This window comes from Pseudoalteromonas sp. MQS005 (genome assembly GCF_001661605.1).
GTDB classification, from domain to species: domain Bacteria; phylum Pseudomonadota; class Gammaproteobacteria; order Enterobacterales; family Alteromonadaceae; genus Pseudoalteromonas; species Pseudoalteromonas tetraodonis.
In genome coordinates, this window is the sequence record NZ_LYRQ01000014.1 from 1 (window position 1) to 57,671 (window position 57,671).

The 57,671-nt window shown below is 39.5% G+C and carries 54 protein-coding genes (1 of these 54 running past the window's edge); 32 read left to right on the top strand and 22 right to left on the bottom strand.

Annotated features, from left to right (window positions below):
• Positions 1 to 175 precede the first annotated feature (175 nt).
• The 9 genes from A9479_RS06835 (at position 176) to A9479_RS06885 (ending at position 11,661) form a co-directional block, all read left to right on the top strand.
• Complete coding sequence (locus A9479_RS06835) at positions 176 to 592, top strand: GNAT family N-acetyltransferase (protein WP_064663002.1); 417 nt, start codon at positions 176 to 178, stop codon at positions 590 to 592.
• A 726-nt stretch (positions 593 to 1,318) separates the two neighbouring features.
• Positions 1,319 to 2,293, top strand: a complete 975-nt coding sequence (locus A9479_RS06850; protein ID WP_064663005.1) for a hypothetical protein — start codon at positions 1,319 to 1,321, stop codon at positions 2,291 to 2,293.
• 471 nt (positions 2,294 to 2,764) lie between these two features.
• Complete coding sequence (locus A9479_RS06855; protein ID WP_231893552.1) at positions 2,765 to 3,562, top strand: alpha/beta fold hydrolase; 798 nt, start codon at positions 2,765 to 2,767, stop codon at positions 3,560 to 3,562.
• 236 nt (positions 3,563 to 3,798) lie between these two features.
• A complete protein-coding gene (locus tag A9479_RS06860) occupies positions 3,799 to 4,746 on the top strand; it encodes a DUF1679 domain-containing protein (RefSeq protein ID WP_064663007.1) in 948 nt (315 codons plus the stop codon).
• 133 nt (positions 4,747 to 4,879) lie between these two features.
• Positions 4,880 to 5,512, top strand: a complete 633-nt coding sequence (gene upp / locus A9479_RS06865) for a uracil phosphoribosyltransferase (protein WP_008115315.1) — start codon at positions 4,880 to 4,882, stop codon at positions 5,510 to 5,512.
• A 9-nt stretch (positions 5,513 to 5,521) separates the two neighbouring features.
• Positions 5,522 to 6,760 carry a uracil-xanthine permease family protein gene (locus A9479_RS06870; protein ID WP_064663008.1) on the top strand — a complete coding sequence of 413 codons (1,239 nt, stop codon included), beginning with the start codon at positions 5,522 to 5,524 and terminating at the stop codon, positions 6,758 to 6,760.
• 146 nt (positions 6,761 to 6,906) lie between these two features.
• The gene (locus A9479_RS06875; RefSeq protein WP_064663009.1) at positions 6,907 to 8,649 is read left to right on the top strand and encodes an HAD-IIB family hydrolase; all 1,743 of its coding nucleotides are present in this window, start codon (positions 6,907 to 6,909) and stop codon (positions 8,647 to 8,649) included.
• Positions 8,642 to 9,862 carry a glycosyl transferase gene (locus A9479_RS06880; RefSeq protein ID WP_028834751.1) on the top strand — a complete coding sequence of 407 codons (1,221 nt, stop codon included), beginning with the start codon at positions 8,642 to 8,644 and terminating at the stop codon, positions 9,860 to 9,862. The genes A9479_RS06875 and A9479_RS06880 overlap by 8 nt, the downstream gene beginning before the upstream one ends.
• A gap of 20 nt (positions 9,863 to 9,882) precedes the next feature.
• Positions 9,883 to 11,661, top strand: a complete 1,779-nt coding sequence (locus tag A9479_RS06885; protein WP_064663010.1) for a sugar phosphorylase — start codon at positions 9,883 to 9,885, stop codon at positions 11,659 to 11,661.
• Positions 11,662 to 11,713: 52 nt separating this feature from the next.
• Here A9479_RS06885 and A9479_RS06890 read toward each other — a convergent pair whose 3' ends face one another.
• Complete coding sequence (locus A9479_RS06890; RefSeq protein WP_064663011.1) at positions 11,714 to 12,793, bottom strand: ABC transporter substrate-binding protein; 1,080 nt, start codon at positions 12,791 to 12,793, stop codon at positions 11,714 to 11,716.
• Positions 12,794 to 12,929: 136 nt separating this feature from the next.
• Between A9479_RS06890 and A9479_RS06895 the strand changes: the two genes are divergently transcribed.
• A complete protein-coding gene (locus A9479_RS06895) occupies positions 12,930 to 13,319 on the top strand; it encodes a cytochrome b562 (protein ID WP_028834754.1) in 390 nt (129 codons plus the stop codon).
• A gap of 9 nt (positions 13,320 to 13,328) precedes the next feature.
• On the top strand, positions 13,329 to 13,715 hold the full coding sequence (locus A9479_RS06900) for an OsmC family protein (protein WP_016899710.1): 387 nt from the start codon (positions 13,329 to 13,331) through the stop codon (positions 13,713 to 13,715).
• A gap of 54 nt (positions 13,716 to 13,769) precedes the next feature.
• Here A9479_RS06900 and ykgO read toward each other — a convergent pair whose 3' ends face one another.
• Positions 13,770 to 13,904 carry a type B 50S ribosomal protein L36 gene (ykgO, locus tag A9479_RS06905; RefSeq protein WP_004586489.1) on the bottom strand — a complete coding sequence of 45 codons (135 nt, stop codon included), beginning with the start codon at positions 13,902 to 13,904 and terminating at the stop codon, positions 13,770 to 13,772.
• Positions 13,901 to 14,167 carry a type B 50S ribosomal protein L31 gene (locus A9479_RS06910; RefSeq protein ID WP_013463205.1) on the bottom strand — a complete coding sequence of 89 codons (267 nt, stop codon included), beginning with the start codon at positions 14,165 to 14,167 and terminating at the stop codon, positions 13,901 to 13,903. Before A9479_RS06910 ends, ykgO begins: the two co-directional genes overlap by 4 nt.
• Positions 14,168 to 14,419: 252 nt before the next feature.
• On the opposite strand from A9479_RS06910, the gene A9479_RS06915 reads away from it, so the two are divergent.
• From A9479_RS06915 to A9479_RS06925, 3 genes are all read left to right on the top strand, one after another.
• Positions 14,420 to 14,689 (top strand): hypothetical protein, encoded by a 270-nt coding sequence (locus A9479_RS06915; RefSeq protein ID WP_013463206.1) that lies wholly within the window; start codon positions 14,420 to 14,422, stop codon positions 14,687 to 14,689.
• Between the two features lie 277 nt (positions 14,690 to 14,966).
• Positions 14,967 to 15,773 carry an alpha/beta fold hydrolase gene (locus tag A9479_RS06920; protein WP_013463207.1) on the top strand — a complete coding sequence of 269 codons (807 nt, stop codon included), beginning with the start codon at positions 14,967 to 14,969 and terminating at the stop codon, positions 15,771 to 15,773.
• 4 nt (positions 15,774 to 15,777) lie between these two features.
• A complete protein-coding gene (locus A9479_RS06925; protein WP_064663012.1) occupies positions 15,778 to 16,689 on the top strand; it encodes a diguanylate cyclase in 912 nt (303 codons plus the stop codon).
• A gap of 231 nt (positions 16,690 to 16,920) precedes the next feature.
• Here A9479_RS06925 and A9479_RS06930 read toward each other — a convergent pair whose 3' ends face one another.
• Positions 16,921 to 17,961, bottom strand: coding sequence for a metal-dependent hydrolase (locus tag A9479_RS06930; RefSeq protein WP_064663013.1), 1,041 nt, complete (start codon positions 17,959 to 17,961; stop codon positions 16,921 to 16,923).
• A gap of 112 nt (positions 17,962 to 18,073) precedes the next feature.
• Positions 18,074 to 18,961, bottom strand: a complete 888-nt coding sequence (locus A9479_RS06935) for a LysR family transcriptional regulator (protein ID WP_064663040.1) — start codon at positions 18,959 to 18,961, stop codon at positions 18,074 to 18,076.
• A gap of 115 nt (positions 18,962 to 19,076) precedes the next feature.
• Here A9479_RS06935 and A9479_RS06940 point away from each other — a divergent pair, with 115 nt between their 5' ends.
• The 6 genes from A9479_RS06940 to A9479_RS06970 all read left to right on the top strand — a co-directional run bounded on the left by A9479_RS06940 (position 19,077) and on the right by A9479_RS06970 (position 23,819).
• Positions 19,077 to 20,249, top strand: a complete 1,173-nt coding sequence (locus A9479_RS06940; RefSeq protein WP_197487243.1) for an MFS transporter — start codon at positions 19,077 to 19,079, stop codon at positions 20,247 to 20,249.
• Positions 20,250 to 20,396: 147 nt separating this feature from the next.
• Positions 20,397 to 21,212: a 2,5-didehydrogluconate reductase DkgB gene (gene dkgB, locus A9479_RS06945; RefSeq protein ID WP_013463211.1), complete on the top strand. Its 816-nt coding sequence runs from the start codon at positions 20,397 to 20,399 to the stop codon at positions 21,210 to 21,212.
• A 66-nt stretch (positions 21,213 to 21,278) separates the two neighbouring features.
• Positions 21,279 to 21,566 carry a putative quinol monooxygenase gene (locus tag A9479_RS06950; RefSeq protein WP_064663015.1) on the top strand — a complete coding sequence of 96 codons (288 nt, stop codon included), beginning with the start codon at positions 21,279 to 21,281 and terminating at the stop codon, positions 21,564 to 21,566.
• Positions 21,567 to 22,365: 799 nt separating this feature from the next.
• A complete protein-coding gene (locus A9479_RS06960; protein WP_064663016.1) occupies positions 22,366 to 22,719 on the top strand; it encodes a hypothetical protein in 354 nt (117 codons plus the stop codon).
• A gap of 120 nt (positions 22,720 to 22,839) precedes the next feature.
• Positions 22,840 to 23,421, top strand: coding sequence for a class I SAM-dependent methyltransferase (locus A9479_RS06965; RefSeq protein WP_082918303.1), 582 nt, complete (start codon positions 22,840 to 22,842; stop codon positions 23,419 to 23,421).
• 83 nt (positions 23,422 to 23,504) lie between these two features.
• A complete protein-coding gene (locus tag A9479_RS06970) occupies positions 23,505 to 23,819 on the top strand; it encodes a hypothetical protein (protein ID WP_231893550.1) in 315 nt (104 codons plus the stop codon).
• Positions 23,820 to 23,956: 137 nt separating this feature from the next.
• On the opposite strand, the gene A9479_RS06975 is transcribed toward A9479_RS06970, so the two are convergent.
• Positions 23,957 to 24,610, bottom strand: coding sequence for a DUF6058 family natural product biosynthesis protein (locus A9479_RS06975; protein WP_008115283.1), 654 nt, complete (start codon positions 24,608 to 24,610; stop codon positions 23,957 to 23,959).
• 172 nt (positions 24,611 to 24,782) lie between these two features.
• Between A9479_RS06975 and dapA the strand changes: the two genes are divergently transcribed.
• Positions 24,783 to 25,700: a 4-hydroxy-tetrahydrodipicolinate synthase gene (gene dapA / locus A9479_RS06980; protein WP_064663018.1), complete on the top strand. Its 918-nt coding sequence runs from the start codon at positions 24,783 to 24,785 to the stop codon at positions 25,698 to 25,700.
• Positions 25,701 to 25,772: 72 nt separating this feature from the next.
• Here dapA and A9479_RS06985 read toward each other — a convergent pair whose 3' ends face one another.
• Together A9479_RS06985 and A9479_RS06990 are read right to left on the bottom strand one after the other, a co-directional pair.
• Complete coding sequence (locus A9479_RS06985) at positions 25,773 to 27,590, bottom strand: DUF4105 domain-containing protein (RefSeq protein WP_064663019.1); 1,818 nt, start codon at positions 27,588 to 27,590, stop codon at positions 25,773 to 25,775.
• A gap of 39 nt (positions 27,591 to 27,629) precedes the next feature.
• Complete coding sequence (locus A9479_RS06990; protein WP_008115277.1) at positions 27,630 to 28,097, bottom strand: DUF3015 family protein; 468 nt, start codon at positions 28,095 to 28,097, stop codon at positions 27,630 to 27,632.
• Between the two features lie 317 nt (positions 28,098 to 28,414).
• Between A9479_RS06990 and A9479_RS06995 the strand changes: the two genes are divergently transcribed.
• Positions 28,415 to 29,716 (top strand): DEAD/DEAH box helicase, encoded by a 1,302-nt coding sequence (locus A9479_RS06995; RefSeq protein WP_064663041.1) that lies wholly within the window; start codon positions 28,415 to 28,417, stop codon positions 29,714 to 29,716.
• Positions 29,717 to 29,745: 29 nt separating this feature from the next.
• Here A9479_RS06995 and A9479_RS07000 read toward each other — a convergent pair whose 3' ends face one another.
• Together A9479_RS07000 and A9479_RS07005 are read right to left on the bottom strand one after the other, a co-directional pair.
• On the bottom strand, positions 29,746 to 31,251 hold the full coding sequence (locus A9479_RS07000; RefSeq protein ID WP_064663020.1) for an amidase family protein: 1,506 nt from the start codon (positions 31,249 to 31,251) through the stop codon (positions 29,746 to 29,748).
• 92 nt (positions 31,252 to 31,343) lie between these two features.
• Positions 31,344 to 32,951: an NAD(P)/FAD-dependent oxidoreductase gene (locus tag A9479_RS07005; protein ID WP_013463219.1), complete on the bottom strand. Its 1,608-nt coding sequence runs from the start codon at positions 32,949 to 32,951 to the stop codon at positions 31,344 to 31,346.
• Between the two features lie 188 nt (positions 32,952 to 33,139).
• On the opposite strand from A9479_RS07005, the gene fdxA reads away from it, so the two are divergent.
• Positions 33,140 to 33,463: a ferredoxin FdxA gene (fdxA, locus tag A9479_RS07010; RefSeq protein ID WP_008114035.1), complete on the top strand. Its 324-nt coding sequence runs from the start codon at positions 33,140 to 33,142 to the stop codon at positions 33,461 to 33,463.
• A 141-nt stretch (positions 33,464 to 33,604) separates the two neighbouring features.
• Positions 33,605 to 35,851, top strand: coding sequence for a carbohydrate binding family 9 domain-containing protein (locus A9479_RS07015; protein WP_064663021.1), 2,247 nt, complete (start codon positions 33,605 to 33,607; stop codon positions 35,849 to 35,851).
• Positions 35,852 to 36,201: 350 nt separating this feature from the next.
• Here A9479_RS07015 and A9479_RS07020 read toward each other — a convergent pair whose 3' ends face one another.
• From A9479_RS07020 to A9479_RS07050, 7 genes are all read right to left on the bottom strand, one after another.
• The gene (locus A9479_RS07020; protein WP_028834775.1) at positions 36,202 to 36,906 is read right to left on the bottom strand and encodes a TorF family putative porin; all 705 of its coding nucleotides are present in this window, start codon (positions 36,904 to 36,906) and stop codon (positions 36,202 to 36,204) included.
• Between the two features lie 8 nt (positions 36,907 to 36,914).
• Complete coding sequence (locus tag A9479_RS07025) at positions 36,915 to 38,132, bottom strand: BCCT family transporter (protein ID WP_013463220.1); 1,218 nt, start codon at positions 38,130 to 38,132, stop codon at positions 36,915 to 36,917.
• A 166-nt stretch (positions 38,133 to 38,298) separates the two neighbouring features.
• Entirely contained in the window at positions 38,299 to 39,966 is a 1,668-nt protein-coding gene (gene betA, locus A9479_RS07030; RefSeq protein ID WP_064663022.1) for a choline dehydrogenase, read from the bottom strand.
• A 9-nt stretch (positions 39,967 to 39,975) separates the two neighbouring features.
• A complete protein-coding gene (betB, locus tag A9479_RS07035) occupies positions 39,976 to 41,439 on the bottom strand; it encodes a betaine-aldehyde dehydrogenase (protein WP_064663023.1) in 1,464 nt (487 codons plus the stop codon).
• A gap of 1 nt (position 41,440) precedes the next feature.
• The gene (gene betI, locus A9479_RS07040; RefSeq protein ID WP_008111458.1) at positions 41,441 to 42,016 is read right to left on the bottom strand and encodes a transcriptional regulator BetI; all 576 of its coding nucleotides are present in this window, start codon (positions 42,014 to 42,016) and stop codon (positions 41,441 to 41,443) included.
• 438 nt (positions 42,017 to 42,454) lie between these two features.
• Positions 42,455 to 42,757 carry a hypothetical protein gene (locus tag A9479_RS07045; RefSeq protein WP_064663024.1) on the bottom strand — a complete coding sequence of 101 codons (303 nt, stop codon included), beginning with the start codon at positions 42,755 to 42,757 and terminating at the stop codon, positions 42,455 to 42,457.
• Positions 42,757 to 43,014, bottom strand: a complete 258-nt coding sequence (locus A9479_RS07050) for a DUF3081 domain-containing protein (RefSeq protein ID WP_013463225.1) — start codon at positions 43,012 to 43,014, stop codon at positions 42,757 to 42,759. Before A9479_RS07050 ends, A9479_RS07045 begins: the two co-directional genes overlap by 1 nt.
• A gap of 146 nt (positions 43,015 to 43,160) precedes the next feature.
• Between A9479_RS07050 and A9479_RS07055 the strand changes: the two genes are divergently transcribed.
• Positions 43,161 to 44,441: a flavohemoglobin expression-modulating QEGLA motif protein gene (locus A9479_RS07055; RefSeq protein WP_064663025.1), complete on the top strand. Its 1,281-nt coding sequence runs from the start codon at positions 43,161 to 43,163 to the stop codon at positions 44,439 to 44,441.
• A 220-nt stretch (positions 44,442 to 44,661) separates the two neighbouring features.
• Here A9479_RS07055 and A9479_RS07060 read toward each other — a convergent pair whose 3' ends face one another.
• The 4 genes from A9479_RS07060 to A9479_RS07075 form a co-directional block, all read right to left on the bottom strand.
• Positions 44,662 to 45,465 carry a DUF1338 domain-containing protein gene (locus A9479_RS07060; RefSeq protein WP_064663026.1) on the bottom strand — a complete coding sequence of 268 codons (804 nt, stop codon included), beginning with the start codon at positions 45,463 to 45,465 and terminating at the stop codon, positions 44,662 to 44,664.
• Between the two features lie 27 nt (positions 45,466 to 45,492).
• Complete coding sequence (astD, locus tag A9479_RS07065; protein WP_064663027.1) at positions 45,493 to 46,959, bottom strand: succinylglutamate-semialdehyde dehydrogenase; 1,467 nt, start codon at positions 46,957 to 46,959, stop codon at positions 45,493 to 45,495.
• A gap of 8 nt (positions 46,960 to 46,967) precedes the next feature.
• Entirely contained in the window at positions 46,968 to 48,002 is a 1,035-nt protein-coding gene (gene astA / locus A9479_RS07070) for an arginine N-succinyltransferase (protein ID WP_013463229.1), read from the bottom strand.
• Between the two features lie 81 nt (positions 48,003 to 48,083).
• Complete coding sequence (locus tag A9479_RS07075) at positions 48,084 to 49,289, bottom strand: aspartate aminotransferase family protein (protein WP_024600888.1); 1,206 nt, start codon at positions 49,287 to 49,289, stop codon at positions 48,084 to 48,086.
• A gap of 191 nt (positions 49,290 to 49,480) precedes the next feature.
• Between A9479_RS07075 and A9479_RS07080 the strand changes: the two genes are divergently transcribed.
• The 3 genes from A9479_RS07080 (at position 49,481) to A9479_RS07090 (ending at position 51,715) form a co-directional block, all read left to right on the top strand.
• A complete protein-coding gene (locus A9479_RS07080; RefSeq protein ID WP_013463231.1) occupies positions 49,481 to 49,909 on the top strand; it encodes an Lrp/AsnC family transcriptional regulator in 429 nt (142 codons plus the stop codon).
• Positions 49,910 to 50,165: 256 nt separating this feature from the next.
• Positions 50,166 to 50,540 carry a hypothetical protein gene (locus A9479_RS07085; RefSeq protein ID WP_008112502.1) on the top strand — a complete coding sequence of 125 codons (375 nt, stop codon included), beginning with the start codon at positions 50,166 to 50,168 and terminating at the stop codon, positions 50,538 to 50,540.
• A 149-nt stretch (positions 50,541 to 50,689) separates the two neighbouring features.
• Complete coding sequence (locus A9479_RS07090; protein ID WP_064663028.1) at positions 50,690 to 51,715, top strand: GGDEF domain-containing protein; 1,026 nt, start codon at positions 50,690 to 50,692, stop codon at positions 51,713 to 51,715.
• A 1-nt stretch (position 51,716) separates the two neighbouring features.
• Here A9479_RS07090 and A9479_RS07095 read toward each other — a convergent pair whose 3' ends face one another.
• The gene (locus A9479_RS07095) at positions 51,717 to 52,640 is read right to left on the bottom strand and encodes a hypothetical protein (protein WP_028834784.1); all 924 of its coding nucleotides are present in this window, start codon (positions 52,638 to 52,640) and stop codon (positions 51,717 to 51,719) included.
• 384 nt (positions 52,641 to 53,024) lie between these two features.
• Here A9479_RS07095 and A9479_RS07100 point away from each other — a divergent pair, with 384 nt between their 5' ends.
• The 4 genes in view from A9479_RS07100 to glgX are tightly spaced (at most 9 nt apart) and all read left to right on the top strand, a layout consistent with a single transcriptional unit that may run on beyond the window.
• A complete protein-coding gene (locus A9479_RS07100) occupies positions 53,025 to 53,327 on the top strand; it encodes an isoamylase early set domain-containing protein (RefSeq protein WP_064663029.1) in 303 nt (100 codons plus the stop codon).
• A gap of 9 nt (positions 53,328 to 53,336) precedes the next feature.
• Positions 53,337 to 55,325: a 4-alpha-glucanotransferase gene (gene malQ, locus A9479_RS07105; RefSeq protein ID WP_064663030.1), complete on the top strand. Its 1,989-nt coding sequence runs from the start codon at positions 53,337 to 53,339 to the stop codon at positions 55,323 to 55,325.
• A complete protein-coding gene (glgB, locus tag A9479_RS07110) occupies positions 55,326 to 57,548 on the top strand; it encodes a 1,4-alpha-glucan branching protein GlgB (protein WP_064663031.1) in 2,223 nt (740 codons plus the stop codon).
• Positions 57,541 to 57,671: the start of a glycogen debranching protein GlgX gene (gene glgX / locus A9479_RS07115; protein ID WP_082918304.1), read on the top strand. The gene runs 1,933 nt beyond the window's last position; only the first 131 of its 2,064 coding nucleotides appear in the window; the start codon lies at positions 57,541 to 57,543; its stop codon lies beyond the right edge, outside the window. Before glgB ends, glgX begins: the two co-directional genes overlap by 8 nt.

Genomic DNA, 57,671 nt, shown 5'->3' on the forward strand with positions numbered 1-57,671 from the left:
TGTACTTTTCTTCACAATTTACGCGTCTGCTCTATCATGTTTATTTCAACGAGCAGGTAAACATAACAAGCGCCTTAACTCCGACAATGTTTAGTTGTCATAGTTTTGGCAAACAACGCAAAAAGCCATGCCAACACATTGCGTGTTAGGCGGGCGTTAGGTGTAAAGCATAGTCATGAGCATTCAATATAGAATTAATGAACCTATCGACGTTCAACAGTTTTATGATTTACTCGTTAACTCAACATTGGGTGAGCGCAGACCAATTGACGACCGTGAATGTTTAGAAGGAATGATCGCTAATAGTAATCTAACGGTAAGCGCATGGGATTCTGGAAAATTAATTGGTTTGGCTCGTTCAATGACAGACTTCAATTATGCATGTTACTTATCTGACTTGGCTGTCGATCAATCTTATCAAGAAGGTGGTATTGGAAAGCAGTTACAAATTTTAACTCAAGGGCAATTAAACCACCGTTGTAAGTTAATTCTAATTTCAGCACCGACAGCTAATGAATACTACGAAAAAATTGGTTTTACAAATAACCCTAGGTGTTGGGTGCTTGAAAGGACTTCAGAAATTTACACCTAACAAGGCATTTAAACGGACAAAAAACAGTTGGCTTTGTTCGCTGCGCTCACTATTATAACCAACAATTTTTTGCCGCTTAATGTGGCGTTAGGTGCTACTAGTAAAAGACAGGCAAGTTTATTTTTAGCTTGGCTACTGAAAAGGAAGTTTGGACATCATTACAAATGAAAAAACACTCAACTTCAGACAAGATCCTCCTTATTTCCTGTGCTCTTTTTTTCACGTTTTTATTCATAAATGGATTGATAACTGGAGAAGTTTCGCCGAAAGGTGGCGAAGATTATTCTCTAGAAACCAGTCCAAACATGTTTTACTTTATTCTAGGAGTGTATGCAGTATTGACTGGAGCGTGTGTATTTGAACTCGTCAGAAACAAAGTTCAGATTAAATAAACACGCACCTAACAACGCGCTATTGTCACTCACTTCGTTCGCTGGGACGCATTCACGGGGCCGCTTCGCGATTATAGCCCCGTGCCTGCACCCCAAAGCTTAAAGTTAGGTGTACATGAATATGCAGCCCAGATTAGAGTTCGAGTTTTTGCGATCTGACCCTTCGAAAATATGGGTAAAAGCATGTAATGACGCTTTCGCTGGAGAAACTGAGCAATATATAAACGCGCAGTTGTTGGAAGAGAAGCTAAAACAGACACCCATCTTTAATTTTGTACTTGCAATGGTTTCAAACTATGCTTTAGGCAGTATGAATAACTAGGCAGGGTGTTCCATGGCAATTGCAAGAAAGCGTCAGGTTAGTTTGGCTGATACGCGATATTATCACTGTATTTCACGCTGTGTACGCCGAGCCTTTTTATGCGGAGAAGACCATTTTACAGGTCAGTCTTATGAGCACCGCAGAAGCTGGGTTGAAGATAGGTTACTTGCACTAGCGAAGGTATTTTGCATAGATGTGTGTGCTTATGCTGTGATGAGTAATCACACTCATTTAGTACTATATGTAGATGATAAAAAGGCTAATAGGCTAAATGACCAAGCCATTATTATTCGTTGGCATAAAGTGTGTAAAGGCACGTTATTAACGCAAAAATACCTGCAAGGTGAAAAACTCACTAAAGCAGAGCTTATCTTTTTCAATCAAATAGTAAAACAATACCGAGAGCGGCTATCTAGCATCAGTTGGTTTATGCGCTTGTTAAATGAAGATATTGCGCGCAAAGCAAATAAAGAAGACAACTGCACTGGTCGATTCTGGGAAGGGCGCTTTAAATCACAGGCCTTGCTAGATGAAGCCGCACTAGCTGCTTGCATGGCGTATGTAGATTTAAATCCAATTAGAGCAAAGATAGCCAGCACCCCCGAAGAATCAAATCATACCAGCGTGAAAAAGCGATTAGAAAGTGCAGCAACAGGCAAGCAGCCTAAAAGTTTATTACGTTTTGCAGGCTTACCACGCCAAATCATGCCAAAAGGCCTACCTTTTGAACTTAAATCCTACCTTGAACTCGTTGAATTAACAGGCCGTGTTATAAGAGAAGACAAGCGGGGGCACATTGACAATACATACCTTCCTTTACTAGAGCGAGTCAATATTAGCCCTGAGAACTGGCTGAAATTGACGACACAATTTACGCGTGTGTTCCATGGTGCAGTCGGTAGACCTTCTTCACATGAAAGCTATTGTGAAAATTTAGGAAGAAAGCGGCGAGCAAACATGAGTAACTGCGAAAAATTACTCGCATAAAGCTTAATCAATCAAATACGTAAACTTACTGTATAGAGCAGGTATTTCCATGTCTGTCATTTAAGTTTTACAACGATATTTACTTATTTAAAGCTGAAACCAGCTTTTTAAAGTTGCAAGAAACTAAATGCAGAGATTAATAGTGAATTTTGTGACACAGGTTCAATAGGTCGTTAAGATGGGTGTCATCATAGGTCGTTAAGATGGGTGTCATCATATGATCTCATCATATGATCACGTCATGCCTATAAAAAAGCACTGAAGCTGGCTACAGCGAGCCAGAATGAAAAGCTTGCTGCAAGTATTAAGAAGAATCTGCAGAGGGTAAACGCATTAACGGAATTAACTGAAAGCTAACAACGCAATCAAAAGGACTAAAAAGTTAGCTGTCGTTCATGCCTCACTATTTTAGCCAACAATTTTTTGCCCATTATTAGGGCGTTAATGTTTTAAGGAGTAATTTTGAAGTTAATCACGTTTATTGGTATTGCATTATCTTTTACTGTTTCAGCTCAACCGACACTTATCAACGTTAATGAATTTGAACTTGAGTATGAAGTTGCAGGTAATGGTGCGCATATAGTTCTTTTGGAGGCTGGTGGTAGTGCTGCCATGGCTGACTGGGAGCCAGTTTTTAACCAAATAGCCGAGCATGCCACGGTTATTCGTTATTCTAGAGTTGGAAATGGCAACTCCACAGCCATTAAGAGGCATTTTACATCGAGTGATTATGCAGAATACGCCAGCGAGCTTTTAGTTGCATTAGATGTTAACCAGCCGGTCATTTTAGTTGCTCATTCATATGGTGGCAGCGTTGCGAGAGAGTTCGCCGCAGCTTACCCAAAACAAATAAAAGCACTGTTAATGTTAGATCCGTCCTCCGAACATGATGTTGATATATTGCGTGCCATTGATTTAGAAAAAGCTAATCGAGAAATTGCGCAGATCAAACTTGATGACATGGCCGATGGTATGTCGAACCAATATCTGGATTTCTGGAGTAAAAGGCCGCTACCTGATTATCCACAAATCAAAGATATGCCCGTAACGGTGATTACCTCTGTAAGAAAAGTAGATAGCCCGGTAAATTTGTTTTTCACGGATCAGGGCAGACAAATGTGGGGTGAACTATGGCAGGGGTGGGCTAGTGCTTTCCCACAGGGTAAATCTGTGTTGACTGGAAAAAGTGGTCACTTTGTGCAGTTTGATGAACCAGAATTGGTTTTAAATGAGCTTTTAGTACTGATGCAAAAGCTGGACAAACACTAACAAGCAAGGGCAGCCGACGGCAAACAACAGCGCGGCTGCTTTGGGCGTGATACAAGGGTAGTATGTGTAGTGGCATGGCTAATTTGGCCACTCATTTAAAAATAAGCAGTTTGTATTTACATACAGGGTTGTGAAAAACCATACAGGGCGTTTTTATTAAGACCTTTTATTAAGACCTTTTATTAAAAACACCGTCTAATGTTAAACTAACTAAAATTTAGCAACCTAATTTGGCTATGTCTTTTTATCTTTCGTTACTTACCCCGCATTTTGAACGTATAGCTATTGGCGAAACCCTAACCTCACTTTGGAGCGGCTGCGGCCATATTGTGAAGTGTCAGCTTGATGAGCAGGCCTGTGTAATTAAAGCGATTAAAGTACCCGATCACATTAATCATTCTAAAATTAAACAAAGTGCGTTTGCGCTTAATAGAAAACGTGACTCTTACCACGTTGAATATACGTTTTATCAGCAATTTAGCCATAAACTGCCCAAGCAAGCGGCAGCTATTGAATGCATAAAAGCAATCAACAAAGGTGATGAGTATGCCTTGGTGTTTAAAGACTTTTCAAAACAGGGATACACCCAAGCAACCACTGAGAATATAAAGGCGATATTAAAGTGGTTGGCACAGTTTCATGCCTTTCATTTAAATACAAAGTTTGATGGCTTATGGCAGCAAGGAAGTTATTGGCATTTAGATACACGCCCTGATGAATTTAATAACTTGCCCGAAAAGTCCGATATTAAACAGACTGCATCATTGTTAAACAGTGCGTTAAAGCAATGTGACTACCAAACGTTAATTCATGGTGATGCCAAGCTTGCTAATTTTGCAGCAAATAGCCAAGGGCATATACGCGGTTACGACTTTCAATATGTGGGTGCGGGTGTTGGGGTGGTAGATGTTATGTATTTTATGACCAGTTGTATGGATGATTCTGAGCTTCACAAACACGCACAAACTTACCTCAACTATTATTTTAGCCAGTTTAAAAACGCACTCAGTCACTACCAACCAGCAGTGAATGCGGATGACGTTATTGCACAATGGGCTCATTTATGGCCGGTGGCGTGGGCAGACTTTTATCGGTTTTTACTTGGGTGGAGCCCCGAGCACAAAAAAATTAACGGCTACATGCATGCTCAGGTAAATAATTGGTTAGCCAGTAACAACTCATAAACACAAAAAGTTGAACAGTTATGGCTAAATTAAATATTTTGGCACGAACTATGAAATCAGGGCTAAAATTAACAGTCAAACGGCCTGTTTTAATATAAAATACGTCAATTTTTTTATCACTAGGTTTATTACTATGGCTATTCACGTTATTTCTCACCCCCTTGTTCAACATAAGTTAGGTTTAATGCGCGCGCATGGAATTAGCACGAAAAGTTTTCGAGAGTTGTGTTCAGAAGTTGGCACATTATTAACTTACGAAGCCACTAAAAACCTAGAATTAGAAGATAACGAAATTACAGGTTGGGACGGTAATAAACTTAAAGTTGAGCATATTAAAGGTAAAAAAATTACCGTTGTGCCAATTTTACGCGCAGGCCTTGGGATGATGGACGGCGTAATGCAATTACTCCCAGCGGCTAAAGTGAGTGTAGTGGGTTTAGAGCGTAACGAAGAAACACTTGAGCCAGTACCTTACTTTGAAAAGCTAGTAGGTAATATTGATGAGCGTTTGAGCTTAGTGATTGACCCTATGCTGGCTACTGGTGGCTCTATGATCGCCACTATCGATATGCTTAAAAAAGCGGGCTGTAAAGAAATTAAAGTAATCGTACTGGTTGCTGCACCTGAAGGCGTTGAAAAAACATTAGCCGCTCACCCAGATGTAGAGATTTTTACTGCCTCAGTTGATAGCCACCTTAATGAAAAAGGCTACATTATCCCAGGATTAGGGGATGCAGGTGATAAAATTTTCGGTACGGTTTACTAGGGTTTAGCAGTGCAAAATAATTCTACGTTTTCAATAAAAACCATTTTAACGGGTGCCCAAATGCTATTTGTAGCGTTTGGTGCGCTGGTATTAGTGCCTATTTTAACGGGTCTCGATCCGAGTGTTGCCTTGTTTACCGCAGGTTTAGGTACTTTGTTGTTTCAATTTGTCACTAAAGGCCAAGTGCCTATCTTTTTAGCCTCGTCATTTGCGTTTATTGCACCTATTATTGCCTCAGTGCAAATGTGGGGCATACCCGCCACTATGGGCGGCTTAATGGCAGCGGGCTTTACTTATATGCTGTTGAGTTTATTGGTGAAGTTTAAAGGCACAAAAACCTTACATAAAATTTTGCCGCCAATTGTGGTCGGCCCAGTCATTATGGTGATTGGCCTCGCACTCGCGCCAGCTGCGGTTAATATGGCCATGGGTAAAAGTGGCGATGGTGGTACACAAATTATTGCCTACGACAGTGCCATTATTATCTCTATGTTCTCATTACTAGTAACTTTAGTGTTTGCCGTGTGGGGCAAAGGAGTATTTAAACTGATCCCTATTTTAGCCGGTGTTGTTGCCGGTTACACGCTATCGTTATTTATGGGTGTAGTACAGTTTGAAACAGTCAGTAATGCACAGTGGTTGGCAGTGCCTAACTTTGTACTGCCAGAGTTTAAATGGCAAGCCATTTTGTTTATGGTGCCGGTGGCAATTGCGCCTGCTATTGAACACATTGGCGACATGATGGCAATTAGCCAAGTTACAAAAAAAGACTATTTGAAAAAGCCCGGGCTACATCGCACTTTATTTGGTGATGGGTTAGCTACGTCTGCCGCGTCATTATTTGGCGGCCCACCTAATACCACTTACTCAGAGGTAACCGGTGCGGTAATGCTAACTAAAAACTTTAACCCCAAAGTGATGATGTGGACTGCCATTATTGCAATTTGTTTGGCGTTTGTAGCTAAAATGGGCGCGGGTTTGCAAACCATTCCGGTCCCTGTGATGGGCGGCATAATGATTTTATTATTTGGCTCTATTGCCGTTATTGGCTTAAATACCTTAGTTAAATCGGGCGATGACTTAAGTGAGCCTCGCAATTTAAGTATTGTGGCGCTTATTTTAATTTGCGGTATCGGTGGTATGCACATTGGTAGCAGCCAGTTCAGCCTTGAAGGTGTGAGCTTATGCGCTGTTTTAGGTATAGTATTAAATTTAATATTCCCAAAAGCACAGAGCAACGAGAATTAAATTTGCACTGTGGTTAAAAATATTGCACCAAAAAAGCGCATTTTAAATGCGCTTTTTTTTTAACCTACTAAAAAGTAACAATAAATAATATTGGTCTAGTAACTGCATTTCCCTATTCATACCCTATAGTTGAATCAGGGATTGTTATATTGGAGGCCAATAGTGTGGATATAAATGCTTTTTTAGTAAAACATCAATTGCCGTTGAAATATCAATATATTAGTGAGCAGTATTTTTCTGTGATTGCTCAGGATATTTTAACCAGCAAAAAAAATGCGCCTTTATTTGTTGCCATTAACGGCTGCCAAGGCTCAGGAAAAACCACGCTTGGTGACTATTTAGTGACTTGGTTTGAGCAAAACACCCACCTAAATTGTGTCGCACTCTCTATTGATGACTTTTATTTATCAACCCAAAAACGTCAGCAGCTAGCACAAGATGTGCATTGTTTATTTGCCACCCGTGGAGTTCCAGGCACACATGATGTAGCGCTAATGGATAACACCATTAGTCGCTTGTTAAATGCAGAGGTTAATGTACCGCTGCCGCGTTTTGACAAACAACAAGATGAACCCGTAGCAAAAAATAAATGGTTAACCAATAGCCAGCCAGTCGATATTGTTATTTTAGAAGGGTGGTGTGTAGCCAGTGAACCACAACAGCCTTTTACCTTAATTGAGCCCATTAATGAGCTAGAAAAATCATACGATCAGCAAGGGTTATGGCGCCGCTGTATTAATAGCTGTTTAGCCAATGAGTATAAAACCGTATTTAATAAAATTAACTACACAATTATGCTTAAAGCGCCGAGTTTTGATGATGTATTTGCATGGCGACAAGAGCAAGAGCACAAGCTAATCGCAAAACAAGGCCAAGGCGCAGGTACCATGACCGACGAGCAGCTGCTTTGGTTTATTTCTCACTTTGAACGTATCACCCGAGAAAATTTAAATACCCTCAGTGCTAAAGCGAATGCATTAATAGAGCTTGATAGTAACCGTGATGTAGTCGAAATGCAGCTAACTAGCGACAATATTGGTCAGCCCATTATTTTTACCGATTTAGATGGTACGTTATTAAATCATAGAGACTACAGCACCGAAGCGGTCGACACTTTATTACAAGAGTTGCAATACAGCGGTGTGCCGGTGGTATTTAATACCAGTAAAACGTTTAGTGAAGTGGTGGCACTGCAACAAGCGCTTAATATTAAACAGCCTTTTATTGTTGAAAATGGCTCGGCTGTCTATATTCCTGAAAATTACTTTACCCTCAGACCCATTGGCTGCAGCGAATACCAAGGCTATTGGTGTTATTCATTTGCGGCACCTATTAGCAATTTATGGGCTGATTTAACACATTTAAAAAAAGATTACAGCGACCAATATAGTTTATTTAGTGAGTTATCGTGTGAGCAGGTAATGCACATCACTGGGTTAAACGCGATACAGGCGGCGCAAGCACAGAATCGTCAATATTCAGATCCGCTCTGCTGGCATGGCGAAGAGCACAAACTCAACGAATTTATAAACGCAATAACAGTGTACGGTTACGACGTTAAAGTAGGCGGGCGCTTTATTCACATTGGTAAAAATACCGATAAAAGCATGGCGCAACAATGGCTAGTGAAACAGTTTACAGCGCAGTTTACTAAGCCGCTAAGCATTATTGCGCTTGGGGATAGTGATAACGATAAACAAATGCTCGAAGAGGCAGATATTGCCATTATTATTGCCAATCCAGAGAGTAAAAAGCCGGTTAAATTAACCCATAACAAAGCGCGTTATTCTCAGTTGCCAGCGCCGTTAGGCTGGGTAGAAGAAATCACTGCATTACCTTGTATTAACAGCATTTTACCCAATTTTGAGGAGTATAGTTTACATGGCTGATTTTTATCAAAATGGCATCATTACAACATTACATAATATTGCCAACAGACCCGTAGACGATTTAGAAAAAGAGTTGCTGAGTTTTAGTAAGCAGCGACCCATGGGGCTTATTTTGCCCTCATTATTTAGTGAGTTAGAAGGCCCCGCGCTACAAAATATTGTTAAAGAGCTGCAAAAAGTACCTTATTTATCACAAATTACCATAGGCTTAGACAGAGCCGACGAAAGCCAATATCGTTATGCACTTAACTTTTTTAAAGCGCTTGATCAAAACCACAAAGTACTTTGGAACGACGGGCCACGCTTACAAGCGCTCGACAAAGAGCTTCAAGCCTTAGGTGTGGCGCCACGCGAGCTTGGTAAAGGGCGTAATGTGTGGTATTGCATGGGGTATAAATTAGCCACCGCTGAGGTTGAATCAATCGCCTTGCATGACTGTGATATTTTAACTTATGACCGAGGCTTATTAGCGCGGTTAATATACCCTGTTGCACACCCTCGATTTAACTATGAGTTTTGTAAAGGCTTTTACCCGCGCACCGCCAATGGAAAAATTAATGGCCGTGTCTCTCGGTTATTGGTTACTCCGTTATTGCGCTCGTTTAAAACCATTTTAGGCAGCCGTGATTACCTTGAGTACATGGACTCGTTTCGCTACCCATTAGCCGGTGAATTTTCGTTTAGACGAGACGTATTAAACGATATTCGTATACCTAGTGACTGGGGGTTAGAAATTGGCGTATTAAGTGAAATGTATCGTAATTATTCTCATAACCGATTATGCCAAGTCGATATTGCCGATAACTACGATCATAAACATCAGGCGTTATCGCTCGACGACCAAACCGCTGGCCTTTCTAAAATGTCGATTGATATCACCAAAGCACTATTTAGAAAGTTAGCAACGCAAGGGGTTACCTTTACCAGCGAAACTATTCGCTCATTAAAAGCCACATATTACCGTATTGGTTTAGATTTTATTGAAACCTATCATAATGATGCACTAATGAACGGTTTAACCCTTGATATTCACCAAGAAGAAAAAGCCGTTGAAATGTTTGCGCAAAATATCATGAATGCCGGTCAGCACTTTTTAGAAAACCCAATGGAAGCACCCTTTGTGCCGAGTTGGAATCGTGTGGCCTCGGCAATGCCAGACGTACTTGAGCGTTTAAAAGAAGCCGTTGAGCTAGATAACGAGCAATATAGTTAACATCATTAAACGAGGCGCCTGTGAGTATAGTTAAAGAACAGTTTTTTCAACGAGTTGAACAACATTTACATGCTATTTATCAAGATGTTGAATTACCGATAGCAATAAGCGAATTGACTGAAGAATTGATCACCTTAATTCTAGGTGATAACCCACTTCGCGATCCCACGCCACACACTAACCGCTGGGATGAACAAGATGTTGTGCTAATTGCCTATGGCGATTCGATAATAAACCATGAAGACAGTGATTTAGCCGTAGGCACCCCTTTAGAGGCGCCTTTAAAAACCTTGCATCGCTTTATAAAAGAGCAGTGCGATCATCAGCTTAATGCACTGCACATTTTACCCTTTTATCCGTATAGCTCAGATGAAGGGTTTGCGGTGATGAACTATGCACACGTTAATGAAGCGCTGGGCGACTGGCAAGACATTAACGCGATTGCAAATGATGTAAAACTGATGGCTGATTTAGTCATTAATCATTGCTCTAGTCGAAGTATTTGGTTTGAAAACTTTTTAACCGACACACACCCCGGAAAAGATTACTTTAAAACAGCCAGTTTAACTGACGATTTAAGCCAAGTTGTTCGTCCTCGTACGTCGCCACTATTAAATACGGTAACAACAACCAGTGGTGAAAAACATGTATGGTGCACATTTAGTCATGATCAAGTGGATTTTGATTTTGAAAACCCCGAGGTGTTAAAAGAGTTTGTCGGCATTATTCGTCATTATCTAGACAACGGTATTCGCTTATTTCGCCTTGATGCTGTGGCCTTTTTATGGAAACAACTCAATACCAGTTGTATAAACTTACCACAAACCCACGAAGTAGTGCGTTTATTACGAACGCTGATTGAGCATGCCGAGCCAAGCGTGGTGATCATCACCGAGACGAATATTCCCAATCAGGAAAATTTGTCTTACTTTGGTAATGCCAACGAAGCCCATGCAATTTACAACTTTGCCTTGCCGCCGTTGTTGTTGCATACCTTACTTAGTGGCGATAGTACGGCGCTTAAGCATTGGATGATGAGTATGCCGCCTGCACAAAACGGCACTGCGTATTTTAATTTTATTGCTTCTCACGATGGCATTGGTTTAAGGCCAATTGAAGGCTTGCTGCAACCCAGTGAGGTTGCTTCATTAGTCAGTACCACCATGCAGTTTGGTGGGCGCGTTTCAATGCGTACTAGTCACGATGGCACACATACCCCGTATGAGCTAAATATTGCCTTGTTTGATGCCTTACAAGGGACGCATAATGGCGCGGATAAATTTGGCCTTGAGCGCTTTTTATGTGCTCACGCCATTATGTTTGCAATGGAGGGGATCCCAGGGCTGTATATACATAGTTTACTTGGCACCACTAATGACTATGAACGCTTTGATAATTCGCAGCACAATCGCGCCATTAACCGTCATCGCTGGCAAGAGTCAAAATTATTAGCGGCAATTGCAGAAAAATATAGTCATCATCATCAAGTATTCAACGGAGTAAAACAGTTATTAGCAGTGCGTAAAAGGCAAGCGGCATTTCATCCTAATGCAACACAGTTCACTTTGCATTTAGGAGAGGGGTTATTTGGTTTTTGGCGACAAAGCATTGACCGCCAGCAAAGTATTTTTTGTATTTATAATATCAGCAGTCAGCCACAAAGCTTAACCTTGGCCGATTTGAACTTAATAAATACACAGCAATGGCATGAGCTGCTCTCTAAAACAGTGCTGGATGAAGAGCTTAAAACTATGCAATTAGCACCGTATCAAACACTCTGGTTATCTAATAGGGCATAATTAACGACGTTTAAAGTAATCAATGTAACTGTAAAGGGGCTTTACAGTTACATTACTCAAGCGCGAGTAGTAAGTTTTCTATAGTAAATTCAACTTTGTCTGGGCGGGTTTTACTAAACTGCGAAAAGTCTATTTCGGCTAGGTTATTCGCATTAATTGCATTATATAAAGGCTTATTTGTATCGTTGAGTGGCTGAAAAATATCATTAGTGCTGTGAAAAAGTGGCCAATGCTTTAAATCAGTATGGTTATCAAATAAGTTTATAATTGCATGAGCCCCTAATAAAACATGACCCCCTATCGATATATCAAGCGTGTATGCGTTATTAGGCGCAGAATCCCAGTTAATCCCACCCACAATAACCTGCGATTGTTTGTTTAGTTGCGTTAATGCTCTTTTAGCACCAAACGCAATGGCATCATTAGCGCACCAAATAATGTTAATTTCAGGCGCAAGTTGCATATAGGCCATGGTTTTTATATAGCCTTCTTGCTCAGACCAATTTGCAACCTCTTTAGCGGTTAAGGTTACTTTGGATGTTTGCACTAAAAAATCCATTAACCCTTGGGTACGTAAAGTGGAAGCAGGGGTTGTGTAGTCCCCTAGTAAAGCTAATGTATGAGCTGGCGTTTTTGTTTTATTGGTAAACTTTTTATAAAGCTGCTGCATCAATGATTTACCTGCAACACGATTATTTGGGGTAATACTGCCGACCACATTGACGCCATTTTTTTGCAATTGCTCGAGAGACGCAGGGGAAGGGCGATTTAATAAAAAATAAATGGGAACCTTGTTACTGTCTATTTTAGATAGGTATTGGCTGTTGACATTTTTTTCGTTTACCAATAACAGGTAATCAGGCTTATCGTTAATGGCCTGCTGGATCAGCTCTTTCATTAAAATATGATTTCGATTGGCGTATTTTATAGTTAATGTCACATCTAAATCTGTGGCAGCATTTTGCATAATTTTAGAAACATGAAACCAAAAATCACCGGTTTTATTGCTATTAGCTTCAGTTGAATTTGAAAAGCCAGGATTGATGAATATGATCTCTAAGGCATTAATACTGTAACTACTGAATAGCAGGCAGGAAAAAGTTATCAGGCGGTGTAATTTAAACAAAGGCATATGTTTCTCTATATATTTTATAAAGCTCGATTTTTACCTTGCTAACTAGCTCCGTGGTGACATCTAAGCGTTATACTATATAATACCCTAGTAAGTTTAGCATGTATGCAGCAATTAATTTTTTTAGGATTTATGAATGAAAGCAGTTTTATTGTTAATAGTATTACTCTTTAGTCAAACAGTTGCCGCTAATGACGTAAGTGATTTAGAAAAGACCATGAAAAATATTGGGCTGGCTTATAAACAAAGTGTTGAAGCAACCCAGCTGCAAGAATTTAATGGTGCTATCGATCAATTTATTGGATTGATAGAGCAAGGTAAGAAAGCCAAATTTTATAAAGAAGCTGAGAAGTCGGTGCAAGGGCTCGATAAAGTACTGGTTCAAGCCCAGTTGGCAAAAAAAGTAGCGAATGAGCAGGGACTCGAAGCTGCAAAAAAACCACTTAAAGCCATCGATAATTTACGCAAAAAATATCATAAATTACATGAGCCTCCAGGCTTTTTTGAATTACTGTTTGGAAAATAAGGATTAGCAATGGAAATTTCAGTTTCAATGTTAGACGGTCAAAAGTTGAGTGCTAAGTTTGGTGAGCATGAAGTAATAAGCGATCAAAGCATCAATGCCGGTGGTGGGGCAGAGCACCCAGAACCATTTGACTATTTTTTGGTTAGCATGGTTTTGTGCGCTGGTTTTTATGCGCGTAAATTTTGTCAGCAAAGAGAGATCTCAACCGACGGCATGACGCTGACACAAAATAACGAGAATGTAGATGAAAACGGTAAAAAACGTTTTTCTATTGAAATTGGGTTGCCTGAAGGTTTCCCCGATAAATATAAAAAAGCACTTATTGCTGCTGTAAATACATGTACCGTGAAAAAGGTTATTCAGGCAGTGCCTGAGTTTTCTGTTGAAGTAAAGTAAATACCCTTTAACAATAATGCCGAGTAATAAACTCGGCATTATTATTTTATCCCACTATTTTTTCTTCATACCCTGTACGGCCTTAAATCTAGGATTATCTTTACATATCACGAACACGCGCCCTTTACGCTTTACAATTTGACAACCAGGTCGTTGCTTTGCGCTTTTTAATGAACTTAATACTTTCATTTGCTTTCCTTTTTAGCCGAAGATAAGTTTTTAAAACGACGATTAAATTGCGCAACGCGGCCATCAGATGCGAGCGTTTTTTGTTTGCCTGTATAAAATGGGTGTGAGTCAGATGAAACATCAATAGGCACATAGGGATATGTATTACCGTCTATTTCGATAGTGCGGTCGGTTTTGATGGTTGAACCTATAATGAAATATGAATCGGCTGCAGTATCATGAAAAGCAACCACATGGTAATCAGGGTGAATATTTGGTTTCATTAAACGCCTTTAATGTTATGTGATAGTATATCATTTAATTTAGCGCATTTAATTTCCCTTTGCAAATCATTTTAAATAGCTAGAACTTTGGTTAAATAGTCTTTGATGCACCGTAATTGCTGCGTATTTGCACAATCTAGTCAAAAAATAAGCACTTAGATCAAAAGTACTGGCTATTAGTATTTAGACTGCTATAACTAGTTTCAGCAAAAAAAATAATAAAAATTTAAACACGTAGAATAGAGGTAGTTTATGAGTGACGCTCAAACGAAACAGGACCAAATCGACCAAGGAGTTATGGACACTCTTAGGGAGCGCGATCATAGTGTATTGGCAAAACAAGTTGACTCACTCGCATGTTCTCATAACGATATCATTGAATTGCTTGCTCATTATTTAGCATTAAGCGAACAAGAAGATGATGAGTTATTTGATGACTGGTTTGACTCTCTTTCAAAAGAACAACACACCGTGCTAAAAGTATTTGAAGTATATCGCGGACAGTATGAGCACCAAAACTAACTGTTTGTATTAGACATATTAATTAGTCATTATGCTAACACTGGCTATATGATTGTAATTTAATGTTAAAAAGGCATTGTTTTTATAGATAAGCAAAATAATTAATTACACTTATTCAATACAATAGTATGTACTTTGCCCCTTGATTATTTTTCAACTAACTAATTGATGTTTAAAGCTTTATAATAAGTTAAACTACATTTTATGTTAAAATAGTAGTTTCGGCTCGTAGTTGAACTACCATTAATAAGTTGAAATAAGAAAGGGATAATTCAGCATGCAACATTTAAATGAAATACTCAGCAGAAACAACGTCAAAATAATTGGCAAGGGTGATAAAACCTTAGTGTTGGCTCACGGATTTGGTTGCGACCAAAACATGTGGCGATTTATTATTCCTGCCCTTGAACAACATTTTACTTTAGTGCTGTTTGATTATGTAGGCTCAGGTAACTCTGATGTGTCTAAATATAATAAACAGCGCTACTCAACCCTTGATGGGTATGCCAAAGACGTACTAGAAATATGTGCCGCACTTGAACTTACCGATATTACATTTATAGGCCACTCGGTTAGTGGCACCATTGGCGCACTTGCTGCCATTGAGCAACCAGAGCTATTTTCTAAGCTGGTTATGGTGTGCCCCTCACCGTGCTTTTTAAATTTACCCCCTGATTATTTTGGTGGATTTGAAAAACAAGACCTTCACGAATTACTAAACCTAATGGATAAAAATTACATTGGTTGGGCAAATTATTTAGCGCCTCTAGTAATGGGCAACTCTCATCCAGATGAATTTATAGCGGAACTATCGGGAAGTTTTTGCTCAACCGATCCCCTTATTGCAAAAACCTTTGCAGAAGCCACGTTTTTATCCGACTACCGTTTTATACTTGAACATATAAAACAGCCTACTTTAATTTTACAAAGTGAAAATGATGCTTTAGCCGCGCCTTCTGTTGGGGAGTTTGTAGCGAATGAAATTTCAAATGCAACACTTAAGGTTATTAGTGCGCATGGCCACTGTATTCATATGACGCACCCAGAAACAGTCAGCCGTTTAATTTTTGATTTTGTGAGTTAGCCACATGTCACTTGATAAAGTAGATGAAAAGCTTGCTGATTATTCCGCAGATCACTTTTTAAATGGTGCATTAGTGACAAATGCAGATAACATTATTGTTTATGCAAATACTTATTTTCAAAAGGAATTACAGTGGAATTGTAATGAGCTTATTGGCAAGTCGGTTGATAAAATTATAACTAAATCATCAAAAATATTTTTACAAAGTTATGTGCTTCCTACCTTACTGCATGAAAAAGCGTGTCAAGAAATGCAGTTAATTATGCTCAGCGCCCAAGGCGAGCGTATGGCGGTTACCGTTAATGCTCAGCTTGATGAAAAGGGCTATATATACTGGAGCTTTTTTAACGCGACTCAGCGAGATAAGCTTTACGACGAGCTGATTAAAACACGGGAAAAGTTAGAAGCGCAAACTGAACGCTTACAATCTTTAGCGTCTACCGATGAGTTAACCAACTTATTAAATAGAAGAGAGATGAATTACCGCAGCGTGCTGTTACTCGAACAGGCAATGCGATCAAAGCAGTCGGTTGCATTATTAATTATCGATATTGATAATTTTAAAGTTGTTAATGATACCTTTGGGCATTTAGAAGGGGATCGGGTTTTAAAAGAGTTGGGGCAACGTCTTAAACATTTTGGTCGACAAACCGATCTTATTTCTCGTTATGGCGGTGAAGAGTTTTTAATTATGCTGCCAGATACAAATAAAGCAGATACTTTGTTATTTTGCCAAAGGCTGCATTTATTAATTGCTGAAATTAAAGTAGGTAATCGCCCAGTAACTGCCAGTATTGGGGCAAGTTTAAGTAGTGCGAAAGCGACGTTTACCGATTTATTTACCCAAGCTGATAATGCGGTATATAAAGCCAAAGAGCGCGGAAAGAACAGAACCCAGCTATACGACGAACCCTAACTAAATAGGGGTAAACTCAACAAGGTATTTAGTTGAGTTTACCCAAAAGACGGCAGCTACAGTTGGATTTATACCAAACTGCTTGGATATGGGATCTATTTTAACGATAAGAAAATCGCTCTATAACTAGGCGAAATTTTTGATATCTAGTTGTTCTAAATGAAAAAATTTTAACATCGTTATAGGGTGATTTAATTCGTTAAATTGTTCAAATATTTATGCAGGTTGGTATTATTGCTCTACACAATTATTTTTTGCTAATGGCGATGCCAATACGGTATCGGGGTGCCAAATTCTATCCCATATTTTAGGTAGGTTGTTTAAGTTGGGTCTTTGACTTATTTTTTCAAAATTACCGACACTGATTGCTGAGCCATCTTTCTGACCGACAACAAAATTAAACACATAAGCACACTCCATGCCCATGCGTAAATCAGAGAGAATAACTTTGTCTTGCTGCTCGCGAACGGAATAAAACCCTTTTGTAAACCACTTCAAGCGTTTAACACCCCATTCATTTTTAATCTCGTTTAGTAAAGAAGGGGTTGTTTGGTATGCATTTAAGGTAACCTCGTTGGGTGTATCAAACACCGATGCATAGCCTTCATAATATTTCCCATCCGACATCACAACCACCCGCCAAAGTAAAGTAGTAAACGGTGCTGGAGTGCTAATGTATTCATTGACTGTGATGTCTCTGTTTTGCAGCGCAGTGTTGACTTTATCGTCAATAACAACTTTAAGAATAAGCGAACAACATAAATAGAGAGTACTTACTGTGAGCGTAATTGCGTTAATTTTGTAGGCGGTTGGGGCGGTTATTTTTGGTATTAAAGTGCCTATAACCCCTACTAATAGCGGTAACGTGTAGAGGGGATCAATAATAAACATATTTGAAATTGCAAACGGATGCTCTGTAAGTGGCCACATTAATTGCGTACCGTACACAGTAAGTGCATCCAATAGTGCATGGGTTGATAAACACAAAAACACTAACCAAAACCAACGTGTTTTATACGCTTGCATGCCAGTGTGTATTTTTAAAATTAGCCAAACAATCAAAGGGCTAATTAACAAGTGCACAAAAAATGAATGGCTAAAGCCACGGTGATAAGTAAATGCTTCAACACTGCCGCCATAGGGTAAAAACACATCTAAATCGGGTAAAGTGCCCAAAATAGCGCCCCATAACACCGCTTTGCGGCCCACTTTGTTACCTAATACTGCGTACCCTACAGCGCTACCTAACGCAACTTGTGTTAAAGAATCCATACTACCTCATCTAAATAATGCAACTTCAATGTATATACTGATACTGATCTTAAAACCGTCATTATTATATTTTATTTCATTAAGTGGCTTTTAAACTGATTTAAAAAGCGATTTATAAACTCAATCGCGGTTGTATAAAATCTAAAAAAGCAACGATACGTGAAGAAACCGCCCCATTTTTGTAATAAACGCCATAAATAGACTCTCGGTTATTAGGGGTTTTTATACTCTGGGGTAACACCTCTACTAATCGTTTAGAAGCCAAATCTTCGGCAATCATAAATTGTGAGAGTAGTGCTATACCTTGATCAGCAATACATAAATGCCTAATGGTTTCGCCGCTGCTAGCTCTTAAATCAAAGTGCAGTGATAACTCATGTTTTAAAGGCCATTGATTGAGTTTGTTGGGCTCACTGAAGCCAATTAGATTATGGTTTTTAAGATCTGAAACCTGCTGTAACGGTGGCGCATTATTTAAATAACCTGCGCTTGCGACCAATTTCAATTTACTTTGGCCTAATTTACGCGCATGAAGGTTTGAATCTTTTAAGTCACCAATGCGGATAGCTAAATCTGTTTTGCGCTCAAGTAAATCAATAATATTGTCATGTGAGGTAATATCGAGGGTGATTTGTGGGTACTGCTTTTTAAACTCATTAACTAGAGGTGCTAGTTGATGTAAAACAAATGGGCTTGCTGCATCTATACGCAAATGCCCTTTTGGAGCTTGCTTAAGTAGGTTAATTGTTTCTTCGGCGCAAAGCAGCGTGTTTAAAGCCTTTCGCGCATATTCTATGTATATATGCCCTTCCTCGGTAAGTTCTAAGCGGCGTGTTGTTCTATTTAGTAATGTGCAGTTTAGCCTGCTTTCAAGACGAGATAGTGCTCTTGAAACCTTAGCTACATTTAAATCAAGTAAACTAGCCGCACCGGAAAAACTGCCACAATCAACAATGGTAATAAACATTTCTAGATCTTCAGTTTTAGCTTGAACAGGCATAAATTGACTCATTTATATTTGCAAAATAAACAAAAGTATTTTGCCATTTATGCCATTTATTGCAAAGGCATTTTTACTCACACTGTACATCTATTTTAAAAATGAGGATGTAACTATGCCATTGGCTTTATGGGCGCTTACCTTAAGCGCATTTGCAATTGGAACAACAGAGTTTGTTATAGTGGGTTTAGTGCCAACTATTGCAAACGATTTAGGCGTGAGCTTACCATCAGCAGGCTTACTAGTGAGCTTATATGCGGTTGGTGTAGCTATTGGCGCACCGGTTCTCACTGCATTAACGGGTCGCTGGAACCGAAAAGTGGTACTTATAAGTCTTATGGGCTTATTTGTTATGGGTAACTTATTAGCTTGGCAAGCCCCTAGCTACGAAACGTTAATAATAGCACGCATTTTAACTGGACTTGCTCACGGTGTATTTTTCTCTATTGGCTCAATGATAGCGACAAGCTTAGTAAGTAAACATAAAGAGGCTAGCGCCATTGCAATTATGTTTACCGGCCTTACGGTAGCGCTAGTAACGGGTGTGCCATTAGGTACTTGGATAGGGCAGCACTTTGGTTGGCGCGCTACATTTTTAGTGGTGTCATCACTTGGTATTATCGCTTTAATTGGAAGTGCTGTATTAGTACCTAAAAATTTAAAGCAATCAGTACCGGCAACCTTTAAAGAGCAACTTCAAGTTGTTACTAAACCTAGATTACTGCTTGTGTATTTAATGACAATTTTAGGCTATGGCGGCACGTTTACTGCGTTTACTTACTTGGCCCCCATTTTAGAGCAGCAGACTGGATTTGCATCTTCAACAATTGGCATAATTATGCTGGTATATGGTGTCTCAGTGGCTGTTGGTAATATATGGGGTGGAAAATTAGCTGACAAGCGAGGCCCGATCAGTGCGCTGAGCATTATTTTTAGTGCACTTACTGTAATTCTACTGATATTTACTTTTACCATGGAGTCAAAGGTTGCTGCCGTATTAACCATATTAGTTTGGGGGGCATTTGCATTTGGTAATGTACCTGGTTTGCAGCTTTATGTTGTTAAGCAAGCTCAGCAAGATACTCCTAACGCAGTCGATGTTGCATCTGGATTAAATATAGCAGCATTTAACATTGGCATAGCATTGGGTTCTATTACGGGGGGCCTTGTAGTAGAGCACATGGAACTAAAAGATACCGCATGGATTGGCGCCGTTGTTTCATTGCTGGCTTTAATAGTCACCCGGTACAGTGGCAGGCTAGATAAACAAAATGTTCAGGCTAAATAAAGCGAAACTTATGTAGGTTAGTCTTGAAATAAAAATGAATGACCTCAGTATTTTCATGAGGTCGAAATTTTAAATCAAAAAGTAATCGGTGTATTTAGTAAACGCGACGTTTGAATTTTAAACCAATTATTTAATAAGGATAAAGCTATGACACAACGTGTAATTGAAATGCCAGACTTAGGTATGGGTACTTTTCGTTTAGAAGGTAAAACTGCTTATGAATCTGTAAAAATGGCGTTAGAAGTAGGATTTCGTCATATTGATACCGCGCAAATTTATGGTAACGAAGAGCAAGTTGGCCAAGCCATTAAAGACAGTAATATTCCCAGAGATGAGTTATTTATTACTACCAAAGTATGGAACAATAAACTCAATAAAAACGACTTTATCGCAAGTGTAGAAAAATCATTAGAAAAGTTACAAGTTGACTCGGTTGATTTATTGCTAGTTCACTGGCCTGCACCATCAAACAATGAGCCTATGAGCGAATACCTGACTGAGCTACTAAAAGCTAAAAAGTTAGGGTTAACCAAACATATAGGTGTATCAAACTTCACTATTGCGAACTTAAAAGAAGCGATGCAAACGTTAGACTCGCGTGAAATATTTACTAACCAAGTAGAAGTGCATCCCTATTTAACCAATACCAAACTGCGCGCCTTTTGTGCTCAACATGACATACATGTAACAGCCTATATGCCGTTTGTGGTTGGTAAAGTGTTAAACGATCAAACCATCATAGATATTGCCAATAAACACGATGCAACGCCAGCGCAAGTGGTTATTGCATGGGAAAATGCGAACGGCATGACCACAATTCCATCATCGACCAAGCGTAAAAACTTAGAAGATAACTTTAACGACAAGGTAAAACTTGATGATGAAGATATAGCGCGAATTGATGGCCTTGATTGCAACGACCGCCAAGCAACGCCTGACTTTGCACCACAGTGGGATCAATAACCAAAAAGCCAGAACCAAAACAGGTGCAGTTGAGCTGCACCTTTATTTTTGAAACAAGGAACACCCATGTTAACGGTAATTGCTACACTATCGAGTGAAAATAGGGATGCAGAGCGTCTATTGACCGAGCTCGAAAACTTACAACAGTCTTCGCGCCAAGAAGTAGGCTGCCTGCGTTACGAACTATCAGTTAAAAACGATGCTGAGCAAACTAGCTATTTAGTGAGTGAGCAATGGGCGTCTAATGAGCATTTTGAAGCCCATAAAAACGCGCCCCACTTTAAAGCGTTTGGTGATGCAGTAGGTGAATTTATCACCTCTATTAATATTGATGTGTATAAAACCATTGGTTAAATGACACTGAGTTAATAGCAAAGCAGGAGCTGTAACTTACAGCTCTGTTATAAATATCATTTCCAAATACCGCTCAAATATCATCCTTTTCAGCTACCTCTTAAACCCAAAGCTGTTTCAGAATACAAACAATTTCATAATAGCCATCTTTAATAAGAAATACTGTTTGCATTGGTAGCAGTGGTTTGTCTGATATTACTGAGCACACCCTTTTTGGTGTAGCTTTGCACTACCATAAACAGGCCTGAAGCTAACTACTTGTTTACATATATTTTTTGGTGGTTAATATAAATACAAAAGGAATGTATGGACATTTGACGGTTTATAAAACGACAATTTAGCTAGATTAGATTGTTGAGTTTTTTGACTCTATTGTAATCAACTAAAAGGAATTAAAAATGGCAAGTTCACTCTATGATAAATACGACCATCTTACTGATGATGAGAAGTCTTATATCAAAACACATCCTCATCATGTAACTGCGATTATGAAGTCCCGTGATATAGCGTACTCATAGACTACCAAGCGTTTTGGGCATAATGGACGAAATGATAAAAGTGATGCCTTTAGACATTGCTTTTGGTCAGCGACTCTATCACGAGATATCGGTTATAAGAATGCTTTAGAATTCACTAATGCTCATGAAAGTAGCCCTTTAAATATAGCTGAAGAGAAGACTATGGATCTTCATAATAATAGTGTCGGTCTGAGGATTGGTATTTCAAACTCAGATAATACTAAATTATCCAAAATGTGTAATGATGCGTTGAACGCTGGAAAATTAAAAGTGATTAAAAAATGAAATACATCTTAATAGCTTTTTCTTTGGTTCTCTTTGCATGCTCTGAACCAACAAAGGATTCCAGTTTACTTGAAATATCATTCAATCAGGCTATGTGGCAAAATAACATATCGAATCGAAGGGCAATGTTAAACGACTTTTTAGCTAAATATGATGTACAAAAGCAAAATCGTTCTAGTATTAAAAAGCTCCTAGGTGAGCCAGATGGCTATTACTTATATGACGAGTTTCCCGCATATAGGCTTAAAGAAAAAGGAGATTGCGTTGTTGCTTTTCCAATTGATAGAAAAACTGGAAAAGTAAAAAGAGCTCTGATTGAGCCAGAAAATTGCCTAATACAAGGTAATTAGCCAAGCACTTAAACATTAAAGGTATAATTGGCTCGAGATCTGTTAGTTTAGGCTGACTTTATTTTGCGCTTAACTCAGCGTTAGGCGTTTAGTCGAAATATTTACTTTTTGGAGAGAATATTGAGTAACGAATGGGATGAGTATGCTCAAAACTGGGATGTAGATCCTAGTGTTGAACAGTATGCAAAAAATGCATTTTCAGAGCTCTTAGATAGCATTAATATTAATGGTCTAACCGTTCTAGATTTTGGCTGTGGTACAGGCGCCTTGACTCAGCTAATGAGTCCATCGGTTGAAAGTATCGTAGCGATAGATCCATCTTCTGAAATGATAAAGCTATTGGATAAAAAGGCACTAAATAATGTAACGTCTATTTGTGATTACCTATCTAGTGAATTGCTTAAAAACTCTCCTGAGCTAGAAAATAAATTTGATCTAATAGTCGCATCGTCTGTTTGCGGTTTTCTGCCTGATTATGAAATGACATTAAGTTTATTAAAATCTTTATTAAAAAAAGACGGTCTGTTTGTTCAATGGGATTGGCTTTCTAAGGATGATTCATCGGGTATGGGGTTGTCAGAGAAAAGAGTTAAACAAGCATTTGCGGCAAGTGGCTTTGTAAGCATTAAAGTGAATAGTCCTTTTATAATGAATAGTTCAAAAGGAAATATGCCTGTTTTAATGGCTATTGGTAAAAAATGATTAATAAGGCAATAAGCTCAAACAAAGACGGATTAATTGATGTCGCTTTATTCAATATTTGAGCGCTATTAGCCTAGTAAAAAATGATAATTATCTCGAAATTTCTAAATAAGACTGAAAAAGTAGAGTATTACTTTGCAATCATGCCAGACAATATGGAACGCCCGTTTATTTTTGGAGCTCAAAGTGCTGTTCCTAAGCTGCCTTCAATTGCTCAGTGGGGGGCATCTTCAAGATTTGGACTTGATAGTCTTGATACCATTGAAGGAAAGTTATGGAAAGATTGGCGCTTTTCTTTAGAAATGCTTGGTGCCTCATGGGTAATACCAATTATTGAAGAGTCAGTAATAAAAGATGATGTATCTCATGCGGTTAATGAAATCATATCTAAATCGTAAATCTGCAATTAACAAGGCGTAGTTGTCGGACTGTTTGTCTCGTTGCACTAAAAATAAGCCGCAAAGCACAGTGTTGGCATTGTTTAATAAAACCAACAATCCATACATAGCTAAACTCCTCAGCCAAACACGACCCTTTACTTAATCGATAAATCGTATTTTAAAATAAGAGCATCAATATAGCGGCTACGTAATGTGAGTTGCTTTTCGTGATCGGCGCCATGGCTAAGGGCTTTATTTAGAAGCTTCATGGCAGGGTGAATACGGGTGCGCTCATCTTTATCTAAACTGGCTTTGCTGCGCAGTTCGGTTATATCGTCTACTAATAATCTGCCAATATCCACAGCCACAATTTCATCGATTAAGCCATTTTGGGTGAGCACGCCATATTTGCTGCATAAAAATTGTTGCCATACTTGCTGTAAATGTTCTTCTATTTCACAGCCAAACAATTCTTCGTTAAATATAAAGCCTTGCTGTGCAAGCTTTGCCAAACATTGGGTATAGTGCTGGGCAAACAGATTAAAAGCTTGGTTAGATGATTCAATTTTTTGTTTAACTAATCCTTGCCCCCAATTTACACAACCTCGGGGATAATAATCGTCGTATTCTTCACATTCATATAACCCTGAATAAGAGCTGCAGCTCATTTGATTTTTAATGCAATAACTGGGTTTAGGGAAAATGCTCTGTGCTTGCCAATTTTCAAGAGTTTCAGTGTCTATGTTGAGTGCTTGGCATAACTCATCAGTGTGATAAAAGTGAGTGCTTAAATAGTCAGATAAACGCATAGTGGCTCGCTTAATAGTAAAAAACAAAATACTGTTTATTTATACAGTTGTTTATTTTGTATCATCAAACTCAATAACACAAGCCATTTTATAATTAAATACTGGCTATCACTGCAAATAGCGCGGTAAATATGGTACAAATAGGGCAAGTATTAATAACAATGATTTTTTTATGCGCACCCTAGAACAAATTAAACAAGCAAGCCTTATTACTGCAATTAAAACACCTTACTTAGCCAATGGTGAGATCGATCTTGCAAAGTATGATGAACTCGTTGAAATACAAATTGCAGCGGGTGTTGACGGTATTGTCGTTGGTGGCACAACCGGTGAAGGCCAGTTAATGAACTGGGAAGAGCATTTAATGCTAATTGCGCACAGTGCCAACAAATTTGGCGATAAATTACTAATTATAGGTAACACCGGTAGTAACAATACGCGCGAAGCAATTAAAGCAACAAAATATGGTTTTGCCAGCGGCATGCATGCCTCATTGCAAATTAACCCTTACTACGGGCGCACATCAATTGCCGGTGTTAAAGAGCACTTTAAACGTGTGCTTGATATTGGTCCGGCGTTTATTTACAACGTAGCAGGGCGCACAGGGCAAGACCTCACCCCTGATATTATTGAACCACTGGCCCAGCATGAGCACTTTATTGGTGTTAAAGAATGTGGTGGCAATGAGCGTATAGCGCACTATGAACGACAGGGTATTGCGTGTTGGTCTGGTAATGATGACGAAGCACACGATGCACGCCATACTCATAAAGCACATGGCGTTATTTCAGTTACGTCTAACCTGATCCCGGGTTTGTTCCGTCAATTAATGGATAGCAAAAATGATGCGCTAAATAATTCATTACAACCATTAATGAACTGGCTGTTTTGCGAGCCAAACCCAATTGCCATTAACACCGCGATGATCATGACAGGCGCGGTTAACCCAGTGTTTAGAATGCCTTATGTGCCGCTTAGCGATGAGCAACAGCAACAAGGTGAAACCCTAATTAATCAGCTTAATGAGCAAGATTTTGTCGGTAGTCGAGCGCAGTGTGTGGATATTAGTAAGGTTTTGATTTTATCTTAAACTGTTAGACTATTTATTAAATACTAAATTTTCAAAGCAGCCTACTGTAAACACAGAGGCTGCCTTTTTATATCACTGCCAATAGTAGTTGAGTTTAAGCTGCCACATAGCTGAATTAGCGTGAGTGACCGCTAATCTAATATCAATATCTTGGCTTAAAGGCACTGCCATTTCTAGTTTGGTTTGCGCAGGGTTTTTGGCATTTAAGAATGACTTTTCGTAGGATGCTTTAAGTTTAATACTTGAGTCAGTACCAGTAATAACCCCCACTTCTACCGACGAATCATAAAAGTGGCTGTTTTTAGCTAAATCACCTAAATAACCATTAATTAAGCTATAGGCTAAGGTGTTGTTGCTAAATTGCCAAGCTTGTCCGGCTCCCCCCATAACAAAGCTGTGTTTACAGGTTCTGCACAGTGCTGGTTGTCTGTCGAATCCAACATTAATTTTCCACGACCACTTAGATTCATTAGCCCAAGATAATTGGTTTGGATTGAATGACTCCAAATCTAATAAATGAACTTTGTTTATGTAAGTTTCGCCATCAGTAAACATCAGCTCGGTATCTAACATTTCTAAATTAGAAAATGGAATGCGGGCAATATCAGAGGCAAGGGTATCAAAATAACTCAACCTAAAACCCAAAGTGTACTGTGTTTGCTCAGCCGTGTGCACCGCAGAAACTGAGCTATTAGAGGGCTTTTGCCCTTTATGTGGTGGCTGTTGGGTAAATTGAAATTTTACTTTGTTTTCGCCCATTGGCAGCTTTAAGCGCGCTTTAATAAGTGCATTTTTTAACTCACTTATTTTTACTGGGGTTTGCTTTTGAATTTGTTTTACTTGTACGAGTTCAAATAAAGCCCCAATAATGGCTTTTTGAGACTGTACTGGCAAAGCTAAAAAAGATTTGCTTTTAAGTACTGCTGATTCAGCAAAGATTTGTTTAGCAAAGCTGAGCTCTTTTTCACTTAAAGATTGAACGTGCTTGGCAAATACAGTGTCGCGCGAGGGGGTAAATGTGATCTTTTTAACCGCCGATTGGCCTTGGTAAGTGGCCGTGTTTAATCTTGAAAAAATAGTGGCTGGTATTACCCAAGGAGCGCCTTCGCTGGTTAGTTGATCGCCAATAACAAGTTCAATAATTTGCGCAAGATGAAATGCACAGTTTTCATCGGCAAAGTAATAATCAAATTCAGTGCCTAAAATTTCCCATAAGTGATTAGCAATAAAAACCACATCGCGCTTGTTTAGATTGAGGGTATATTCCCATAAATCTCTTAATTCTATTTCACCATAGTTGTGCTGGTGGCGATAAAACAATTGATCTGAAAAACCGGCTTTATAACCACCAAACAAGCCCTTGAGAATATACACCAAGCCGTTTTCATTATCTGGAACGTGTGCGCCATAGTTAATACTGTAATCTAATAATTTGTTTTTTGATTCGGTCGAGCGATTAAGTTTAAGTAATAAATGACCATATAACGATGCGGGATTACTCATATAACCAGATGCAAATACTAAACTAACAGAGTGAATTGCTTGTTGCTCTCGCCATTGCTTTAATTTTGGGCACTCTGCAGCTGGCATTGAAAAGGTTAAATCTTGCTCTTTGAGCCATTGGTAACGAGCAGGGTAGCGACATGGCATTGAGGGCAGGTTATTAAAAGCATGGATTGTTGCTTTTAATTCGGCAGCCGGATCAGTACGTCCGTTATCTGCAATAAAAAATGATGCGTTAGTAATATAACTGATGGTAGCTGGTTGGTTTTTGTAATGCCCAAACTTCAACCATATTGGGTGTTTGGCTAAAACAGAGATAGATTGCGTGGCAGAGCTTGAGAAAGAGATGAATAAAAAAGCACTAATTAAATAAAATAGAGGTTTCATTGTTTAACCAAAAAAAAGGGCTGTTAAGCCCTTTAATTATTAGATTGCAGCGCATTGAGATGAAAAGTTAGTTGTAATTTTACCTTCAACTAATTCATAAAATGCTTGTGCATTGTCTATTGGCGCGTTTGCGTAATCGTTACGTACCGAAGTGATAATTTGTTGATGTGCAGTTACATCACAACCACGTACGTTAAGCATTGCAGCGATATACTCGCCTTCACCCTGTGCTATTTCTTGTTCTAATACAGGAAAAGTTTGTTGAATAAACTGCGCTGTTTTTACGTTAGCGCCTTCACAACTTTCTACTGAAGAGATGTTAGAAGACACTGCAGTTGTGCCTAAATCCCAAATAATATTAGAAATTGCTGCAGCAACGCCATTATCTGGGAAAACCATCGCGCCGATACCACATTGTTGCCATGGGTTGATGCCACTTTTTGCTTGTGACGGCATTGAAACAAACGCGCTTACTAATACCGCAGCAGTTAAACATCTTTTTATCATTATTAATTTCCTTTAATTTATATTCACCCAACAAAATGGGCGGGAAAGTGTACCTGCTTTTTTTATTTAAATGCAAATGGTTATGTAACACAATGTAAAAGAACGGTGTAAAGTTTATAAAATCGCAATAAAGAAGTGAATAAGCGAGGATTAATATTGCGAGTTAAAATCATTTAGCTAACTCAAACAGCGTCTAATAATAGCTAATTACCCCGCATTTTATAAATTAGTGGTTTCTGGTGTTTAAAACTAACTGTTTAAGCAATTTTACTGTATAATTTGCGACCCTTGATAATGTGGCCGCAGGTTATACAGCAATGAATTTTAAATCTTTTAGTTTTGCCCCTGAACTTATTCAGGCGTTAGACGAACTTAATTACCACACCCTTACGCCCATTCAGCGCGCAGCTATTCCGGCTGTTCGTAAAGGTAAAGACGTTTTAGCGAGTGCTCAAACCGGCACAGGTAAAACCGCTGCCTTTGCACTCCCTATTATCCAAAAGTTATTTGAGTCAGATAGCAGTACTACGAATGCGCCAAGCGCCTTAGTCCTTGCACCTACGCGTGAGCTTGCAGAGCAAATAGCGAATAACTTTAAAGACTTTGCTAAGTACACTTCGCTAAAAGTAGTGAGTTTATTTGGTGGTGTTAATACTGCAGGACAAGAAATTGCACTCAAAGAAGGTGTGGATATTGTAGTAGCAACACCAGGGCGTTTACTTGATCATATTCGTTTAGGTAACTTAAGCCTTGCCCAAGTAAAACACTTAGTACTTGATGAAGCTGACCGTATGCTCGATATGGGCTTTATTAATGACATGCAAAGCGTGATAAAAAGCTGTGCTGATGAGCGTCAAATCTTATTGTTTTCAGCAACTTTCCCAGCAGCAATTAAACAATTTGCCTCTAAAGTGCTAAAGCAACCTGAAATTGTGCGTGTTGATCAAACTAACAGCACCGCAAGCACAGTACAACACGTGGTTTACCCAGTAGAAGAGCGCCGTAAGCAAGAGTTGCTTTCTGAGCTAATTGGTAAGAAAAACTGGCAGCAAGTGCTGGTGTTTGTAAACATGAAAGAAACCGCAGATGAGCTAGTCACTGAGCTTAACCTAGACGGTATCCCAGCGGCAGTGTGTCATGGTGATAAATCGCAGGGTAACCGTCGTCGTGCGTTACGTGAATTCAAAGAAGGCAAAGTACGCGTTTTAGTTGCAACAGAAGTTGCAGCACGTGGTATTGATATTGACGGTTTACCGCGCGTTATTAATATTGATTTACCTTGGCTTGCTGAAGATTACGTACACCGTATTGGCCGTACAGGTCGTGCTGGTAACCAAGGACAAGCAATTTCGTTTATTAGCCGCGAAGAAGAAAACATGTTGTTTGAAATTGAAACCTTAATTGGTCAAAAAATTAAACGTGTTTACTTAGAAGGTTACGAAGTAAGTAATCGTGAAGTACTGATTGATAAAATTGGTAAAAAGCCAGCGCATTTACGCCGTACCCGTGCTAATAAGCCATCAGGCCAAGCTACCGGTGAAGCGAGAGCGAAGAACCGTTCGCGTATTTCTAATGTACGTAAAAGCTTAAAAGGCGAAAAGCTGTCACTTAAAAAGTAAGACAGCTAAGCCATTAAAAAAGCCTGAGTTTACTCAGGTTTTTTTATGCCTAATACATTATCGATAATTGCAGCGTACGCATAAGCAGCCGCTTCAGCGTTTTGATTAGCAATAACCGACAACCCAACCGGTAAGTGGCTTACTTTACCTACTGGCAGAGTGATATGGGTTGTTCCTGCAATAGCAGGCAATGAACTACTACTGCCTTTAAAGTTATCACCGTTAATTAAATCGGTTTTCCAGGCGGGCGAAACGGTGGGTGCAATCACAATATCGAGCTTATTATTGCGGTATAAATTGCTAATAGCGCGGTTTGCTAGTGCGCGATAACGCGCCTTGGTTTTTTGATATTGTTGTTTCTCACTCAAATCAACCGCGTTGGCTTGCTGTAAAATATCTTGCTCAAAGTAGAGCATTTCTTGCTGTTTATTTGCGGTATTGAATGCGATTAAATCGTCTAAGCTTTTTACCGTTACTTGCGTTGGTGTTTGGCTTAAATAGTGATTAATTTCGGCTTTAAAGTCGTAAAGCAAGATGGCGTATTCATCAACGTAAAGTGTGCTTAAATCATCTTTTACTTCAACATTGACAACGGTATGACCTGCGTCTTTTAATGCTTGTAGCTGTTTAGCGTAAAGTTTTTGTGTTTCCACAGTAAACTTACTGGCAGGTAAAGCGCCTATTTTCAGTGACGGCTTAGGCACTATACTATCAAGCTTTCTATTTACGTTGAGTGTTGATACATCATTAGGGTCTTCCCCTTGAATGACGGACAATACCGCGAGTGCATCTATTAAAGAATGTGCCATGGGGCCTACCGAATCTTGGCTACTAGAAAGTGGCACCACGCCTGCGCGTGAAACTTGTCCCATACTGGGTTTTATGGCGTACACCCCATTAACAGATGCAGGGCAGGTAATTGAGCCGTCTGTTTCTGTGCCCAGCGCAATAGGTGCAAAATTTAAAGCAACCGCGACAGCAGAGCCCGAGCTTGAACCACACGGATTACGCGTTACATCATGGGCGTTATGGGTTTGTCCGCCAATGGCACTCCAGCCAGATGACGAATACGATGAGCGAAAATTAGCCCATTCACTTAAGTTCGCTTTGCCTAAAATAATCGCCCCTGCTTGGCGTAATTGTTTAACCACAAAGGCATTGTTATTAGTAACGTTATTTTTAAGTGCTAATGAGCCCGCTGTAGTGGGTAATGTACCTGTTGTTTCAATGTTATCTTTTAGTAATACCGCAATACCATGTAAAGGGCCTGCCCATTTTCCGGCTTTAAATAGTGCATCGAGTTGTTTGGCTTGTTCAATTGCAGTGGGCTCAATACTAATTACCGCATTATATTTAGGATTGAGCGCGTTTATTCTGTCGATATAAGTGCGGGTAAGCTGTTCAGCTGTAGTGCTATTATTTTTATAGGCACTGTGAATGTCACTAATGGTTTTAAGCTCTGTATTGTTAGCCGCTGCGTGTAAGTTAGTTATTGTACAAACACATAAGGTTAAAAGTAGCCGTTTTATAATCATTGTTATTATCTATTTTATGGAAACACAGGTTATTTTTAGCACAAAAAAACCTCACATTGTGAGGTTTTTCGATAAAGGTCGATTAAATCGATTTAGGCGTTTTCTAGCATCGATAACGCAACCGCCTCTGCGGCTTTAATACCATCAATACCCGCTGATAAAATACCACCCGCATAACCCGCGCCTTCACCTGCAGGGTAAAGCCCTTTAGTATTAATACTTTGGAAGGTTTTATCGCGCTTGATACTTATTGGTGATGAAGTACGCGTTTCTACCCCAGTGAGTAAGCCATCATTAGTTGAAAAACCACGAATTTGCTTGTTAAAAGCAGGAATTGCTTCACGCAAGGCTTCAATCGCAAAAGGAGGTAATACGTTGCTCAAATCAGTCAGTTTTATGCCCGGCGTATACGAAGGCTGTACATCGCCTAAATTAGCCGATGATTTACCTTTTAAAAAGTCGCCAATAAGCTGTGCAGGGGCATCGTAGTTTTTACCACCAAGTTCATAGGCTTGCTCTTCTAGTTTACGCTGTAAATCAATGCCGGCTAGGGGATGCCCAGGGAAGTCTTTTTCTGGCGAAATACCCACTACAATAGCGCTGTTAGCATTACGTTCACTACGTGAATATTGGCTCATGCCATTGGTGACGACTCGGCCTTCTTCAGAGGTTGCGGCAACTACTGTGCCGCCAGGGCACATACAAAAGCTATATACAGTACGGCCGTTATTACAATGGTGTACTAATTTGTAATCTGCAGAGCCTAAAATAGGGTTACCCGCATTATCGCCAAAGCGGCATTCATCAATCATTGATTGCTTATGTTCTATTCTAAAGCCCACTGAAAAGGGTTTAGCTTCAACATAAATGCCTTTATCGTGGATCATTTTAAACGTATCGCGGGCACTGTGGCCAACCGCTAATATCACATGGCGAGTTTCGAGCTGTTCACCATTAGAAAGCGTAAGCCCAGTCACTTGGCCGTTGTCTAAATGGATATCGTCAACGCGCGTGCTAAAACGAATTTCTCCACCAAGTTCAATAATACGTGCACGCATTTTTTCAATCATGGTTACCAGTTTAAAGGTACCAATATGCGGCTTACTCACGTATAAAATTTCTTCAGGAGCGCCGGCCTCTACAAACTCAGTAATGACTTTACGACCATAATGTTTAGGGTCTTTTACTTGGCTGTAGAGCTTACCGTCTGAGAACGTGCCTGCGCCACCTTCACCAAACTGTACGTTTGATTCTGTATTAAGGGCCTTTTTACGCCAAAAGCCAAAGGTGTCTTTGGTGCGCTCACGCACTTCTTTACCGCGCTCTAAAATAATTGGGTTAAAGCCCATTTGTGCCAACACTAAACCGGCAAATAAGCCACAAGGGCCAAAGCCAATTACCACAGGGCGTTCTTTAATACTGCTATTGGCGTGCGCTACAAATTTGTAGTTGGTGTCAGGGGAGACTTTAACGTGTTGGTCTTTTTCAAACGAGGTTAACAGTTGTGCTTCGTTATCCACTTCAACATCAAGCGTGTAAATCAGTAAAATGGCGCTTTTTTTACGTGCATCGTAACCGCGTTTAAACACATTGTAGCTGTGTAGCTGCTCTGGGCTTATATTTAATTTATTGATGATGGCTTGGCCAATGGCATTTTCGTCATGGTCAAGCGGCAGCTTTATTTCGGTTAAACGTATCATTAATATCTCTTTAGGTGTCATAGCGGGGATTAAATTCCGCTCACAATAAGGGGTGTGCACAAAGCGCTGATTTATAAGCGCCATATGTTACGTTAAATTGCCCACTTTTGGCACTTATTTATTGTGTTTTGGTAAGGGTTGGGTATGATCCGCAGCTGTTATTGTGAAACATTAGGTATTAAACCATTATGGCGTTTGTAGTCACCGAAAATTGTATAAAATGTAAGTACACTGATTGCGTATCAGTATGCCCTGCAGATGCATTTTTTGAAGGTCCTAATTTTTTGGCTATTAGTCCTATTGACTGTATTGACTGTGGTTTATGCGTACCTGAGTGTGCCGCTGATGCTATTTTTCAAGAAGATGAATTACCTGAATCGCAAAAAGAGTTTACCCAATTAAATGCGGAGCTAGCAGAAATATGGCCACGCATCACCCAAGTTAAACCCGCCCCGGAAGATGCCGATAGCTGGAATGGTGTGGCTAATAAATTAAAACTTCTCGACACATAATCATTCCACTTCGTTGTGTATTAGTTTTTTGTTAATTTTATTGCAAATAATAGCGCGCAACTATTAACAAATGTACCGGTATAATTTACACTCCTGAGCAAAGTTTACTTTTAACAAGTAAATAAACCTAAATGGATGTTTATGCAGTACTTTATACCTATAAAAATAACAACATTGCTGTTTTTTATCAGCTTCAGCCTCGGTTTAACTCTCAGCCCTAATGCACTTGCCGATAAGCTTAATTATCAACTCGCGCACATTAATAAAAATATTGATGTAGATGGCGTGCTTAACGAGCCACATTGGCAACAAGCAACACATGTTGCGGTAAATTACCAAGATGAGCCGAATGAAAAAGGCACACCGCCAGTAAAAACCGATGCATACCTTTATGACGATGGTCATAATTTATATGTGGCGTTTGTAGCTTATGACCCGGATCCGAGTAAAATTCGCGCGGCGCTTCGTGACAGAGATACCCTCTGGCAAGATGATACTGTCGGTTTGGTGATTGATACCTTTAACGATGAACGTACAGGCTATGAGTTTTATGTAAACCCACTGGGCGCTCAAGGTGACCTTCGCATGACGGATACCGATGAATGGGTGTCAGATTTATCGTGGGATGCCATTTGGGACAGTGCCGGTACCGTAAACGAGCAAGGTTACGTAGTTGAAATGCGTATTCCGTTTAAAGCGCTGCGATTTGCGCAAAATAAAGATCAATCTACCTGGGGTTTTGCTGTAATGCGAAATTATCAGCGTGATGTGTTGTATCAATTATCAAGCACAGGCTTTGACCGTGATATTAAATGTAGTTTATGTCAGTTTGATAAAATAAGCGGATTTAATAATTTAGCACCGAGTAAAAACCTGCAATTAACGCCAACATTAACCGCACTGAGAAACGATCAAAAAACACAAGTACCTGGTGCGTGGGATAATGGCAATGTAGACACTGAGGTAGGGCTTGATCTTCGTTGGGGGGTTACCAAAGATGCGGTAATTAATGCCACCATAAACCCTGATTTCTCTCAGGTAGAAACCGATTCGTTAGAACTGGATGTAAACACCACATATTCTATTTATTACGCAGAAAAACGCCCGTTTTTCTTAGATGGCGCATCTTACTTTAAAAGTAACTTATTTGAACTCCTTTATACCCGTACCATAGCTGAGCCAAATATTGGCGCCAAGCTCACCGGTAAAACCGACAGCCACAGTTATGCGCTAATGTTTGCAGATGACGATAACAGTAATATTTTATTGCCAACTAACCAAGGCTCGGGCTTTGCCAACTTAAATGATAAAACCAAAGCAGTGGTGGCACGTTATCAATATGATATTGGCCAACAAGGCACTATTGGTGTCACTTCTACACATAGAGAAAGTAGTGACTACCATAATACGGTACTATCGGTTGATGGCAGCTATTGGTTTAATCAGTCAGATACGCTTAATTATCAAATCGCGAATGCTGATACCAATAACTCGCCGTTTTTAGTTGATAACTACAATTTAGCAGACTCTCAGTCGGATATGGCGTATGCATTAAAGCTGACACGCGATAAGCGTGATTATAAGCTCTACGCGACCTATGACAATATTGGTGAGGATTACCGGACCGATTTAGGTTATCAAGAAAAGGTAGACTATGAAAAAGTAGGCTTTGGTGGCGGACAAACTTGGTATGGTGATGAACATGACATGCTAACAACCTGGTCATACACCGCCGATTGGGATAAAACCTGGGCGCAAAATGGCGAGTTACTTGAAGAAGAATACGAAGGTTACATGACCTTTCAAGGTCAAAAGCAGTCTGTATTTGAGCTGGGTTTGTTAAATCGCTATGAAAATTATAACGGCAAGTTTTATAACCAAAATATTGGTTATTTTTATACGGCTTTTAGACCGTCAAAAGATCTGAGATTATCGTTATATGCCGAATATGCAAGCCGTATAGATTACACCAATGAACAGCTAGGCGATGTTTTAACCACACAATCGCAGGCTGTTTGGGATATTAATAACCATTGGCAGGTCGATGTTAGGCATAATTATAGCCATTTAGATGATTACCAAGGGCGACGTGTTTTTACCGCAAACCTTATTGATTTTAGGCTTTATTATAAGTTTAGTATGCGCGCTATGCTTAAGCTGATTTTACAGTTTGAAGATATAGACAGAAATGAGGATGCTTACTTTTATCAGGTTAGCGAAATCAACAAAGATTACGGTAGTCAGCTGGTGTACTCATACAAAATTAACGCACAAACCTTATTTTACTTAGGGTATTCAGATAAAGGTTATCAGGATGACTCGTTAAAAAGCATTGAGCGAGACCAACGTACTTTCTTTACTAAAGTCAGTTATGCGTGGCAGTTATAACGCTATAAACAATATAAAAGTAAGATTTTACTAGGCAATAAAAAACACGCTAACCAGTAGCGTGTTTTTTATATTTACTAGGGTCTGTTGACCTTTGTGGATTGAAATTTGTTCAAACTAGGGGGTGTTTAATCGCGGCGCGAGGTTTGTAACCTAGTGGGCTAAGTAAAAACCGAGCAACAAAGAGTAAATAGCCCCTAGGAAGAACCCTTTGGGCAGCGCCTGTTTGGCATTAATGCTACGTTATCGCCTATTTATGGGGAATAACACTACATAGGCTCTGCTTTGCCTAAATACCAAACAGGCTGCTGCAAATTCAATCTTAAAATTACAACAGACCCTGTTAACTATTACAAATCAAATGTACGTGAGATAGCAAGTACAATTCGCTCATCTGCGTAATCGTAATCTAGGCTGGTATTCTCAGCAGCCACTTCAATGCCAAACCCTTCATAGCTCGTTTGGTATGCTAATCGGTAGTGATAATACGATTTGTCGCCCTTAGCTTCATCCCATTGGAACTTATTGCCATCGAGTGAGTTTGAAATATCAAAGCTGGCACGAATCGCATGATTTGGCGCAAGCTCGTAAGTGTGCGCAATCATAGAAATGACATGGCCAGTATCGTAGCCAAAGTAATCCCAGCTGTACCAAAAGTTAAGCTCTGTTTGGCCGTAGTCACTGGCGTAACCAAATTTAGTATACGCTTCTGCGTAGTTACCATCGCTGTTATTACCTTGGTAAGTGTAATAAGCAATACCGTAATCCAGGCTTACTTGTTCGTTTAACTGAATGTATCGGCCTACGTAAGCATCTAGTTCAAAGTCGGTGTCATCACCAAAATCTACGTTTGATGCCCATACTCCGGCATAAACACCGTTATCATACGCGTAGTCAAGGCTTGCTTGCAGTGCCGGATCGTTATCTGTTTGTGATACACCATTAAAGGTGTAATCAGATGCAGCCGTAATCGTTGTTGACCAGTTAGCCGCTGCCGTTGTTGATAAAACGGTGAACGGTAAAGCGATAAAAAGTTGTTTTAATTTATTGTTCATGTGTTTTCCTAGCTGATAGTTTCTATTTTTGTGTAATCAATTTTATTCGCTTTAGGCGATCCTTCGATATTGCTGACCGTTTTAAGTTTGCTGTAGGCAATAAAACCAAGGCAAATAAAGAATAACCCTATAACTAAAGCACCAACCCATTGAATTTGCAAAAACTCAAGCTTAAATAGCAGTGTTAGTAGCGACAAAGCGACAACGTTCATGGCAATATATTTAAATTTACCAAAGCGTTTTACGGTTAGGTTTAAATTATCTGTGTATAAACGGATCAGGGAATCGAGCGAATTAATAACAAATACTATACCTACAAACACCATAGCAAAGTTTTTGATTCCCTCGGTTGGAATACCGGCTTCATGGTAGTGATATAACACACTAAACCAGATAGCGATTGGAATCGATGGGAAAATCAGCATAGCACCAAGGACTTGATAGGTTTTTAAACCGCCCACAAAACGCGATGTAAATTGACCAATCATAATGCTCCACGCAAACCACCAAAATAAGTAAAACTCATGGTAATCATTCAGTGGTAATACAAACTCATTGATGTTGGCAAAGTAATTACCAATTAATCCGATGTTTTTAGTAAATGCAGAGAGTTCACTGTCGCCAAATAAGAAGGCATCAGCCCACATAAAGCCAATTAGGGCTATAAACAACCAAGTAGTTGCAATACTTAAAAAGCGTACATATTTAATATCGGTACTTGAATACACCGCAAAGCAAATAGCGGCAAGCACGATTAAGTAAAACGCAGGAATAACATTTGAGCCATCACCGAGTTCAGGTAAATACCATGGCAAGTTACTCAGTAATAAGTAAGCGGTAAACGCACAAGTACCAATAATGACCACGTTGTTTAAAAACTTAACCCATGGAATTTCAAAAAACTTCACTTTGGGTTCTATTACACAGAAATAAAAGCACGTAAGAAAATAAAATCCCCAAATTAAAAATCCCCAATAACCAAACTCAATAGAGAGCGGGTTGGCAAATGCATATTCTGGGCTTGCTTTTATGTCTGCATAACCGGCAAATTCGGTTAAAGGGAACATAATAAGGCCAACGTCTAGGCCTGAGGTAAACAGGATTGCTATAAAAGTGAATGTTCTCACTGGTGTGACGCCTACTACGCGTACATTGCCCCATTTTATTAAAATAGTAACAATGGCAAGTAAGGTGAAAATAATGCCTGCATTAAGCCAAATAGTCATTATCGCCCTCCCAGAATGAATAAAAATAACACATATATACTCCGTTTTTTATTGTGCTTGCATTAACACAGGCATAACCTATTTATGCTTGTGAGCCACTGCAAGGCGCATAAAGGCACTCCTTAAAGCATTTTGCTTAAAAGAGTGGCCTTTATGGCAGGCTAAATTAAAGGGTTTTATTTCGTTGTGAAGTTTGCCAATCAGTGGCATTCACAACATCAACTCCTGTATGAGCTAAAGGCTTATTACCTAAAATAATATCAGCGGCTTTTTCGGCCACCATAATGGTAGGCGCATTTAAATTACCATTAGGTATGGTTGGAAAAATCGACGAGTCAACTACACGCAAGCTTTTCATGCCATGCACTTGGGTATTTGAGTTAACTACAGCCATGTCGTCTTCACCCATTTTACAAGAGCAAGAAGGGTGGTAAGCACTTTCCACTGCTTGGCGCACAAAGGCATCAATTTGCTCATCCGTTTGAACTTGTTGCCCTGGTTGAATTTCTTCACCACGGAAGTCGTCAAAGGCAGCTTGTTCAATAATTTCACGCGTTAAACGTACGCACGCCCTAAAGCCTTCAATGTCGTCTTGATGCTCAAGATAATTAAACACAATCTTTGGCGGCTGCGTCGGATCTGCTGAGGCAATAGTGACACTGCCACGACTTTTAGGTTTGTTATGACCTACATGCACTTGAAAACCATGCCCTGCAAAAGCACTGCGTCCATCATAACGCATTGCTGCCGGTAAAAAGTGATACTGAATATCAGGCCACTCTACACCCGGTTTTGAGCGAATAAAGGCACACGATTCAAAGTGATTAGTTGAGCCTAAACCTTTTCGGGTAAGCAGCCATTTTGCACCAATTAAACCTTTAGAAAACAAGCCTAATTTACCGTTTAAGGTAATGGGTTGTTTACACTTATATTGAAAGTAAAACTCTAAATGGTCTTGCAAGTTTTGACCAACACCTGGTAGGTGATGTTTTACTTCAACACCTGCTTTTTCAAGTATTTGTGTATCACCAATACCGGACAGTTGTAACAGGTGAGGAGAACCGATAGAGCCCGCACTTAAAATAACCTCTTTACTTGCTGTGGCTGTTTTAACTGTGCCATTGAGCTTGTATTCAACACCGGTTGCTTTTTTGCCGTCTAAAATAACGCGCTGAGCAAGTGCACCGGTTACAATTGTTAAATTACTGCGATGCTTAATCGGATCTAAATATTCACGAGAGGCTGAGCTGCGCACACCGTTTTTAACGGTCATGTGCATAGGGCCAAAGCCTTCTTGTTGAGCACTATTATAATCAGCTGTAGTGGCATAACCCGCTTGAGCACCAGCATCAATAAAGGCGCTATACAATGGGTTTTCCATGTTATTACCGTTATTAACGCCAAGGGGGCCTTTTCCACCACGATGGCTGTTTTCACCTAGATAAAAGCTTTCTGCTTTTTTAAAATACGGTAAACAGGCTTGATAATCCCAGCCATTAGCGCCATGTTGCTGCCATTCATCAAAATCTTTCGCATGACCACGTACATACACCATGCCATTAATAGATGATGAGCCGCCAAGCACTTTACCGCGTGGGCAGTGCATTTCACGGTTATCTAAGTACTTTTCTGGCTGCGTATGAAATTGCCACGCATACTTATCGGTATTCATTGGAATCGACAGAGCAGTGGGCATTTTAATAAAGATGCTTTTATCGCTGCCGCCGGTTTCAAGTAACAATACCTTGTTACTTGAATCTTCAGACAAGCGATTTGCTAACACACAGCCTGCCGAGCCTGCGCCTACAATAATATAATCAAAAGAGTGGTTCATAATGATTCCTTAAAATGGGCTTTCTATGTCAGCCATACCAACATAAACAGACTTAGTTTGCGTGTAATGATCAAGCGTTTGTATGCCGTTTTCGCGGCCGATACCTGATTGCTTATAGCCACCTACAGGCATTTCTGCCGGCGAGTTACCGTAAGCATTGATCCAACAAATACCGGCTTGTAGCTGATGAATAACGCGATGAGCACGTTTAATATCGCTGGTGAAAACGCCTGCAGCTAAACCTAAGTGAGTGCCGTTAGCACGTGCAATTACATCATCTTCGTCATCAAATACTAAAACGCTCATTACTGGGCCAAAAATTTCTTCTTTAACAATCGTCATCTCATCGTTGCAATCAACAAATACGGTTGGCGCTACAAAATAACCATTTGGCGCAGATGCTGGTGAAAGCGTTGAGCCACCGGTTAATAGCGTTGCCCCTTCTTCAAGGCCTTTGTTGATGTAGCTCAGCACTAAATCTTGATGCTTTTTAGAAATAAGCGCGCCAAAGTTAGTGTTTAAATCTTGTGGATCACCGGCAATAATATTGTTTTCGGTGCGAGTTTTAAGCTCATCAATAAACTGCTGGTACACATTTTTGTGAACATAGATACGAGTGCAATTAGTACAAATTTCACCTTGGGTATAAAAGTTCCCTAACATTGCCGCGCTTACTGCTTGCTCTATATTGGCATCGTCAAAGACAAGTAACGGCGATTTACCACCTAGTTCCATAGTCACATCTTTTAATGTACCTGCAGCACTGGCGACGACTTTCTTACCGGTACCTACTTCACCAGTAAACGATACTTTTTCAATATCTTGGTGTGCAGTAAGCCATTGGCCTACTTCACTCGCGCCTTGAACTACATTGAATACGCCAGCGGGTACACCTGCTTCAATAAACACCTCTGCTAATTTAATTGCGCCAAGCGGGGTTTCTTCTGAAGGTTTAAAAATAAATGCATTACCCGCTGCAAGGGCAGGACCAGACTTCCAACATGCAATTTGTAATGGGTAGTTCCATGCACCAATACCAGCACAAATACCTAAAGGCTCTTTGCGTGTGTAGTAAAAGTCATCGCCAACCATTTGTTGTTGACCAACTTGCGCAGGGGCAAGGCCTGCAAAATATTCAATTACATCTGCGCCTGTTTCAACATCTACGCAGTTAGCTTCTTGCATTGGTTTACCGGTATCGAGCACTTCAACAAGTGCAAGCTCATCGTTACGCTTGCGTAAAAAAGCAACGGCGTTTAATAAAATACGGCTGCGCTCAATAGGGGTCATGGCTGACCAAACTTTAAAGCCTTGTTTTGCACTTTCAATTGCTGCGTTTTGAACGTATTCATCGGCAACTTCAACGGCATAAATTACTTGGCCGGTCGCAGGATTTACTACATCAAATGTTTCGCCGCTTTTGTTTGCAAGGAATTGACCGTTGATAAAGTTTTGATAGATAGGTGTAGTCACGTTAGGCTCCATATTGCTTGATAAGTGAATGCACGTAGTTTTTAGCCAGTGATTCACTGTGTTTAAACTGATTTTCGTCTGATTGGCTTAATACGGCTCGTAGCCATAAACCATCGATCATTGCTGCGGTTAACTCTGCCGCGAGATTTGCTTGCGCTAAAGGCATTAATTGCTTAAATGAAACGGTTAAATTGCTTTGCAAGCGTTTGCTGTTTACATTTTGTAAACGATGAAGTTCCTTGTCGTGCATTGATTGCGCCCAAAAACTTAACCACGTCCGAGTGGTGTCTTTTCGTTGTTGTACTAGCGCAAAGTTTGATTCAACAATAAACATTAACCTTTGAGTAGGCGTGGTCTTTTCATCTACTTTGCTGATCAAGTCATCTTTCAAGTTAGACAGTAAGTAACGCACAGTTGCTTCAATTAGCCCCTGTTTCCCACCAAAGTAATGGCTAATTATGCCAGAAGACATCCCCGCATTTTTGCTAATACTATTAATTGTGGTTGCTTGTAACCCTTTTTGAGCAACTGACTCTATTGTTGCGTCAATTAGCTGCTGACGCCTTACAGGTTCCATTCCAACTTTAGGCATAATTTTTATTAATTGATCGTTCAATAAAGATAAGCTTAAGGTAATAGCTCTAACAATTCAAGGTTCGTGCAAATGGTGAGTGTCTGAAATGTGGATAAATAATTAATAAAATAAGTCTAAAATGAAGTTATATTAACAAGCTGAATTGTTATTAAATATCATTTAATAACAATTTGTTACGTGTGTTTTTTTGATTGCTTTTTTCGGTGTAATTATTTATTTACATAATTATTGAAACTTTTAGTGATTTATTTATTAGTGTGATAACTATTAGAGTACTAATTGTATTTTTTGTGGGCAGGTTACTTTAAAAAGCGGTAAGGCGAGTTTGTGGGAAGATCCAAGAAAAAAGATTTAGGAAGTGAAATATGAGATTAATTTACAGAAATGTTAACTTAGTGAAGAGATAAATAAAGACGCTGTTTAGGTTTCAACAACGCCTTTAAATAACAAAGGATAACGTCTTAAACGGTTGCCAATATAATCGTCAGCCATAATTTGGTCGCAAATTTCATCAATATTATCGGTCGCTTCAAATACCCAATCAAAACGTTCTATTGCAAGTAAAAACCCACGCTTTAAATGCGTTTGCGCACGGTAATAAGCAAGGTTGTTTTTGATGAGTTGCAGCTTTTTAGGCTCTGCTTTTAATTGCGCAATAACTTGATTAATAAACTGCAAGTTGCGCGAACTGGTTGGTCTGTTTCTTCTATTTGTTGATCGCATCACTCTTCATTAGCTATGTTGTAAAGTTTTTTCAAAAAGTCGTCTTTGTGTTTGTCGTGTTCATAATCAAGGTGATAAGTATTATGAAACCCAAAGCGAAGTAAAACACCACTGCCTTGTAAATAGACGGTGTAGCCATCTATATCAGAATATGCAGTGATCCCTTGATAAAATTTACCTTCTTCTGTGACTTCTCCGCGTTGTTGAATGCGTTCGTAAACCGCTAGAATCTGTTTATTGTCGATTTCATTTTTCATTGTTTGTCCCTTTTATTTAATCACTCATACGCTATAGAAGTGAGGGTCGATCATCATAAAAACAATAGTCTAAAAAGTATGATATTGCTTTGTTATTTTTCATTTATAAATTATGCTCAAAGTTCACTTTTTGTTGAGCTTTTACCATGATAGACAAAGCGTTACTTTTGAAAACTCGTGAATTATCCGACCAACTCATTGCATTGCAAACACCCATTAGAATACTCGATGCAATAAATTGGGATAAACAAATTAAAGAGGAATTTTTTAGACAAAAATGTCAAAAAAATCCACTTATTGATCGTGCTTATTATCAACAGCGCGATTTAGGATTTGTTCCTAGCGAGTTGCGCCAAGCATTTTCAACACTGCACCGCAATATTATTAACCAGTTGGGGCAATTAAACCCAATTGCACAATATATGGGTAAAATGTGTACCGAATATAAAACGGTTCTGAGCATGCTTGAATACCGCGGTACGCCAGAGTTTCATGACTTATCAGTGGAGCTATTTGGTCATCCTAAAGATTTGTTTCATGCTGGTGAGCCATCGCTATCAGAACTGGCTAATATGCTTGAACAGCCTTTAAAAAATTTACTTGCAGCGGATATTTTGCCTGAAGATCCTAAAAATATTGATGCCAGCGACGCGGTGCGGATTTTATCTGAACAGGTCAATGCCAGCATGCCGGGAATAAACGTAGAAGTAATGCTAAGTGATGGTATTGTCAGCGATGCGGCAGCAGGTGCTAATAATATTAAGCTCAATCAAGATGTTAAGTTTTCTCAGCGCGAATTAGATATTTTAGAAGTGCACGAGGGCTGGATCCATGTAGGCACCACTCAAAATGGCTTAGCGCAACCTTATTTAACCTGCTTGAGTAAAGGCACACCAAGCTCTACGGTTACCCAAGAGGGGCTTGCAGTACTGACGGAAATTATTACTCTTAAATCAACACCACGTCGTTTATCAAAATTAGTAAACCGTATTCAAGCGGTGACGAAAGTAATTGATGGTGCTGAGTTTATCGATATTTACCGAGATTACGTTGCTCAAGGTTTATCAAAAGACGACAGCTATACCCTTGCACAGCGCGTTTTTAGAGGCAGTACCGCAACCGGCTTACCCTTTACCAAAGATATTGCTTACATAAAAGGCTTTGTTTTAGTTTACAACTTAATTAGGGTGGCGATACAGCTTGGTCGAATTGATCAGTTGCCATTATTGCTGGTGGGTAAAATATCAATTGATGACTTTAGATTAATATCGCAATTGCATGACTTAGGTGTCATTGAAAATCCGCAATTTGTGCCGCCTCATTTTAAAGATTTAAGAGGCCTTGCTACGTGGCTCAGCTTTGGTCGATTTATTGGCGATTTGTCATTCGAACAATTAGAAAACGATTATAAGCCGTTGTTTTTATAATTTTAAAAAGGAAGCGCAGATTCCTTCTTTAGCAAAAAAACGCAGTTGGAATAAGCAACTGCGTTTAAGTTTACATACATAAGCCTGCATGCCCATAAGAGGGCAATTGATTGTTGTCATTTTTATTTATCGTTTTATCGATACATAAAATTGTTTTAAGCCGTTCATTAGGCACAAAAAAAGCCCAAAAGTGGGCTTTTTTAAATACAACACGCTTTGGTTATCGTGCGTTGGTGCTTTCAAATATTTTGTCTGCAGAGGCAGCGACAAAACCGGTGTAAATTTCACCGTCAGGTTTTGGATAACGAATAGCAAACTCGTAAAAACAGCTAGGAATGCGCATATCGCCATCGCTAAAGGTTACGGCGTACTCATCAGCTAATGTTGATGATTGCTCTAATAGCACCTCTGGTGAGCCTTTTACTTCGCCTCCTGAGGTATTAAGCGCAAAGCCAGCATCTTTAAGAGCTTGGTTTACATCATGGATGTTATCAAACTTAGCTAAGGTATTAATGTTCACAGTAAAGTGATTTGCACGGTAACCCCACGCAGACATCCACGCCGCATATTCGCTCTCTGCTAATAGCTTTTTGTAAGTATCAGTGCTTACTTGCCAATGTGTACCTGAATATAAAAAGTTATCGGCAGTCACCGCACTTTCGTCAATTTGTGCAACCATATCAGTAACAATTGCTTGAAGCTCAGGTGAACATTTTTCAACTAATAACTCAGAAATAAACACTTTAGGTTGCGTTGGATCGCTGTGCTCGTAGTGCTTAGCGTAGAGTTTTTTTGCTTCAAAATGGTACTCACCACATTCTTTGTAGCCAATGGCTAAAAAGTGTGCAGCTAGTTTTTCAAGGCCTACTTTTTCAATATTAAAAGTACGCAGCGCAATATGATCGTTGATTATGTCGTCTTTTTGCGTTGAGCCTAATAGGTCATGAATTTTGTCAGCCGATGGCGTTACGCTTAGGTAGTTTTGCCACAGGTTATCAAATAATGTGTTTACATCAGTATGCATGGTAAATCCTTAAATCTATTTAAATTGTTATTCAATTATTAAGCCCGGCGCGAGGGTTTGCGGTAAGTTAACTTTTTCTGACTCTACAGAGGCCACTGGGTATGCGCAATAATCTGCAGCGTAGTATGCACTGGCTCTGTGGTTGCCACTGGCACCTATACCACCAAATGGCGCTGCGCTTGATGCGCCTGTAATAGGGCGGTTCCAGTTAACAATGCCGGCACGAATACGTTTTAAAAAGTGACTGTAATCATCTTCGCTATCAGCAAGTAAACCAGCAGATAAACCAAAGCTGGTGTTGTTTGCTTCTGTTATAGCGCTATTGAAATCAGTGTAACGATATACTTTTATAAGCGGGCCAAAGTGTTCTTCATCGGCAATTTCGCTAATGTTAGTGACATCAATAATGCCTGGGCTTACAAACCCAGTGCCTGATTTTAACTGTTTAAGCTCAACAAGAATCTCAGCACCTTGTTTAACTAGCTCAGCTTGCGCTGCAACCATGCCTAATGCGGCTTTTTCACTGATCATAGCACCCATAAAAGGTTGATCGTCCGCAAAGCTATCGTCTACTAGGATATTTTTGGTGGCGCTGATCAGCTTTTCTAAAATAGCATCGCCATTGGGCGACTTTTCAATAAATAAACGGCGTGCACAAGTACAGCGCTGACCCGAAGTAATAAAGCCCGATTGAATAATATCGTGCACAGCGGCGCTGACATCAGCAACATCTTTAACCACTAGCGGGTTATTACCGCCCATTTCAAGCGCTAAAATTTTACCTGGGTGGCCAGCAAATTGTTTATGTAATAAATGCCCTGTGTTTGAGCTACCAGTAAAAAATAGGCCATCTATATCTTTGTGTGAGGCAAGCGCTTTACCTGTTTCTAACTCACCTTGAACGAGGTTTATAACCCCAGCAGGTAAGCCTGCTTTTAACCATAGTTCTAAGGTAAACTGCGCTACATGAGGAGTTAATTCTGATGGTTTAAATACCACGGTATTACCGGCTAGTATGGCTGGTACAATATGGCCGTTTGGTAAATGCCCAGGGAAATTATACGGACCAAAAATAGCGACCACACCGTGAGGTTTGTGGCGAATAAAGGCTTTTGCACCAGGCATTGGGTTTTCGGTTGTACCAGTACGTTCATTGTAAGCACGTATCGCAATGGCCACTTTGCCTGTCATCGCGCCCACTTCTGTGCGTGTTTCCCATAGCGGTTTACCTGTTTCACGAGCAATAATAGTGGCAAACTCTTCGCTGTGTTCTTTTAGTTGGGCTACGAAGTTTTCTAAAATAGTAATACGTTGCTCAATTGGCATGTCTGCCCATTGAACTTGCGCGGCTCTTGCCGCTTTTATGGCACTGTCAACTTGCTCTGCGTTGGCGCCATTACCTTGCCATACAATTTCACCATTACTTGGGTTAATAGAATCAAACGCAGGGCCTTTGCCTACAAGCCATTGATTATTAATTAGTTGTGTGTTCATAAATAATGTTACAGGCGGAAAAATCGCGCTGCATCTCCTTGTTTTAAATGAAGTGCATCAGCTACTTCTTGGCTGATGATTAAGGTGTGCTTTGCCTGATTGTAATGAGCATGTTTAGTAAATGTGGCTCTGAAATCGCTAACCCCTTGATTACAAATAGCAAGGGTGTCTGAGCTTTGCTCATTGATATGTTCAAGCTCGCCAATAGTAATAGGGCACACCTGTGAATCACGAATACTGCGAATATTACCGAGTTTTGCTTCTACTGTGGGGCCTGCGTCAAATAAATCAACGTATCCGCGGTGTTCAAAACCTTCTTTTTCAAGCAGTTTAAGTGCTGGTTTGGTTTTATCATGCACATGGCCAATCACCGCTTGTGCTTTTTTGCTCAGTAAATTCACATAGATAGGGTATTTAGGCATGAGTTCGCTAATAAACACTTTATCGCCTAATCCCACTAAATGGTCGGCTTGTGGGAATTCAATGCTAAAAAAGTGTTCCTGCAACCATTGCCAAAATGGCGAGTGACCGTCTTCATCGCTAACACCACGCATCTCAGCAATTACTGTGTCGGCAAAGCGCTCGCTGTGTTGCGCCATAAATAAAAAACGTGAACGTGATAAAAAACGTCCCGTCAGGCCTTTTCTACTGTCTTCACGTAAAAATAAAGTACATATTTCTGAGCAGCCAGTGTAGTCGTTACACATACTCAAAATATCTACGGTATTGTAAACGTTTAAAGTGGGTGAATGGTGAACTGTTTTACCTAGATGATAATGATACAAAGGTACAGATAACCCGACGGCCGCTTCAATGGCGGTAGTACCAATTACCTTGCCGGTTTCACTGTCTTCTAAAACAAATAGATAGCTTTCGTCGATGGGCTTATCTACGTTTTTAGTAAAACTGTTTTGCGCACGATCAATTTTTTCTTGTAGTTGCCCATCATCGACAGGTAAAGAGGTAAAGCCATGGCCAGACTCAATGGCAATCTCTTTAAGTGCTGCAAAATCATTGACAGTAATAGGACGTAATACTTGCATTAACTACTTGCTCCAACAACATATAAAATCCTGAGGTAAACGTGTGTTTGCCTCAGGACTTAGTTATGTTTTACTTAGTTATTAACCGTTTACTACATCGCTAACTGCTTTTTCAAAGCGAGCTAAGCCTTCTTTAATGTCCTCAAATGGGATCACTAATGAAGGTGTAAAACGAATAACGTTCATACCGGCTACTAAGTTCATTAAGCCGTTATTTGCACTTGCTACTAAAAAGTCACGAGCACGGCCTTCAAATTTCTCATTTAGTACCGCACCGATTAGTAAGCCTTTACCACGGACTTCGCTAAATACATGGTATTTTTCATTAATTGCATTTAAACCATCACGGAACATTTGTTCACGCTCTTTTACGCCATCTAATACAGCAGGCGTATTAACGGTATCAAATGCCGCTTCTGCAACAGCACAAGCTAACGGGTTACCACCATATGTAGAACCATGCGTGCCTACTTTTAGGTGTGCTGCAATTTCAGTGGTGGTGATCATAGCGCCAATTGGAAAACCGCCACCTAAGGCTTTAGCCGTCGTTAAGATATCAGGAATAACATCTAAGCCTTCGTATGCGTATAAGTGACCTGTACGGCCAACGCCGGTTTGCACTTCATCAAAAATAAGTAGTGCGTTGTGTTTAGTACACAGTTCACGTACTTTTTGTGCAAATTCATTAGTTGGTGGCACAATGCCGCCTTCACCTTGTAATGGCTCCATCATTACCGCACAGGTATCATCACCAATTAAGGCTTCAAAAGCGGCAATATCATTGTAGTCACAATGAACAATATCAGCAGGTTTTGGACCAAAACCGTCAGAATAAGCAGCTTGGCCACCCACTGTTACAGTGAAAAATGTACGACCATGAAAACCTTTATTGAAAGCAATAATTTTAGTTTTTTCAGCACCAAATTTATCCAGTGCAAAGCGACGTGCTAATTTTAATGCTGCTTCGTTTGCTTCAGCCCCTGAGTTTGCAAAGTAAACTTTTTCAGCAAACGTGGCATCAACCATTTTTTTAGCTAGACGAAGAGCTGGCTCATTGGTCATTACATTTGATAAGTGCCAAATTTTTTCGCCTTGCTCTTTAAGTGCACCGACTAATGCAGGATGGCAATGCCCTAAACAATTAACTGCAATACCACCGGCAAAATCGATAAATTCGTTATTGTTCTGATCCCACACACGTGAGCCTTCACCGCGAACAGGAACAACAGCTGAAGGGTTGTAATTAGGGACCATTACGTCGTTAAATAAATCTCTGGTTACTTGCATTTTTACACCTAAATTATTCACATAAAAAAATACGTTGCTGAAAAAATAACGATAAGGTCAGGATGATTCAGCAATACAATGTGTTTTACTTATTAAAAATGTCATTATCAAAGGTTATGAATGAAATTTGCAGTGCTATTTTGTGAAAAATGATTAGAATAATAGTCAAATTAACGAATTTAATTAGCATTATGATAACTCCCCAAGATGAAAAACTACTCTCAGTATTAAAAACGAACGCCCGCGCTAGCATTTCTGATCTTGCAAGGCATTTGAGTTTATCTCGTTCAACGGTGCAAAGCCGAATGCTAAAATTAGAGCAAAGTGGGATCATTAAGGGTTATAGCGTTGACTTTGGAGACGACTTTTTAAATAGCTTGGTCTCTGCGCATGTTTCAATAAAAGTAAAACAGAAGCTAACAACAAAAACTAATATTGAATTAAAGCAAATTGATGCGATTTCTCAGTTGTATGCAATCAGTGGAGAGTTTGATTTAATTGCTATTGTAGAAGCACAGAACCTTGAGCAGTTAAGCCACTTACTTGATGATATTGGTAACTTAGATGGGGTAGAGCGTACCCGTTCATCGGTTATTTTAGAGACTAAATTTAAGCGTTAATTCGATTTGTTTAGTACATTAAGTGAGCATTAATTATTTGCATTTAAGCTAACTTGACTGTAGTCTACTTGATATTAGGAACAAGGAATGTTTTTAACCAAATCAATAGGCTTATTGCCCTGCATTTGTTGCAATCTTCCAGTACTTAATAAATCTCATCAATACAGTTATTAATCTTATTAGCATTGGCTAATAAGGTGTGAGTGAAATAGGACGTTTTTGGCACCACTGGGCTAAGACTTTACAAGGAAATGTTATGAAATACACAACAATGGCTGCTGTGGCATTATTAATAGGTGGCTCATATTTAAGTGCAAAAGCGACTTTATTTGACCCTGCACAGAGCATAACGGTTGAAACTTACAGCGATATATTCTTCAAATTAGAATCCTCTCCTGTCAGCATTAATGAAATTATTACCGGGGCGAGTCAATTTGCCGATAGCTTGTGTGATGAAAGCATCTACCAAGAAGTAATTGGCGAATCGGTAAACTCATGCAAGCAAAAATTCAAACAATCTCAAGCACAATGTGCTGAGTTTATAATAAAAAATAACGAGCCTATGTACACTGATAAAGTGGCAATAACACAGCTCTCTGAGAAGTTTATTAATTGCATGACCAATAGCTAAAATAGCGCTTACAGTTCTTAATTTATTAAAAATGCGGCTCCTAAACTGGATGAGCATTGATGCTTTAATTTTTATTTAGCATATTCCACTGCGTGGTCTATGCTAAATTTTATTAATGCTCAAACGCCCAGTTTGCTTTAGGGAGTACAATGCAAGAAAATTTACTGAATTCAGTCATCAAAATAACAAAAAATAGAGATGTAGATTCTCTTGAATATAGTTTGATATCGACCATCCAAGAATTTATAGGCTGTAAAGAAGTCTCAGTTTATAAAGATATAGAAGTTCAAGGCCAACTGACTATTGAGCAAAGTCTTTGCTTAAAAGTCACGGGTGAAAAGCAATTCGAGTGGGTACAACGACAAATTGTTGCACAGCCTGAGGATGAACTTCTATCGTGTTTACGTTCTGCCTGTATTATTACTGTTCAGTCTGCCGATGGAATTGAACGCCGTTGGCTCCCCATTACCCGCCAAGAAAAAACAGTTGCTGCCATTTCTGTGGTTTCAAAAAGTTTAGATAGTTCGGCTCAAGTGATGCTAAATGCTTTTTGCCGCATATTTGAAAACTATTTAGTGATACTCCATGAAAACGAAAGAGATAAATTAACGGGGCTGTTAAATAGACAGACATTTGAGAAAAAAATAAAACAGCTAATTGAAAAACAAGTATTAAAAATGCACGGCTCATCCCGAGATAAGGATAAAAGGCAACAAAAGCAGGCATCAACATCTTGGCTGGCTATTTTAGATATTGATCATTTTAAAAATATAAATGATCAATACGGTCATATCTGTGGAGATGAAGTGTTACTCGTATTAGCGCAAAAAATGCGTCACTTTTTTCGCTCAACAGATTTAATTTTTCGTTTTGGTGGGGAAGAATTCGTGATTGTTTTTGAGCCCACAGACGCTGACTCAATCAGTAATAAAATGGCTGAATTTATACAGCTCATTAGAAATACATCGTTTCCTTTTGTTGAAAATATGACGATCAGTGCTGGTTTAGCGCGTATTAGTCCTTATGATTTTCCAATTGCAGTGCTAGAAAGCGCAGATAAAGCGCTTTATTATGCAAAAAATAATGGCCGAGATAAATTTTGTATCTATGAAGATTTACTTGCCGAGAACTTAATCAGTGTACAAGTTAATTCCTCAGAAATAGATTTATTTTAAACTACTGCGGCTGAGGATGGCTTCGCTGCACTTTCACTTTGGTTACTTGGTCGAGCTTTATAAAATAAACATTGCCGCCAATGCCTTTAAACTCCTCATCGGTAAAGGCGATGGTATTGTCATCATAAAAGGTGATTGCCTCTTTTTGGGTTACAATACCTAAGTCAATTTTAAATACATCGCCAGAGAAAAACTTATCGCCTTTAAAGTTTTCAAACAGCCAAATACTGGTTGAATCTAATAATGCGAGCTTTTTTCTATCTGGGCTAAGTGCTGCGGATGTGATCCAGCAAAGCTTTTCCATGGTGGTGCACGTTTTAAATGAATCTATCAGCTGGGCATCAAAATTCGCTGCATGGTCGCCTACTTTGTAAACGTTAGTAATTCCATCGAATGGCTCTGTGCGATTTTTAGTAAACAAGTATAAATGTCGACCAAAAGCCACAAACGCTTCTAAGTCATAATTACGTTGATCAGGTTGTATTGGGCTGCCATCTAATTCTGGGTAGGTAAACTTTATAATTTCAGCTTCTGTTGTATTGGTTTTTATATCTATAGGGTTTTCTATTTTATAAATTGTTAGCCATTTACGTTCATTTTTATTATTACCAAAGTCGCCTAAAAAGAAATGACCAAACTTATTTTGCGTCATATCTTCCCAATCTATATTTTTTGCATTCGTGACGAGTACTTCTTTTGCAATTGAACCATCGTCATTGAGCCTATAAAGCTTAGGCTCGTCGCCACTGTCGTTAATAGCCCAAAGCCGTTTATGTTTATCAAACTCAATGCCTGAAATTTCTTTTAGTTTTGGGTCTACAGAGACCACCTTTTTACTATATAGTGTATAAATTGAACTGCCTACAACAGCCGTAATGATGCTAAAGACGATAACAGAAGTAATAAGGATGCTTTTTTTCAACATTGTATTTAAGTGTTCATCGGGTTGGCTGAGTAGATAGTTATTATCGCTGATGATGTTGTTAAGCTAAAGGTTTTTATAGTTTTAATGTAGTAATAAAAATTAATAAGTATGTGTTTAAGGACAAAAGCAAATTAATTAGCTGTTATGGTGTAGTTGGTTTAAAAGTTGCTCAGTTGCAGTGCTTACTTAAAAATCAGTTTTAATGGTTAAAATTGCACCAAACCAGTGCGGTAAAATAAATAACGCACTGTAATAATGCGTAAATAAAGTTTTGATTAACTTTAAAGCTGTTTTTATGTGAATGAATGGATTCCACATCGCCTTTTTAAGCTGTTTGGCCTGTGGCAAAGATGAATACCCCTTATGGTTTAGTTGGAGCCTATTATGTTGAATAAACGCTTTTTTAAAACAAAAAATGAAGCAGAAGTAACCTTTGAATTTTCTCACCCAGATGCAGATGATGTCTGTTTACTTGGAGAATTTAATGATTGGCAGCCGGTGCCAATGAAGCACAACAAAAAGCTTGGCGTATTTAAATGCAAGCAACGTCTTCCCGTTGATAAAGAGTTTCATTTTCGCTATTTAATAAATGGTAAACAGTGGGATAACGATCATCAGGCTGATGGGTATATTGCTAATAGTTTTGGTACAGAAAATAGTATAGTAAATACACAACGCATTAATTAAGGTCGCTGAATGGACGCACTATCGCAATTGTTTTATTTGCATGGTATTGGTTACGAATACACTAAGTATACGGGTGAACACGTTATATTTAGCGAAGACACCCGTAAATCTGCTTTGCACTGCTGTGGCGTTGACACACGTGATACGGCGCAAATAACCCAGTTAAATTATCAATTGGATGCGGCTACATGGTTAACACTCGCACCTGCTGTTAGCATAATAGATCAGGCTAGTAATGTGCTAAAGGTGCGTGTTAATGAAGCTGATACGCATCACAAAATTACATTAACTGTGGCAGCATTAAATATAAAGCTGCAATTTGAACACATTGCTCAGTATGCAGCATTAGGTGAGTACTTTGTAAATGGGTGTCGTTATATAGAAATAGCGCTACCACTGACGCATTTACCAACCGGCTATTATGATGCGTTATTAACGATGGGTGAGCAATCAGCGAAAACACAAATTTGGTCGACCCCTGAACAAGCCTACCAAATAGCGGATAAAAAACGCTTTGGCTTATCAATTCAGTTATATACATTAAAAAATAAAGCCGGGCTCGGGATTGGCGATTTTAGTGATTTACTTGAGTTGGCAACCTTATGTGCAAAGCAAAATATGGACTATATTTTACTTAACCCATTGCACTTATTGTTTGCAGATAACCCTGAGTGCGCCAGCCCCTACAACCCAAACAATCGTGCCTTACTCAATCCGCTATATATCGCAATTAATTTATCGCCAGACAGCTTTAACAATCCGGATTTAACTGAGTTGTTATCTGCTAATACCTCAAGTAAATACAGCGACCAAGATGTAGCCTTTATTGATTATAAAACGGTTACTGAGTGTAAATATGCTGCTTTTAAGCTGCTTTTTAAGCATTTTCAACAACAGGGCAGTCAAGCACGGCAAAACGAATTTAGTGCGTTTTGTAAACAGTACAGTGATGTACTTGCTATGTTAGAAACTACAGAGCCCACATTTGAATATTACCTCCAATGGCAAGCACACAGCCAACTTACTCAATGCCAACAGCATTGTATTGAGCAAGGGATGGCGATTGGTTTAATTAATGATTTAGCGGTGGGCTGTGCTAATGAGGGCACTGAATTTAAATATCAGCAGGGATTATTTAGTCAAGATGCAACCCTTGGTGCACCACCAGATCCTTGGGCACCTAACGGCCAAAATTGGGGGCTGCCAGCAATAAACCCGCAGCGCCTTGCTGACAATAACTATCAGTTTTATCGTTCACTCATACGCGCCAATATGGATGCAGTAGGCGGGTTACGAATCGACCATGTAATGGCGATTAGGCGTTTGTGGTGGTGTTTCATAAACAATAATACCCAAGATGGCTGTTATGTGTACTACCCATTTGAGCATTTATTAGCAATTTTAAAAATTGAATCTCATCTTAATCAGGCCATCGTAATAGGCGAAGATTTAGGGGTTGTACCACCTGAGGTAAAAGAGGCACTGGTTGATAGTGGCATTTTCTCAAACAGCTTATTTTATTTTGAAAAACAACAAAATGATGAATTTGTAAATAGCGATGACCTTAGCGATCAATGCTTGCTGATGATAGCCAATCATGATGTACCGCCATTTGTGGGCTGGTGGCAGCATAGCGATTTAAAAATTAAACAGCAGTATGGGCTGATTGATACTGATGAGTATCAGCAGTTAGTTCAGCAGAGAGAGCAAGAGCAACACCGGCTGTTACGCTTTTTAAATCCACAAAACACTTCCTTGTCACTTAACACGGATGCTTTTGACGTTTATAGCGCTTTGGCTGTATGTTTAGCTAAATCGCCGTCTCGTTTATTTGCATTACAGCTTGATGATTTAGACAAGCAACACTACCCAGTCAATATTCCTGGCACCGATAAAGAGTATCCTAATTGGCGACGGGTACTCACACATACGTGCGACGATATTTTTAAAGATAATGCTGCTCTTTTGGCTGCAATACATTCAATAAGGAATGCGTAAATGGGCAGTACTAAAAATAGGGTATCAACGCAATTAGTTGATTATGACGCACAGGTAAACGCATTAACTGCAGGGCGATTTAAAGACCCGTTTAGTTTTTTAGGCGCGCACAACACCCAAAGTGGCACTGAAATACGCGTGCATTTGCCAGCGGCATTACGCGTCGAACTGTTAATTGATGGTCAAGTTATTAGCGCGTTACGCTATAAACACAGTGATTTATTTATCGCTGAGTTATCAAGCATGCCTAGCAGTGTTTACCAATGCCAGGTTAGTTATGAAAATAGCGATGTTACATTTTACGATGAATACAGCTTCAGCAGTACATTGGATGAACAGGCTATGTACTTGTTTAACGAAGGTAGCCTTGAGCATGCTTATACTCACCTAGGTGCGCAATTTACCACACAACAAGGGGTAGATGGTGTTCGTTTTTGTGTGTGGGCGCCTAATGCCGCCAGTGTATCGGTTATTGGTGAGTTTAATTTTTGGCAAGCGAATCGCCATTTTATGCGATTTCATCCGGCAAGTGGGGTATGGGAATTATTTATTCCGGGTTTAAGTGCAGACATGTGCTATAAATTTGCTATTACTACGCTCAGTGGCGAAGTTTTAGATAAAGCCGATCCTTTTGCATTTAAAATGCAGCAAGCACCGGGCACTGCCAGTATATTACAGTACAAACCAGCGCCTATTTTGCTAAGTGAACAAGCGATTATAAATCGCCAAAAGCGTAATCATATTGATGCCGCTATTAGTATTTATGAAGTGCACTTAGGCTCTTGGCAACGCGCTGAGCATAACCGTTACTTAAGCTACACCGAGCTTGCAGATAAGCTTGTAGGCTACGTGATTGAAATGGGGTTCACGCATTTACAACTTATGCCGATCAGTGAATACCCGTTTGATGGCTCTTGGGGTTATCAGCCAGTAGGGCTGTTTGCACCTACGAGCCGCTTTGGTGATTACAACAGCTTTAAATACTTAGTTGAGCAATGTCATAAAGCTAACATAGGCATATTACTTGATTGGGTTCCTGGGCACTTTCCAAGCGACCCACATGGCTTACATTGCTTTGATGGCACCCATTTATACGAACACGCTGATATGCGCCAAGGGTTTCATCCTGATTGGAACACCTATATTTATAATTATGACCGCCCTGAAGTAAAAAGCTTTTTAATTTCTAATGCGATGTATTGGCTTAGCCAATTTGGCATAGACGGACTGCGTGTAGATGCGGTGGCGTCAATGCTTTACCTTGATTACAGTCGTAAAGAAGGACAGTGGGTAGCTAATTGTTATGGCGGTCGAGAAAACTTAGGGGCAATAGAGTGCCTAAAACAAGTGAACTTACGCAGTTATAAAAATAACCCCGGCATTATGATGGTGGCTGAGGAGTCAACGGCTTGGCCTGGGGTCACGCAAAGTGTTGAACACAATGGCTTAGGTTTTGGTTATAAATGGAATATGGGCTGGATGAATGACAGCTTAGATTATATGCAACAAGATCCGTTATTTAGAAAATATCACCATCATAAAATGACATTTTCTATGGTGTATGCATTTAGTGAAAATTACATTTTACCGCTCAGTCATGATGAAGTGGTGCATGGCAAGGGATCACTACTAAACAAAATGCCCGGTGACGATTGGCAGCAGTTTGCAAACTTACGTGCTTATTATGCGTTTATGTGGGCACACCCAGGTAAAAAATTACTGTTTATGGGCGCCGAAATAGCACAGCGTAAAGAGTGGGATCATGACCATTCACTAGACTGGCACTTGCTTGAGCATCAAAGCCATCAAGGGATTCAGCATACGGTTAAACGCCTTAATCAAGTGTATCAAGCGCATCCATCTTTATATGAGCTCGATAGCTGTGCAACGGGCTTTTCATGGATAGATAATAATAACAGCCAGCAGAGTATGTTTAGTTTTATTCGTTATGCTAAAAATGCTGACCACTTTATGGTTATTGTCGCTAACTTTACACCAACGGCTTATCAACACTACACCTTAGGTGTGCCAGCGAAGGGCACATATAAAGTGGTATTAAATACCGATGAAGTTTGCTTTTTTGGCTCAGGTTATCGTGTCACAGAGGATAAAAACCAGCTTATCCATTCAGTCGTTCAGCCAAGTCATGGGTTTGATCACAGTATTACAGTTAATATTGGTGGCTTAACCACACTTTACTTAGAAAAGGTGAATGATGAGTAATTGCTTTGAGGTTACTCAGGGTGCGCCTTTGCCACTGGGTTCGAGTGTACAAAACCAAGGCGTTAACTTTGCCTTGTATGCCCCTAATGCAAGCCAAGCTTTTGTGTGCTTATTTGATAAAAG

Coding starts and splice junctions, on each gene's coding strand:
- A9479_RS06890 (WP_064663011.1), bottom strand. CDS start 12,793: ATGCCTTTGTTTAAATTACACCGCCTGATAACTTTTTCCTGCCTGCTA.
- A9479_RS06975 (WP_008115283.1), bottom strand. CDS start 24,610: ATGCGTTTATCTGACTATTTAAGCACTCACTTTTATCACACTGATGAG.
- A9479_RS06940 (WP_197487243.1), top strand. CDS start 19,077: ATGCCATTGGCTTTATGGGCGCTTACCTTAAGCGCATTTGCAATTGGA.
- A9479_RS06935 (WP_064663040.1), bottom strand. CDS start 18,961: ATGCCTGTTCAAGCTAAAACTGAAGATCTAGAAATGTTTATTACCATT.
- A9479_RS07000 (WP_064663020.1), bottom strand. CDS start 31,251: ATGATTATAAAACGGCTACTTTTAACCTTATGTGTTTGTACAATAACT.
- A9479_RS07080 (WP_013463231.1), top strand. CDS start 49,481: ATGATAACTCCCCAAGATGAAAAACTACTCTCAGTATTAAAAACGAAC.
- A9479_RS07025 (WP_013463220.1), bottom strand. CDS start 38,132: ATGACTATTTGGCTTAATGCAGGCATTATTTTCACCTTACTTGCCATT.
- ykgO (WP_004586489.1), bottom strand. CDS start 13,904: ATGAAAGTATTAAGTTCATTAAAAAGCGCAAAGCAACGACCTGGTTGT.
- A9479_RS06990 (WP_008115277.1), bottom strand. CDS start 28,097: ATGATAAAAAGATGTTTAACTGCTGCGGTATTAGTAAGCGCGTTTGTT.
- A9479_RS06915 (WP_013463206.1), top strand. CDS start 14,420: ATGAGTGACGCTCAAACGAAACAGGACCAAATCGACCAAGGAGTTATG.
- astD (WP_064663027.1), bottom strand. CDS start 46,959: ATGAACACACAACTAATTAATAATCAATGGCTTGTAGGCAAAGGCCCT.
- A9479_RS06925 (WP_064663012.1), top strand. CDS start 15,778: ATGTCACTTGATAAAGTAGATGAAAAGCTTGCTGATTATTCCGCAGAT.
- A9479_RS06985 (WP_064663019.1), bottom strand. CDS start 27,590: ATGAAACCTCTATTTTATTTAATTAGTGCTTTTTTATTCATCTCTTTC.
- betA (WP_064663022.1), bottom strand. CDS start 39,966: ATGAACCACTCTTTTGATTATATTATTGTAGGCGCAGGCTCGGCAGGC.
- A9479_RS07085 (WP_008112502.1), top strand. CDS start 50,166: ATGAAATACACAACAATGGCTGCTGTGGCATTATTAATAGGTGGCTCA.
- A9479_RS06970 (WP_231893550.1), top strand. CDS start 23,505: ATGATAATTATCTCGAAATTTCTAAATAAGACTGAAAAAGTAGAGTAT.
- A9479_RS07015 (WP_064663021.1), top strand. CDS start 33,605: ATGCAGTACTTTATACCTATAAAAATAACAACATTGCTGTTTTTTATC.
- A9479_RS06910 (WP_013463205.1), bottom strand. CDS start 14,167: ATGAAACCAAATATTCACCCTGATTACCATGTGGTTGCTTTTCATGAT.
- A9479_RS07005 (WP_013463219.1), bottom strand. CDS start 32,951: ATGATACGTTTAACCGAAATAAAGCTGCCGCTTGACCATGACGAAAAT.
- A9479_RS07020 (WP_028834775.1), bottom strand. CDS start 36,906: ATGAACAATAAATTAAAACAACTTTTTATCGCTTTACCGTTCACCGTT.
- A9479_RS07055 (WP_064663025.1), top strand. CDS start 43,161: ATGATAGACAAAGCGTTACTTTTGAAAACTCGTGAATTATCCGACCAA.
- A9479_RS07100 (WP_064663029.1), top strand. CDS start 53,025: ATGTTGAATAAACGCTTTTTTAAAACAAAAAATGAAGCAGAAGTAACC.
- A9479_RS07045 (WP_064663024.1), bottom strand. CDS start 42,757: ATGCGATCAACAAATAGAAGAAACAGACCAACCAGTTCGCGCAACTTG.
- A9479_RS07095 (WP_028834784.1), bottom strand. CDS start 52,640: ATGTTGAAAAAAAGCATCCTTATTACTTCTGTTATCGTCTTTAGCATC.
- glgB (WP_064663031.1), top strand. CDS start 55,326: ATGGGCAGTACTAAAAATAGGGTATCAACGCAATTAGTTGATTATGAC.
- A9479_RS06895 (WP_028834754.1), top strand. CDS start 12,930: ATGAAAGCAGTTTTATTGTTAATAGTATTACTCTTTAGTCAAACAGTT.
- betI (WP_008111458.1), bottom strand. CDS start 42,016: ATGGAACCTGTAAGGCGTCAGCAGCTAATTGACGCAACAATAGAGTCA.
- fdxA (WP_008114035.1), top strand. CDS start 33,140: ATGGCGTTTGTAGTCACCGAAAATTGTATAAAATGTAAGTACACTGAT.
- A9479_RS06880 (WP_028834751.1), top strand. CDS start 8,642: ATGGCTGATTTTTATCAAAATGGCATCATTACAACATTACATAATATT.
- A9479_RS07075 (WP_024600888.1), bottom strand. CDS start 49,289: ATGCAAGTAACCAGAGATTTATTTAACGACGTAATGGTCCCTAATTAC.
- upp (WP_008115315.1), top strand. CDS start 4,880: ATGGCTATTCACGTTATTTCTCACCCCCTTGTTCAACATAAGTTAGGT.
- A9479_RS06920 (WP_013463207.1), top strand. CDS start 14,967: ATGCAACATTTAAATGAAATACTCAGCAGAAACAACGTCAAAATAATT.
- A9479_RS06850 (WP_064663005.1), top strand. CDS start 1,319: ATGGCAATTGCAAGAAAGCGTCAGGTTAGTTTGGCTGATACGCGATAT.
- dapA (WP_064663018.1), top strand. CDS start 24,783: ATGCGCACCCTAGAACAAATTAAACAAGCAAGCCTTATTACTGCAATT.
- A9479_RS07050 (WP_013463225.1), bottom strand. CDS start 43,014: ATGAAAAATGAAATCGACAATAAACAGATTCTAGCGGTTTACGAACGC.
- A9479_RS06900 (WP_016899710.1), top strand. CDS start 13,329: ATGGAAATTTCAGTTTCAATGTTAGACGGTCAAAAGTTGAGTGCTAAG.
- A9479_RS07090 (WP_064663028.1), top strand. CDS start 50,690: ATGCAAGAAAATTTACTGAATTCAGTCATCAAAATAACAAAAAATAGA.
- A9479_RS06835 (WP_064663002.1), top strand. CDS start 176: ATGAGCATTCAATATAGAATTAATGAACCTATCGACGTTCAACAGTTT.
- A9479_RS06930 (WP_064663013.1), bottom strand. CDS start 17,961: ATGGATTCTTTAACACAAGTTGCGTTAGGTAGCGCTGTAGGGTACGCA.
- astA (WP_013463229.1), bottom strand. CDS start 48,002: ATGCAAGTATTACGTCCTATTACTGTCAATGATTTTGCAGCACTTAAA.
- dkgB (WP_013463211.1), top strand. CDS start 20,397: ATGACACAACGTGTAATTGAAATGCCAGACTTAGGTATGGGTACTTTT.
- A9479_RS06860 (WP_064663007.1), top strand. CDS start 3,799: ATGTCTTTTTATCTTTCGTTACTTACCCCGCATTTTGAACGTATAGCT.
- A9479_RS06950 (WP_064663015.1), top strand. CDS start 21,279: ATGTTAACGGTAATTGCTACACTATCGAGTGAAAATAGGGATGCAGAG.
- A9479_RS07060 (WP_064663026.1), bottom strand. CDS start 45,465: ATGCATACTGATGTAAACACATTATTTGATAACCTGTGGCAAAACTAC.
- malQ (WP_064663030.1), top strand. CDS start 53,337: ATGGACGCACTATCGCAATTGTTTTATTTGCATGGTATTGGTTACGAA.
- A9479_RS06960 (WP_064663016.1), top strand. CDS start 22,366: ATGAAATACATCTTAATAGCTTTTTCTTTGGTTCTCTTTGCATGCTCT.
- A9479_RS06995 (WP_064663041.1), top strand. CDS start 28,415: ATGAATTTTAAATCTTTTAGTTTTGCCCCTGAACTTATTCAGGCGTTA.